Origin of the sequence: Parapusillimonas granuli, from assembly GCF_013416525.1 — a bacterium.
Taxonomy (GTDB): domain Bacteria; phylum Pseudomonadota; class Gammaproteobacteria; order Burkholderiales; family Burkholderiaceae_B; genus Parapusillimonas; species Parapusillimonas granuli.
In genome coordinates this window covers 1-52304 of record NZ_JACCEM010000016.1, presented here as the reverse complement: position 1 = coordinate 52304, position 52304 = coordinate 1, and the positions used below count along the sequence as shown (strand labels likewise).

The 52304-nt window shown below is 57.6% G+C and carries 47 protein-coding genes, 2 tRNA genes and 3 pseudogenes; 33 read left to right on the top strand and 19 right to left on the bottom strand.

From position 1 onward, the window contains the following. Positions 1-125 precede the first annotated feature (125 nt). A pseudogene (locus tag H0A72_RS21190) lies at positions 126-1247 on the top strand (type II toxin-antitoxin system HipA family toxin); the annotation flags it as partial. Positions 1248-2204: 957 nt separating this feature from the next. Here H0A72_RS21190 and cas7c read toward each other — a convergent pair. The 6 genes from cas7c to H0A72_RS21160 form a co-directional block, all read right to left on the bottom strand. Beyond that, positions 2205-3056, bottom strand: a complete 852-nt coding sequence (cas7c, locus tag H0A72_RS21185; protein WP_180158500.1) for a type I-C CRISPR-associated protein Cas7/Csd2 — start codon at positions 3054-3056, stop codon at positions 2205-2207. A 20-nt stretch (positions 3057-3076) separates the two neighbouring features. Further along, entirely contained in the window at positions 3077-4993 is a 1917-nt protein-coding gene (gene cas8c, locus H0A72_RS21180; RefSeq protein ID WP_180158499.1) for a type I-C CRISPR-associated protein Cas8c/Csd1, read from the bottom strand. Further along, positions 4990-5721, bottom strand: coding sequence for a type I-C CRISPR-associated protein Cas5c (cas5c, locus tag H0A72_RS21175; RefSeq protein ID WP_180158498.1), 732 nt, complete (start codon positions 5719-5721; stop codon positions 4990-4992). Before cas5c ends, cas8c begins: the two co-directional genes overlap by 4 nt. Further along, entirely contained in the window at positions 5706-8258 is a 2553-nt protein-coding gene (gene cas3, locus H0A72_RS21170; RefSeq protein ID WP_246437097.1) for a CRISPR-associated helicase Cas3', read from the bottom strand. The genes cas5c and cas3 overlap by 16 nt, the downstream gene beginning before the upstream one ends. A gap of 778 nt (positions 8259-9036) precedes the next feature. Next, positions 9037-10092 (bottom strand): DUF72 domain-containing protein, encoded by a 1056-nt coding sequence (locus H0A72_RS21165; protein ID WP_180158497.1) that lies wholly within the window; start codon positions 10090-10092, stop codon positions 9037-9039. Positions 10093-10235: 143 nt separating this feature from the next. After that, positions 10236-10309 (bottom strand) — tRNA-Gly (locus H0A72_RS21160). A 127-nt stretch (positions 10310-10436) separates the two neighbouring features. On the opposite strand from H0A72_RS21160, the gene trmB reads away from it, so the two are divergent. The 3 genes from trmB to thiS are packed head-to-tail and all read left to right on the top strand — an operon-like array spanning position 10437 to position 12361. After that, positions 10437-11132: a tRNA (guanosine(46)-N7)-methyltransferase TrmB gene (trmB, locus tag H0A72_RS21155; RefSeq protein ID WP_180158496.1), complete on the top strand. Its 696-nt coding sequence runs from the start codon at positions 10437-10439 to the stop codon at positions 11130-11132. Positions 11133-11183: 51 nt separating this feature from the next. After that, positions 11184-12125, top strand: coding sequence for a prolyl aminopeptidase (pip, locus tag H0A72_RS21150; RefSeq protein WP_180158495.1), 942 nt, complete (start codon positions 11184-11186; stop codon positions 12123-12125). Positions 12126-12160: 35 nt separating this feature from the next. After that, complete coding sequence (gene thiS, locus H0A72_RS21145) at positions 12161-12361, top strand: sulfur carrier protein ThiS (RefSeq protein WP_180158494.1); 201 nt, start codon at positions 12161-12163, stop codon at positions 12359-12361. A gap of 45 nt (positions 12362-12406) precedes the next feature. Here thiS and ffh read toward each other — a convergent pair whose 3' ends face one another. Next, a complete protein-coding gene (gene ffh, locus H0A72_RS21140) occupies positions 12407-13828 on the bottom strand; it encodes a signal recognition particle protein (protein ID WP_180158493.1) in 1422 nt (473 codons plus the stop codon). A gap of 82 nt (positions 13829-13910) precedes the next feature. Here ffh and H0A72_RS21135 point away from each other — a divergent pair, with 82 nt between their 5' ends. The 4 genes from H0A72_RS21135 to H0A72_RS21120 all read left to right on the top strand — a co-directional run bounded on the left by H0A72_RS21135 (position 13911) and on the right by H0A72_RS21120 (position 16364). Next, a complete protein-coding gene (locus H0A72_RS21135; protein ID WP_180158492.1) occupies positions 13911-14765 on the top strand; it encodes a cytochrome C assembly family protein in 855 nt (284 codons plus the stop codon). 1 nt (position 14766) lies between these two features. Beyond that, positions 14767-15030 (top strand): PP0621 family protein, encoded by a 264-nt coding sequence (locus tag H0A72_RS21130; protein WP_180158491.1) that lies wholly within the window; start codon positions 14767-14769, stop codon positions 15028-15030. 6 nt (positions 15031-15036) lie between these two features. Further along, positions 15037-15621 (top strand): 1,6-anhydro-N-acetylmuramyl-L-alanine amidase AmpD, encoded by a 585-nt coding sequence (gene ampD / locus H0A72_RS21125; protein WP_180158504.1) that lies wholly within the window; start codon positions 15037-15039, stop codon positions 15619-15621. Between the two features lie 122 nt (positions 15622-15743). After that, a complete protein-coding gene (locus H0A72_RS21120) occupies positions 15744-16364 on the top strand; it encodes an RraA family protein (RefSeq protein WP_180158490.1) in 621 nt (206 codons plus the stop codon). A gap of 49 nt (positions 16365-16413) precedes the next feature. On the opposite strand, the gene htpG is transcribed toward H0A72_RS21120, so the two are convergent. Next, a complete protein-coding gene (gene htpG / locus H0A72_RS21115; RefSeq protein ID WP_180158489.1) occupies positions 16414-18318 on the bottom strand; it encodes a molecular chaperone HtpG in 1905 nt (634 codons plus the stop codon). 252 nt (positions 18319-18570) lie between these two features. Between htpG and H0A72_RS22390 the strand changes: the two genes are divergently transcribed. From H0A72_RS22390 to H0A72_RS21080, 8 genes are all read left to right on the top strand, one after another. Further along, complete coding sequence (locus H0A72_RS22390) at positions 18571-18696, top strand: hypothetical protein (protein ID WP_281389378.1); 126 nt, start codon at positions 18571-18573, stop codon at positions 18694-18696. 14 nt (positions 18697-18710) lie between these two features. Next, positions 18711-19574 carry a c-type cytochrome gene (locus H0A72_RS21110; RefSeq protein ID WP_180158488.1) on the top strand — a complete coding sequence of 288 codons (864 nt, stop codon included), beginning with the start codon at positions 18711-18713 and terminating at the stop codon, positions 19572-19574. Between the two features lie 46 nt (positions 19575-19620). After that, the gene (locus H0A72_RS21105) at positions 19621-21009 is read left to right on the top strand and encodes a cbb3-type cytochrome c oxidase subunit I (RefSeq protein WP_246437098.1); all 1389 of its coding nucleotides are present in this window, start codon (positions 19621-19623) and stop codon (positions 21007-21009) included. Between the two features lies 1 nt (position 21010). Beyond that, a complete protein-coding gene (locus tag H0A72_RS21100; protein ID WP_180158487.1) occupies positions 21011-21841 on the top strand; it encodes a CbbQ/NirQ/NorQ/GpvN family protein in 831 nt (276 codons plus the stop codon). 14 nt (positions 21842-21855) lie between these two features. Continuing rightward, positions 21856-23907, top strand: a complete 2052-nt coding sequence (locus tag H0A72_RS21095) for a nitric oxide reductase activation protein NorD (protein WP_180158486.1) — start codon at positions 21856-21858, stop codon at positions 23905-23907. Between the two features lie 108 nt (positions 23908-24015). Continuing rightward, a tRNA-Leu gene (locus H0A72_RS21090) sits at positions 24016-24100 on the top strand. Positions 24101-24234: 134 nt separating this feature from the next. Continuing rightward, a complete protein-coding gene (locus H0A72_RS21085) occupies positions 24235-25362 on the top strand; it encodes a site-specific integrase (protein ID WP_180158485.1) in 1128 nt (375 codons plus the stop codon). Positions 25363-25423: 61 nt separating this feature from the next. Continuing rightward, positions 25424-26050 carry a hypothetical protein gene (locus H0A72_RS21080; protein WP_180158484.1) on the top strand — a complete coding sequence of 209 codons (627 nt, stop codon included), beginning with the start codon at positions 25424-25426 and terminating at the stop codon, positions 26048-26050. A gap of 257 nt (positions 26051-26307) precedes the next feature. On the opposite strand, the gene H0A72_RS21075 is transcribed toward H0A72_RS21080, so the two are convergent. From H0A72_RS21075 to H0A72_RS21065, 3 genes are all read right to left on the bottom strand, one after another. Next, positions 26308-27597 (bottom strand): hypothetical protein, encoded by a 1290-nt coding sequence (locus H0A72_RS21075; RefSeq protein WP_180158483.1) that lies wholly within the window; start codon positions 27595-27597, stop codon positions 26308-26310. Positions 27598-27788: 191 nt separating this feature from the next. Then, a complete protein-coding gene (locus tag H0A72_RS21070) occupies positions 27789-28424 on the bottom strand; it encodes a hypothetical protein (RefSeq protein ID WP_180158482.1) in 636 nt (211 codons plus the stop codon). Positions 28425-28811: 387 nt separating this feature from the next. Continuing rightward, positions 28812-29339 carry a metallophosphoesterase family protein gene (locus H0A72_RS21065; RefSeq protein ID WP_343060270.1) on the bottom strand — a complete coding sequence of 176 codons (528 nt, stop codon included), beginning with the start codon at positions 29337-29339 and terminating at the stop codon, positions 28812-28814. 181 nt (positions 29340-29520) lie between these two features. On the opposite strand from H0A72_RS21065, the gene H0A72_RS21060 reads away from it, so the two are divergent. The 11 genes from H0A72_RS21060 to H0A72_RS21010 all read left to right on the top strand — a co-directional run bounded on the left by H0A72_RS21060 (position 29521) and on the right by H0A72_RS21010 (position 41082). After that, complete coding sequence (locus H0A72_RS21060; RefSeq protein ID WP_246437100.1) at positions 29521-29736, top strand: plasmid mobilization relaxosome protein MobC; 216 nt, start codon at positions 29521-29523, stop codon at positions 29734-29736. Next, positions 29733-30728, top strand: coding sequence for a relaxase/mobilization nuclease domain-containing protein (locus H0A72_RS21055; protein WP_180158481.1), 996 nt, complete (start codon positions 29733-29735; stop codon positions 30726-30728). The genes H0A72_RS21060 and H0A72_RS21055 overlap by 4 nt, the downstream gene beginning before the upstream one ends. 25 nt (positions 30729-30753) lie before the next feature. Further along, positions 30754-31011, top strand: a complete 258-nt coding sequence (locus H0A72_RS21050; protein ID WP_246437101.1) for a hypothetical protein — start codon at positions 30754-30756, stop codon at positions 31009-31011. Positions 31012-31268: 257 nt separating this feature from the next. Next, the gene (virB5, locus tag H0A72_RS21045; protein ID WP_180158479.1) at positions 31269-31994 is read left to right on the top strand and encodes a P-type DNA transfer protein VirB5; all 726 of its coding nucleotides are present in this window, start codon (positions 31269-31271) and stop codon (positions 31992-31994) included. Between the two features lie 14 nt (positions 31995-32008). Further along, positions 32009-32488, top strand: coding sequence for a hypothetical protein (locus tag H0A72_RS21040; RefSeq protein WP_180158478.1), 480 nt, complete (start codon positions 32009-32011; stop codon positions 32486-32488). Then, a complete protein-coding gene (locus tag H0A72_RS21035; RefSeq protein WP_033535559.1) occupies positions 32485-32745 on the top strand; it encodes an EexN family lipoprotein in 261 nt (86 codons plus the stop codon). The genes H0A72_RS21040 and H0A72_RS21035 overlap by 4 nt, the downstream gene beginning before the upstream one ends. Then, positions 32745-33821, top strand: coding sequence for a TrbL/VirB6 family protein (locus H0A72_RS21030; protein ID WP_343060272.1), 1077 nt, complete (start codon positions 32745-32747; stop codon positions 33819-33821). The genes H0A72_RS21035 and H0A72_RS21030 overlap by 1 nt, the downstream gene beginning before the upstream one ends. Before the next feature lie 658 nt (positions 33822-34479). Further along, positions 34480-34713 carry an antitoxin VbhA family protein gene (locus H0A72_RS21025; RefSeq protein WP_081977022.1) on the top strand — a complete coding sequence of 78 codons (234 nt, stop codon included), beginning with the start codon at positions 34480-34482 and terminating at the stop codon, positions 34711-34713. A 243-nt stretch (positions 34714-34956) separates the two neighbouring features. Then, a complete protein-coding gene (locus H0A72_RS21020; protein WP_180158477.1) occupies positions 34957-36318 on the top strand; it encodes an SIR2 family protein in 1362 nt (453 codons plus the stop codon). Beyond that, positions 36315-38402, top strand: a complete 2088-nt coding sequence (locus tag H0A72_RS21015; protein ID WP_180158476.1) for an ATP-binding protein — start codon at positions 36315-36317, stop codon at positions 38400-38402. The genes H0A72_RS21020 and H0A72_RS21015 overlap by 4 nt, the downstream gene beginning before the upstream one ends. 208 nt (positions 38403-38610) lie before the next feature. Further along, on the top strand, positions 38611-41082 hold the full coding sequence (locus H0A72_RS21010) for a hypothetical protein (protein ID WP_180158475.1): 2472 nt from the start codon (positions 38611-38613) through the stop codon (positions 41080-41082). 418 nt (positions 41083-41500) lie between these two features. Here H0A72_RS21010 and H0A72_RS21005 read toward each other — a convergent pair whose 3' ends face one another. The 7 genes and pseudogenes from H0A72_RS21005 to H0A72_RS20975 all read right to left on the bottom strand — a co-directional run. Then, positions 41501-42568, bottom strand: a complete 1068-nt coding sequence (locus H0A72_RS21005; protein ID WP_246437103.1) for an FmdB family zinc ribbon protein — start codon at positions 42566-42568, stop codon at positions 41501-41503. A gap of 248 nt (positions 42569-42816) precedes the next feature. After that, on the bottom strand, positions 42817-43401 hold the full coding sequence (locus H0A72_RS21000; RefSeq protein ID WP_180158473.1) for a hypothetical protein: 585 nt from the start codon (positions 43399-43401) through the stop codon (positions 42817-42819). A 230-nt stretch (positions 43402-43631) separates the two neighbouring features. After that, positions 43632-44495 carry a reverse transcriptase family protein gene (locus tag H0A72_RS20995; RefSeq protein WP_184157631.1) on the bottom strand — a complete coding sequence of 288 codons (864 nt, stop codon included), beginning with the start codon at positions 44493-44495 and terminating at the stop codon, positions 43632-43634. Between the two features lie 107 nt (positions 44496-44602). Further along, entirely contained in the window at positions 44603-44926 is a 324-nt protein-coding gene (locus H0A72_RS20990; protein WP_180158471.1) for a helix-turn-helix domain-containing protein, read from the bottom strand. Between the two features lie 4 nt (positions 44927-44930). After that, positions 44931-45158, bottom strand: a complete 228-nt coding sequence (locus tag H0A72_RS20985) for a hypothetical protein (protein WP_180158470.1) — start codon at positions 45156-45158, stop codon at positions 44931-44933. 404 nt (positions 45159-45562) lie between these two features. Continuing rightward, a pseudogene (locus tag H0A72_RS20980) lies at positions 45563-45806 on the bottom strand (DUF2274 domain-containing protein). Further along, positions 45803-46417 (bottom strand): annotated as a pseudogene (locus H0A72_RS20975) (TraB/TrbI/VirB10 family type IV secretion system protein); the annotation flags it as partial. The pseudogenes H0A72_RS20980 and H0A72_RS20975, both read right to left, overlap by 4 nt. A gap of 238 nt (positions 46418-46655) precedes the next feature. Here H0A72_RS20975 and H0A72_RS20970 point away from each other — a divergent pair. Further along, complete coding sequence (locus tag H0A72_RS20970; protein WP_180158469.1) at positions 46656-47141, top strand: helix-turn-helix domain-containing protein; 486 nt, start codon at positions 46656-46658, stop codon at positions 47139-47141. Between the two features lie 155 nt (positions 47142-47296). Here H0A72_RS20970 and H0A72_RS20965 read toward each other — a convergent pair whose 3' ends face one another. Then, positions 47297-48139 carry a DUF4062 domain-containing protein gene (locus H0A72_RS20965; protein ID WP_180158468.1) on the bottom strand — a complete coding sequence of 281 codons (843 nt, stop codon included), beginning with the start codon at positions 48137-48139 and terminating at the stop codon, positions 47297-47299. 397 nt (positions 48140-48536) lie between these two features. On the opposite strand from H0A72_RS20965, the gene istA reads away from it, so the two are divergent. The 5 genes from istA to H0A72_RS20940 all read left to right on the top strand — a co-directional run. Further along, positions 48537-50054, top strand: a complete 1518-nt coding sequence (gene istA / locus H0A72_RS20960) for an IS21 family transposase (RefSeq protein ID WP_425502562.1) — start codon at positions 48537-48539, stop codon at positions 50052-50054. Beyond that, positions 50051-50947, top strand: a complete 897-nt coding sequence (gene istB / locus H0A72_RS20955) for an IS21-like element helper ATPase IstB (RefSeq protein WP_180158467.1) — start codon at positions 50051-50053, stop codon at positions 50945-50947. The genes istA and istB overlap by 4 nt, the downstream gene beginning before the upstream one ends. Before the next feature lie 69 nt (positions 50948-51016). After that, entirely contained in the window at positions 51017-51427 is a 411-nt protein-coding gene (gene tnpA, locus H0A72_RS20950) for an IS66-like element accessory protein TnpA (protein WP_180158466.1), read from the top strand. Beyond that, positions 51415-51756 carry an IS66 family insertion sequence element accessory protein TnpB gene (tnpB, locus tag H0A72_RS20945; RefSeq protein WP_218953433.1) on the top strand — a complete coding sequence of 114 codons (342 nt, stop codon included), beginning with the start codon at positions 51415-51417 and terminating at the stop codon, positions 51754-51756. The genes tnpA and tnpB overlap by 13 nt, the downstream gene beginning before the upstream one ends. Before the next feature lie 67 nt (positions 51757-51823). Then, positions 51824-52304: transposase domain-containing protein (locus H0A72_RS20940; RefSeq protein WP_486352013.1), on the top strand; the 481-nt coding region annotated here is incomplete at its 3' end.

Sequence of the window (52304 nt, the reverse complement as noted above, 5' to 3'; positions counted from 1 at the left end):
ACCGCCTGAAAGACAAGCTCAAAGCGGGCCTGGTCAGACCCGCTGAAACCCCCTCCGTCGAATGACGGGAACTAGGGTGGGGAAAATTGAATGACCATGGATGGGGAAATTTGGATGACCCTTGACAACTGATGCCTGGCTACCAGTCGCACAAGGCCGCATCGACACACGACTCCGTGTTTCATGGCGCGATTGCGGACACCGCGCCGGATGCCTGGGGCCGACGCATCATCGCCCGCGACCATGCCAAGCGCCGCAAAGTCGAGCCGCGATTGGCGCCGCTCACCGAACTGGACTACCTGCTGGCGGTAGACGACTTCAGCCGAGTGGGCGCTTTGCGCCTGATCGGTCCGGAAGGGAATTGGCATCGAACAGTGCCTCAGGGACAGCGCAGTACTCCGCCATTGATCGAACTGGAGCGCATCTATCAGGCAAGCCGGGCTGTCGAGCGCGGCCAAGAAACGTCCGAGGACTTGCGCTACCTGCAGGGTAAAGGGACGTCGCTGGGCGGCATGCGGCCCAAGTGCACGCTGGTGGACGAGGACGGCCGGCTGGCCATCGGGAAGCTCCCGAGCGTGGATGACACGCGCAGCGTGACGCGTGGCGAAGTGTTGGCATTGAAACTGGCGGCGCTCGCAGGCATCGACGCCGCACCCGCGCGCATCGTTTCACTCGCCGACGTGCCAGTCGCCGTCATCCGTCGATTCGATCGCGACCAATCCGATGGCCGCATCCCCTATCAATCGGCGGCCTCGATGCTGCAGGCGCCGCGCGAAGAGGATCGCAGCTACACGGAAATCGCGGACGCCATCCGCTCCTATTGCCATGCGCCTACTCGGGATTTACAGCAGCTCTGGCGCCGTCTCGCATTCAACCTGCTGATCACCAACGTGGACGATCACTTGCAGAATCACGGCTTCCTACATGTGGAGCACGGACTGTGGCGCCTTGCGCCAGCCTTCGATATCAATCCATTTCCGGACAAAGAGCGGGAATCCAAGACCTGGCTGTCCGAGGAAGATGGACCGATCACCGATGTGCATATGTTGCTGGCTCGCGCGCCTTACTTCGCATTGGATAGGGAACAGGCGATGGCCGTACTGGCCGAGGTTCATGCAGCGGTAGTGAACTGGCGGCAAATCGCTCTCGGCGCAGAGGTCGGGCTCCGCACGAACGAACTGGATGATTTCGCGGCAGCTTTCGAGCATGGGCAGACGGATGCAGTTGCTGAGCTGCTGCAGGGATAACACTTCGGTTCGGGGATCCGGATGAACCGTTCGATGAAGGCGTTCTGGTTTGGCTTTCATGGCTGGATATATCGAACAGCAACTCCTTGCCTATCTCCTGCTCGGTGAACCCCGTGAGGCCATCTTCGGACCGCCGTCCAAGCGGATGGCGTCCGGCGGGCCGGAGCAGTCGATCTGGTGGCTCACAAGGTACGAATCAAGCGTGTCGAAGGGATCGATGTGCCGATTTCGATGCACGGGCACTACCGATTCGTATCGCCAATCACGTTCAGGGTCCGAAACCGCCGATCGCAGTACAAGGCATCACGCATAAAGCCCGGCAACAGCTCGAGCGAGGATGTAGCCTTTTTTAAAAGCGCCGGCCAAACCGGCGCAATTTCAATCCACATACCCATCTAGGGTGTGGTGACCATTACGTTGACGAACCGCCAGGCGAACTCCCGGTTTCAATCCACGCACCCGTACAGGGTATGACTAGACGGCAAAGCCGACGGTGCGGCTGCCGCGCTCGTTTCAATCCACACGCCCGTACGGGGTGCGGCCTAGTCTCTGCAACCTATTGCACCTACAGACCTATTGCAACTACAGGCGAAAAAATCTTTTTCACTGCGAACCATCACATTATCGCCCGAGCGTCTGCACAAACCATTCTACCCTCGGATAAAAGTCTCTTTATTTCAACCGCTTGAGTTGACGCGAACCTTAACTGGGAATCTATTGAACACTGCGGGTTCGCACAATACACCATAAGATTAATGATGTAGGCGGATCAATGCGATACGCGACGAACCTCCGCCAGCGTGGTTTCTAGGCATCCTGATGGCGCCCCAGGGCGACTCAAATCATCGCGGGGGATTACCCTGACCCCCGCATTTCCCAAATACCGCATAGAGATAATGCTGGAGTGCCGACAGCAGTATCGGACTCCCATCCACGTTGGAGCTCCCCAGGTGTTGATCAGAAGCCGTTGATGATCTCCGGCTCCAAGCCAGGCAACGCCGACTTGAGTGCACTCTCATCGAATGCGCCGTCGGGCTGCAAAAGAGCACGCAAGGACTCATGCACTTTGGCCGAGGAGAATTGGCCTACCTTGGAATTGTGCCGCCACCAGATGATCTTGAGCACTTGCATGCTGCCCTCTGGCCTAGCTGAAGAAGCGTCGTTTTCGAACAAGCGGGGCAGAGACTGACGGATGGCCTCAGCGTCGGCATCGCTGAACCCTGTGCGCTCCGCCAGTTGCGGGTTGATGCTGCCATAGGTCTGGTACACACCATGGTCTACTCGATATTTCATTCCCATGGTGTCTGAACCTCGTTTGCTGCCATCACCCTCACCGCTAGCACTTTTGGTGATCTGCGTGCTTGTCACGATTACGGGTTCCAAGCTGAAGGCCGACTGGAGCGTTACAGGACCGCGGACGGGGATCGAAACACCGCTGGCCTCGCCTCCCTTTCCAAAGGCAAATACCTGTCCAAAAGCACGTACGTCAAGCCAGGCCTCGCAAGCCTTGCGTGCTGTCTCGTCGCGGCTCGCCGACTTGCCAAAGGCCGCCTTGCCCAGCACGCTCTCGGCACGGCTCCGTAGACTCGCTTCGCCATCTGTCTTGCGATCATCCGATTGCACGAAAATAGCGTGACCATTCTCAGCAAGACGGTCACGCAACTTGCGTCTAAGGCATACGTCAGTCATCTCTCCAATACCCTCATAGTCCGTCCGTGGCCGATTGCCGTTGAGCGGATCGCCATTCGGATTGGCATGGTGCACAGAAAACACAATGGCAAAGTCGATCTTGTTCTGAAGCGTGGTCATGGTGTGGTCCTCAAGCTTGATCATATGTTGGAAGTGTCGTTGCCAATATCGGCCGCTACCGCGTAGTCCTGGGCTTTGGAAGCGCGCTCCCCCTTGGCCCATAGAGCACTACGCTGGCAGTGAAAACCCAATAGAAACTCGCCGCTCAACGCTGTGTCGGTGAACTCGTCGGGGTTGAACAAGTCGCAGATCTCGCGAATTTCCCTGTCGCGCGCTATGAGAAATCCGGGTTCCCGCGCGAGAAGGCGGCGCCGATACGGCGCCAATTGCTCGCTGTCCAGACGCTTCCAAGTCGACAACGGGTGGCTGGCAAACTGCGCCATATAGCGTGCCGCATTGGTCTCGCGGTTCTCACCAGCCAAGCTCAATGCCCGTTGTTCCAGATTGTCCGCTACGGCTAGGAGCCGTCCGAACAGATAGTCCCGGCTGATCCGGGTACGATCCAATGCCATGGTGTAGTTCCTCTCTGGATGAGCGCCCCGATAGAGAGCGCAAGCAATGCCCAATGTCTTTTCCCAGTCCCACCAATCCAGACCGGCGCGGTTCGCCGCTCGCTGACAGGCGTTTCGCACAAGGTCCAAAGGAAAGGGAGATCCATCCACAATGCAAGGTAAAAGGCGCGCGCGCGTGGCGCCCTCCAGTTTCTCATCCACCCGAGCGCCGTACGCGGCCTGAGCAATATCGACGGGTGACGGCGCCCCAACAAAGCGCAGTGATTTGCCGTAATTCTGTGGCCATGCGAAGGCCAGATGCCAACGCTCCAGGTGCTGCAAAAACTCGGAATTCGGCAACTGACGGTAGTACACAATAGCCATGCGCCCAAGCGTGGCAGAATACAGCGCCATGACGATCACGCCCTCGGCATCGTCGAAGCGTGCCCGGTATCCCGCCAACGCATGACGCAACCGCTGCGCATAAGCTTCGCCTACGCGTTCGTCGTTCAAGGATACGTCATCGAGCTCGTCGCCAAACAACCCACGACTGCCGACATCAGGATTGGGGGCCAGAATAGTACGTTGCGCCCAGCTCACGATCACCAAGCCTCCTCGACGTGAGCCGCGCCGTTCGATTAGCCAGCGCAATGCGTTGTGAGCCCGCTGCGTGACCTCAAACCCCACGCCTGAAGCTTGGCCAGCCGTCAGAAATCGGCCCCGAAATGTAAACCCGCTGGTGTCGTTGCTGGAGATCAGCTTGGCTTGATCAGCCGCATGACGCAACTTAGCCGGATGCTGCTCAGCCAGTGGCGTATCGCCCCCCTGCACCATGCAGAACCCAATTTGAGTTTGCAGGCTGACATAGTGCCTCACCCAGGCTTCGATCAGGGCTTCGTCCTCCCAGCAACCGTGTTGTACGCCGCCGGTGTCCACTCGCCATCGCACCATGGCGTCCTGAGGTTCGCCGTTTCCCGCCAATACTTTGAAGATCGCCGGCGTCTCGTCCCGATCACCGTTCCATGTCGATAGCAGTTGCCCCTGCCCATCGGCAGGCAGCACTCGAGCGGCGATCAGATCGGTCACCACTTGCCCTCGCCGTACATAGGCCAAAATTGCTTGCAGCTTGGCATGCGTGTATGCCGACCGCGCCCAATCTGAGAGCAACTCTAGATAGATGCGGTGAGGCTCGGTGACGTCGCTCGCAAAGCCTGACGTCACAATTCCGCCGCGTGCCGTGAAGTCGCCGGCCACGTACTGCAGTTTGTCGCACAACGGGTGTGCTGTAGGTTTGCTGCCGGCACGTCCGCCTGAGGCCTCAGTGCAGGGAATCAGCGTGATTGCCCGCTCCTTGGGCACGACCTCCGCGTGTAGCAGTCTGCCTTGCGCATCCAATACGATCTCCACATGGACCTGCTGGTTGGTGTGAGCGATGGGCTGCGGCCGATCCGCCGCTTGCGCCTGCGTGCGTTGGTAGACATCGTGCAGTTCGCTCAGCCAGCTCATCTCGGTCCCTCCATGTTGCCGGACTCGTCGGTCACGGCTTTCAAATTGCTGCCCGCACCGAAGGCTTTGGACGTCATAGCGCGTACGAATTTGCGCTCACTGCAATCCTCTGGGCGAGAGAAAACCAAACGGCCGCCACACAATACCGGCCTCCAGAAGCGGGCATGCAACTCGGGACGGCCAGTCTCGTCGGGATAGTCGAAGCCATGAAACATCAGCCCAAAGCTTAGCTTCCCATCCTCATCGAGTTCCCCCGGCCCGCTGCCAAACTCGCACGGCTCGACATAACCCTGGCATTCTCGCGTACCCAGGAACACGTCTTGACGACCACCGCGCTCGAGCATACGTCGAGCCAAGGCATAGTGCTTGCCATCGATACGATCAGTGGCGAGTTCTGGTCGATGTTCATTCCATTCGAAATGCGCACGTACCTGGTACTCTACATCCGTTAGATACGTGTAAAGCGCCAGCGTGTTGCCACCACCGTACTTCAGCGGTTTCACACCCTTTGCCTGTGTACGAATGCGTTTCATTACCCGCAATTCGTCAATTATCCAAACAAACGTCGGCTTCCAGTAGATGGATTTAACTACGCCTTTGATCGCTTCATACGTTGGAATATGGTAGGAGCATTTTTCCCCGCCAATCCTGGTGAGGGGATCGGTGAACAACGCATGCTGGCTCCACACCCGAAACTCGATCGTATTCTTTCTCACAGGTTGTCCCATATAAACACCTCCCGAGAATTGACTGCCTCTATCGCAAGGCCAAAATCTGCGTCGTAGAAATCGACATTGAGACAATAAAGGCTGCTACCGCCTAATAAAGTCAGGGCACTCCGTTCCTTCAACCTGCGGAGTATGTGTGGATAGACGTTGACCGTATATCCCTGTGCCTGGCGCATTAGCATGGCAGCTACAGCCGGATCTCGCGGACCCATGTGGTGACGCTCAAACTGCGCGAAGAAGTCTAGGACCAGTGCCTTACCTTCTTCCGCGTAGGGTACGATCACCGAATCGGTCTGGGTGTCGATGGAGCGGAACTCGCGCGCCGCCGTCTGAAACGCCTGACGCAACTCGTGCGGATACGCGCGCTGCTGCTGACGTTGGTAGGTTTCGCACGCCCCTTTCTGGTCAGACAGCAATTCAAGCAACGAAGCGCCGTAGAAAGCTGCACGCGGCAGCGGATAATCCATATCGTGCTGACGCTGGAAGAAGTAATGCTCGTAGTACTCAGCCATTGCCTGACGGCCCAAGCAGTCGTGGTTGTAGCGCGCAGGGTCGAGGCGAAATCGATCAAGAATTGCGCCCGCGTGGATACGCCCCTCCGCAACGTCCGGCAGCATGGCGAGGTTCTCTTCCGCCGGATTGACGATGTAGACCAATCCCGGCTCGGGCCTGCCATTGCGGTTGCAACGGCCCGCCGCCTGCGCAATCGAGTCTAAACCCGCCAAGAATCGGACCACAACCCGGAAGTCAACATCAACCCCTGCCTCAATCAGCTGCGTGCTGACACACGCCACTTGCAAGCCACGCCGCAGACGTTCTTTCACATTCCGCAACACTTGACGGCGATGCGCTGGACACATATCGGTACTGAGATGGAAGACTCCTTCCTTTCCCCTTCGTGCCGCCAAGTGTTGAAATAAATCTCGAGCCGCCCGCTTGGTATTGACGATCACTAGGCAGTTGCCTTGAGTCTCTACCGCCTCGACGGCGAGACCAGCGATCGCGGAATTATCCCAGCCGCCGTCCCGGCGCAGGTCGCACACCTGCACTCGTCGCAGCGACCCGAACAAACCATCAGCATCCGGCATCAATTCAGCCTGGAACGCTAGCGCCAACGCTCCCTTTTTCTCATCGACTCGATGCAGCAAAGGTTGCGTGGCCGTGCAGAGCACCACCGTACTGCCACCCTCCTGTACCAAGAAGTTGATAGCATGGTTGAACAAGTGCACACAACGGATCGGAAGCGTCTGTATTTCGTCAAACACCAATACCGCATTGGCGAGCTGGTGCAGACGCCGCACACCGCGCGTACCAGTGCCAAACAATGCTTCTAGAAACTGCACCATGGTGGTAAATACTACCGGTGCATCCCAGTCCTCATGCAAGAGCTTATCAGCATAGGTTTGGCGCTCAGCCCCGAGATTACTGTGATGCTCCAGCACGATGCGCCGTCCATGCCTCACCTGGCCATCAGTTTCCAACACTTGACGCACCACCTCTGCGTTCTGCTCGATGATGGAGGTGAAAGGCGTGACATAGATAATGCGGTCACGCCGATGCGTGGCAGCATGGTGCAAGGCAAAACGTAAGCTGGCCAACGTCTTGCCACCTCCAGTTGGGACACTCAGGGTATAGATGCCGGCAGGCCGCGCAGCGGCCTCAAAGCATGCAGTAGAAATGGACTGACGTATGCTATCGATGGGACTTCGGCAGGGAAACGCAGCCAAGTGACGCTCCAATCGATCAACGAGCTTCGGCCAATGATGATAAGGCCCGCCTTGCCGCCAGCGTACGCCGGCGGGATCGCTGAAATGTGCGGTGTCGATGCGGTCGCCCGCGATTAGACAGCTGAAGGCAAAGCGGGCTGCCAATCCTAGTCGCATGCGACGGGCTAGAAAGCCGTCCTTGCCTGGCGTCCCAACGCCTTGGATGCGATGGATTAACTGCAGAATTTCGATCTTCAATGCCGGAGATTGCGCCAGGCGTTCGATGCGCTGACGGACATCGGCATCTGCCTTGCTCCAAGCTTCTTCCAGGTGGGTATCTGCGTCGGCTTTGCGCATACGCTCGGAGAAACGATCTACGCCGTCTGGGGTCAGACAGTCGATTAGCCCCGAGTGATGGGAGGCAATACACAATGCCATCCATTGGCCTGCAAATGTCAATTCAGGATTACCAGATGATGACAGCAACTTCCAGATCCATTGCGCGCCGGCAGTAGAGTGATCGACTCCGCCGCGCACCTTATTAGCACGGGGAGAGTCGTCGGCATCAAGATCAGGATCGCGGATGCCTAACGCCGACATCAGATATGTTTGAAACGCAATACCGTATTTGCCAAGATCATGGAGTAGTCCCATTAACTCCCCCAGATTGGACAGTCCGATCTTTCTGGCAAAACGACGGGTAAGAATCCCCGTACCTCGCAAATGCTGGCGTAAAGTATGGACTTGGCTATCGAGTGTGCGATAGTGGGCGACTGCTAAATGGGTTGGGGACATCTGAACAACGCTCTTTCTGACAGCCAAGGAATTCATATATATTTTTTATCTGAATGTATCATTTAGTAGCCAGCCTAAGTTTCCAGCTTCTTGCTTTGCTAAGAAAACCATCCCCCCAACTGTGAGACTTGAACAAGGTCGAGAGCACAGAGTCTAGCTTTGAGCCCTCGCCGCCGCGGGTACCCGAAGACAAGATGGACTGCTACCACCTCGACATCGAGTTTCACACCATGTACTCACACACGGTGTGCTCTGGCTGGCGTCGTTCCCACGCGATCGTGATCTTTCGTTTCAACCCACGCACCCGCGAAGGTGACTTTCCGTCCATTAGGAACCAAAGCCCGTCTATTAGGTTTCAATCCACACGCCCGCGAAGGGCGTAACGGCCGCAGATTCTGTGCCACGAGTCCGGGATGTTGTTACAACCCACACACGCCTGCGCGGAGTGCGACAGCCGTCCATGACCACGATGATGTACCCCACACCCGTTTCAATCCGCGCATCCGCAAAGGGTGCGACTTACGCTTTGTAACTTACTGCCCCCACAGGCGGCAACTCCTCTTCTCCGCGAACTTCTACATCGTAGCCAAGCGTCAGCAAAGAATGTCACAGTCCTCGGGAAAAATCTTTTGGTTTCAATTAGTTGAATTCGCACGAGCCGCTACTGGAAATCCACTGTACGCTCCGGGCTCGCGCATTCCACTACAAGACTGACGCTTCCTGCAGATGGGTCGCAGGCTTGTCTACCGAGCTCCGCGACGACCAACATTCATGTTGCAGCCGATCTCCAGCATACTCTACAGCCAGACAGCCCCTACGCCACAACAGCCTGCGCGAGCTTCTGAATAGAGAGCGGCGCGCAGCCTTCGGCATCGTTGCTGATGGTCACGTAGGCCGGTTGGCCTGCGCCCGTGATGCCGCGGATGGTGCGCGCCAGCACGGCGCGCGTGTGGGGATCCTCGCTGAGGATGGCGTTGAACGGATCGTGCTTCTTCTGCGCGTCGGCATAGCCATACGCGCCAAAGATGCGATTCAGGTTCCACCGGCAGACCAGCGGACCCGGCCAGAGCGCACGCAGCATGGGCAGCTGCTCTTCGATCGGCGGCATCTTGGCATGCAGGCCCAGGCAGAAGGTGGCGCCATGCGCCTTGAGTGTGTCAACCAGCGCCTTGCCCAGCAGCTCGGGATCTCGGACTTCCACGGCGACGATCACAGAGGCGTGTGCATGCAAGGCTTGCCGGACGGCGACCAGCATACGATCCAACCTGTCCAGCACTAACATGGGCCGGCTGAGCAGGCTCCACGGCAAAGGACTCAGCTGGAAGACGAGAACGCCGAGCTTGGCGCCCAGTCCTTGGAGCGTCGGTTGCACAAAGTGTTCGATGGCGAGGCTCGGTTCGAGAAAGCCGGGATTGGGCTCGCGCCCCTTGCCTTCGGCGCTGCGTATCTGGGCGTCCGTGATGCTCGCCGGGCATTTGACGACGAAACGGAAGTCATCATCGACCTGGCCCGCATACGCGGCATATTGGCTTGCCGTCAAAGGGCGCCAGAACGTGCGGTCCACGCAGACCGTACGCAACAGCGGATGCCGGTGGTAGGCGTCAAGGCCGTTCTTCGACAGGGTGCTCGCATCGTAGACGCCGTCCCAGACCAGGCCTTCCCAGCCCGGATAGGACCATGTGGAGACACCGAAACGCAACTGTGCCGGCAACTGCCGCGCCAGCTCGCACCAAGCCTGCACAGTGGGGGCGGGACGCACTTTGGCCGCGTTCTGGCCGGCAGAGGACGCCGAAGGCACACGAGGCGCTGCATTGGCCAGGGACTTGGCTGGCGGCTGGGGCGCCGCATCTCCAAAAAGATCGTCTTGCATGCTTATCGTGCCGGCATTGAGATAGCTGAAGAGTACTTCAATGCCGGGCAGGCGTCCGGTGGACGAGTGGTTCGCCCGAGCGCACGGAACTGCTGCGCCAAATACAAAAGGCCCAAACCGAAGCCTAGGCCTTGCTTGAATCCTGGAGCGGGTGAAGGGAATCGAACCCTCGTCTTAAGCTTGGGAAGCTTCTGCTCTACCATTGAGCTACACCCGCATGCGACGAGGCGAGCGCCTCGTCAAAGGCTTTGCATTATAGCGCCGACCGCGGTTTCGTGCGCAAGACCATGCATCCGTATGCCGAATTCATGAAATAAACTCCGGCAATCACTACAATCCAGCCTATGAATACAAGCACCGAAACTCCCGAATCGAAATTCGGCCACATACGCAGCTTCGTGCATCGGCGCTCGCACATTACGCCGGGGCAGAAGACCGCGCTGGACCGCCTGATGCCGCAATGGGCCATTCCCTATCGCCCCGCCGTCCTGGACTTGGACAAGGCTTTCGGGCGCAATGCGCCCACCATCCTGGAAATCGGGTTCGGCATGGGCGAAACCACGCAGAAAATCGCTGAAGCCCGTCCCGACGACAACTTCCTTGGCGTGGAGGTCTTCAACGCCGGCGTCGGGGCGCTGCTCAAGCGCATCGATGAATCCGGCGTCCGCAACATACGCATCATCCAGCACGATGCGGTGGAAGTCGCGCGCGACATGATCGCCCCCGATACACTGGCGGGCGTGCACATCTATTTCCCGGATCCCTGGCCCAAGAAGCGCCACCACAAGCGCCGCCTGATCCAGCCCCCGTTCATTGCGCTGCTGGCCAGCCGCATCCGCCCGGGCGGCTACATCCACTGCGCGACCGACTGGGAAAACTACGCCGAGCAGATGCTGGCGGTGCTCGGCGGCGAACCCCTGCTTGAAAACACCTGCGACGGCTATGCGCCCCGCCCGGACTTCCGCCCACAGACCAAGTTCGAAACCCGCGGCCTGCGGCTCGGCCATGGCGTGTGGGACCTGATTTTCAAGCGCAAGTAGGCGGGCCGCCGCCTGCCGGTTTCATCGTCACCCTGAAGGGAAGCTTCTCTCGTGTACCCGGAAATACAGCCCTATGCCCACGGCTTCCTGAATACGGAAGACGGTCACAGCGTTTACTGGGAGTTGTGCGGCAACCCCCGGGGCAAGCCTGCGATCTTCCTGCACGGCGGACCCGGCAGCGGCTGTTCGCCGGTGCATCGGCGGCTGTTCAATCCGCAGCGCTACAAGGTCTTGCTGTTCGACCAGCGCGGCTGCGGGCGGTCGGCGCCGCATGCCTGCCTGGACAACAACACCACCTGGCATCTGACTGCCGACATGGAACGCCTGCGCAGCGAAATCCTGGCCGCCGAACGCATGCTGGTTTTCGGCGGATCATGGGGTTCGACGCTGGCGCTGGCCTATGCGCAGCAGCATCCGGAGCGCGTGAGCGAACTGATCTTGCGCGGGGTCTTCACCGTCCGGCGGCAGGAGCTACAATGGTTTTATCAGGAAGGGGCGTCCTGGCTGTTCCCCGACCACTGGCAAAGTTTCCTCGCGCCCATTCCGCCCGCCGAGCGGCACGACCTGATCACCGCCTATCACAAGCGGCTCACGGGCGCTGACCGGCGCAGCCAGATGGAAGCCGCACACGCCTGGACGCAATGGGAAAGCAACACCATCACCCTGCTGCCCAACCTCATGCATCAGCAGGCCTACGCCGCCGATGAAGACGCCCTGGCCTTCGCCCGCATCGAAAGCCATTATTTCGTGAACCAGGGTTTTCTGGAAGAAGGCCGGTTGCTAAGAGACGCGCAGCGCTTGCGGGACATCCCGGGCGTCATCGTCCAGGGCCGCTACGATGCCTGCACGCCGGTCAGGACGGCGTGGGAATTGCACCAGGCATGGCCGCAGGCGGAGTTCCACTTGGTGGAAGACGCTGGCCATGCGTTCGACGAGCCCGGCATCTTGCCGCGCCTGATCGCCGCGACCGATAAATTCAGCCAACAATTTTGATAGCCAACAACCTTGATCACGCAGGATTCCAGACCATGAACGTCACCCTCAATGGCAAACCATTGCAGCTTGACCAGATCGACACCATCGCGGGTCTCGTGCGGCACCTGGGCTACCAGGACAAGCGCATCGCGGTAGAGCGCAACGGCGACATCGTCCCCAAGAGCCAACATGCATCCACCCCCATCGCCGACAACGACGAAATCGAGATCGTGGTGGCGGTGGGCGGGGGCTGACGGCGGGCGGGAATAACGCGGCGCGAGCGCCGCGCACCGAATGCGTCAGCGGCGGCCGAAGCCCGGGAAGCCGCCCTTGCCCATGCCCTTGAGCCCACCCATGGCGCGCATCATCTTGGCCATGCCACCCTTCTTCATCTGCTTCATCATGCCCTGCATCTGATCGAACTGGGACAGCAGGCGGTTGACCTCTTGCACCGGCACGCCGGCGCCCGCCGCGATGCGGCGCTTGCGCGACGCCTTCAGGAGCTCGGGCTTGGCGCGCTCGGCCGGCGTCATGGAATTGAGTATGCCTTCGCTGCGGCGCAGCTGTTTCTCGGCCTGGCCGCCTTGCAGCTGGCCGGCCGCCTGCGCAAACTGCGCGGGCAGCTTTTCCAGCAGCGAGCCCATGTCGCCCATTTTCTTGACCTGCATGAGCTGTTCGCGGAAATCGTTCAGGTCGAAGCGATCGCCCGATTTGATCTTGGCCGCCAGCTTTTCGGCCTCGGCCACGTCGATGTTGCGCTGCGCCTGCTCGACCAGCGACACGATGTCGCCCATGCCCAGCACGCGCTGCGCCATGCGTTCAGGGTGGAAGGGCTCGAGCCCGTCGAGCTTTTCCGACAGGCCCACGAACTTGAGCGGCTTGCCGGTGACATGGCGCACCGACAGCGCGGCGCCCCCGCGCGCATCGCCGTCCAGCTTGGTCAGCACCACCCCGGTCAGCGGCAAGGCGTCTGCGAAAGCGCGCGCCACGTTGACGGCGTCCTGGCCCTGCATGGCGTCGACCACGAACAGGGTTTCGATGGGCTTGAGAAGATCATGCAGGGCGCGGATCTCGCGCATCATGGCTTCGTCTATGCCCAGCCGGCCCGCCGTATCGACGATGAGGATGTCGTAGTGATGGCGCCTGGCGTGGTCCAGCGCAGCCTGCGCGATGTGCTCGGGCTTCTGCGTGGCGTCGGAAGGCAGGAAATCCACCTTGACCTGGGCGGCCACCGTCTTCAATTGCTCGATGGCGGCGGGGCGGTAGACGTCGGCGCTGACCACCAGCACCTTCTTCTTGCCGGTCTTGCGGCCGTTGTGGGTGTGATTGCCTTCGGCCAGCCACTTGGCCAGCTTGCCGGTGGTGGTGGTCTTGCCCGCCCCTTGCAGGCCCGCCATCAGGATCACGGCGGGCGGCTGCGTGGCCAGGGAAAGCTCGCTGGCGGCTTCGCCCAGGTCGCCGCCCATGAGCGCGGTGAGCTCTTTGTGCACGATGCCGACCAGCGCCTGGCCGGGGTTCAGGCTGCCGACCACGTCCTGGCCGAGGGCGCGTTCCTTCACCCGCGCGACGAAATCGCGCACCACGGGCAGCGCCACGTCGGCCTCGAGCAAGGCCATGCGGACCTCGCGCAACATGTCTTGCGTATTGGCTTCGGTGAGCCGCGCCTCGCCGCGCATGGTCTTGACGACGCGCGAAAGCCGTTGGGTCAGATTGTCGAGCATAACAATGGTTTCGCTTAAACTTGCTAAATGATCTGTCTGTATCCGGACTAAAATAGTCCGACAACCAGAACGTTAAGGGACTATGTCTTCAGGCATTGTATTTCACTTGCTGGCCGCCGCGGCATACGCCATTTTGGCCGGTTCGCTATGGAAGCCATTGTGGTCGAACCGAGCCGGCAAGGAAGGCGGCGTATCGGCCGGAAAAGTCCGGCGCGTCTGCCTGGCGGGCGCCATCGCCCTGCACGGCGCGGGCCTCGCGCAAACGATATTGCCGGGCAGCCATGGCATCTACCTGGGCTGGGCGCTGGCCCTGTCCGCCGCCATCTGGCTGGGCATGGTCGTGTTCTGGCTGGAAAGCTTCGCCATGCGCATCGACGGCCTGCTGCTCATCCTGCTGCCGGCGTCCGCGGCGGCGACGCTGGTGGCCGGCCTGTTTCCCGGCGGGCACCTGATCGCCCAGGCCGGCGAATGGCTGCGCCTGCATCTGCTCATCGCACTCACCGCCTACGGCCTGATCACCGTGGCGGCGCTGCAGGCCGTGCTCATGGCGGCCCTCGACCGCCAGCTGCACCGGCCGGTGGAATCCGCGGCCATGCGCAGCATCATGGGGCGCGCCCTGGACTCCATGCCGCCGCTCCTGGTGCAGGAAGTCCTGCTGTTCAGGCTGATCTGGTTCGGCTTCGCCATTCTGACGCTCACCGTCATCACCGGCGCCATCGTGTCCATACGCCTGACCACCAACCTGGTGCCCATGGACCACAAAACCATATTCACGCTGCTGTCCTGGTTCACCTTCGGCGGCCTGCTGGTGGGCCGCTATACGCGCGGCTGGCGCGGGCGCATCGCCTTGCGCTGGACCCTGGTCGGCTTCGCCTTCATATTGCTGTCGTACAGCGGCAGCCGTTTCGTCATCGACGTGATACTGCACCGGGGCTGAAGTGGGAAAAATATTATTCTGGATCATACTCATTCTCGCCGCCTTGATGGCCGCCCGCGTGCTGGCCCGCCACAATGAAAGAAGCCGCCTGAACGAAAACGCCCCTGACGCACCCCGGCCCGGCGCCAAGCCGGAATCCATGGTCCGCTGCGAACATTGCGGCATACACCTGCCGCGGTCCGAGGCCGTGCTGATCGACGGCCACACCTGGTGCAGCCAGGAACACGCCCGCCTTGGGCCCGCCAACGTCAAAAGGCCCTACTAGGCCATGCTGAGCACACTGCAGCTGGACCGCCACGGCTGGCTGCGGCCGTCCGCCGGCGTCGCCCTGGCGCCCTCGCCCAATCATGACGAGCGCCCGCCCGGCCAGGATGCCACCCTGCTGGTCATGCACAACATCAGCCTGCCGCCCGGCCGGTTCGGCGGCACGGAGGTCATCGATCTTTTCCTGAACCGGCTGGACTACGACTCGCATCCCTGGCTGCCGCGGCTGCGCGGGCTGCGGGTGTCGGCCCACTTCCTTGTGCGCCGGGACGGCCGGATCGTGCAGTTCGTCGCCACCGACCTGCGCGCCTGGCATACCGGCGTGTCGTCCTTCCAGGGCCGCGAACGCTGCAATGACTTTTCGATCGGCATAGAAATGGAAGGCACCGACACCCTGCCCTACACCCATGAACAATACGGTGCCGCAAGGCGGCTGACGGCCGCGTTGCGCGCCCGGCATCCATTGAACGCCGTGCGCGGCCACGAACACATCGCCCCCGGCCGCAAAACCGACCCCGGCCCGGCCTTCGACTGGGCCCGCTATGGCCGGGAAGGCGGCTGGCTGCGCAGGCAGCTTCCACCGGTTCCATGAAACTCACGCGCCCGGCATTCCGGAAAGCGATCGAGCACCATGCTTATTTATCGCTTTTTAGAAACTAGCAGCCTTCATAGAATTAGCGGCACATCATTCAAACCAAGGACGGATACAACCCCATGTCGACCACACAGAACGAATTGAGCGAACTCATCGCAGCCTATGCGAGCTCGTCCACGGCCATCATCAGCGACAACCTGGCGCGCGAGCCGGGCGCCGTCGGCATACGCCCCTTCCACCACTGCACCGGCGCCGTGGCCGGGCGCGCGCTGACCGTGCGCACCCGTGCCGGCGACAACGCCACCGTGCACAAGGCGCTGGACCTGATCCAGCCGGGCGACTTCATCATCGTGGACGGCGGCGGCGACCTGAGCCGCGCCGTGATCGGCGAGATCATGGCCGCCATCGCCAAGTCGCGCGGCGCTGTCGGCTTCGTCATCGACGGCGCCATCCGCGACGTGGACGTCATTGCGGCAAATACTTTCCCCGTCTTCGCCAAGGCGGCCATCCACCGCGGCCCCTACAAGAACGGCCCCGGTGAAATCAATGTGCCGGTATCCGTGGGCGGCATGATCGTCAACCCCGGCGACATCGTCGTGGGCGACGGCGACGGCATCGTCGCCTTCCCCGTGGAAGGTGCCAAAGAATTGCTGGTAGCCGTCCGCGCCCAGGAAAAGAAGGAAGCCGACATGCTGGCGGCCATCGCGAACGGCACATACACCAACGCCTACGCGAAATAAGCCGAGGCTTCCCCGGAATCGGACCCGATAGGGCCCGATTCCTTGCCTTCTAGCCAAGCAGCAGCTTGTTCATGCGCTTCACGAAAGCGGCCGGGTCGGCCAGGCCGCCGCCTTCCGCCAGCATGGCCTGATCCAGCAGCACCTGGGCCCATTCACCGAAGGTGTCGTCCGACGCGGCCTGCACCTTGGCGATCAGCCCGTGCTCCGGGTTGATCTCGAGTATGGGCTTGACTTCGGGCGCGGCCTGGCCGGCGGCCTGCAGCATGCGCAAGAGATGCGGGCTGAGCTCGTGCTCGTCCACCACCACGCAAGCGGGGGAATCCACCAGGCGGCCGGTGACGCGGACATCCTTCACCTTGCCCTCCAGCGCCGTCTTCAGGCGCTCGACCAGCGGCTTGAAGGTTTCGGCGACTTCGGCCTGGTGCTTCTTTTCTTCCTCGTCCGCCAGCGCGTCGAGGTCCAGCCCGCCCTTGGCGATGGAAGCCAGGGGCTTGCCTTCGAACTCGCGCAGATAGGACAGCATCCATTCGTCCACGCGGTCGGAGAGCAGCAAAACTTCCAGACCCTTCTTGCGGAAGATTTCCAGGTGCGGGCTGTTGCTGGCGGCGGCGTAGGTTTCAGCGCTGACGTAGTAGATCTTGTCCTGACCTTCTTTCATGCGCGACACATAGTCGGCCAGCGATACGGTCTGGGCGGAGGTATCGCCATGCGTGGAGGCAAAGCGCAACAGCTTGGCGATGCGCTCGCGGTTGGACGGGTCCTCGCCCGTGCCTTCCTTCAGCACTTGGCCGAACTGTTCCCAGAAGGCCGCATAGTCCTCGGGCTTGTTCTCCGCCAGGTCTTCGAGCATGGACAGCACGCGCTTGGCGGAGCCCTCGCGGATCACGCGCACATCGCGGCTTTCCTGGAGGATCTCGCGCGATACGTTGAGCGGCAGGTCGGCCGAATCGATCACGCCCCGCACGAAGCGCAGGTAGGCCGGCAGCAGCTGTTCGGCGTCGTCCATGATGAAGACGCGCTTGACGTACAGCTTCACGCCGCGCCGGCCCTCGCGGTCCCAGAGATCCAGCGGCGCGCGCTTGGGGATGTACAGCAGCTGCGTGTATTCGCTGCGGCCCTCGACCCGGTTGTGCGTCCAGGCGAGCGGGTCGTCGAAATCATGCGCCACGTGCTTGTAGAATTCCCGGTATTGCTCGTCGGTGATGTCCGACTTGGCCCGTGTCCACAAGGCGCTCGCCTGGTTGATGGTCTCCCATTCGCTTTTCTTGGCCAGCTCCGATTTTTCATTGTCCCACTCTTCCTTGAGCATCTGGATGGGCAGGGAAATATGATCGGAGTAGCGGCGCAGCACTTCGCGCAGCTTCCAGCCGCTTGCGAATTCTTCTTCGTCGTCGCGCAGGTATAGCGTGATCGCCGTGCCGCGGTCCGCCTTTTCCACCGGGGTGACCGAGAACTCGCCCTGGCCATCGGATTCCCACATGACCGCTTCGGTTTCGGGCGCGCCGGCGCGGCGGCTCAGCACCGAAACCTTCTTCGCCACGATGAAAGAAGAATAAAAACCCACGCCGAACTGGCCGATCAGTTGGGCGTCTTTCTGCTTGTCGCCCGTCAGTTGGGAAAAGAATTCCTTGGTGCCCGAACGCGCGATCGTGCCCAGGTTCGCCACCGCCTCGTCGCGCGTCATGCCGATGCCGTTGTCGGACACGGTAATGGTCTTCTTGTCGGCGTCGTACTCGACCCGTATGCGCAATTCGCCGTCACCTTCGTACAGGTCGGGGCTGTCGATGGCTTCGAACCGAAGCTTGTCGCAGGCGTCCGATGCGTTCGAGACCAGTTCGCGCAGGAAGATCTCTTTGTTGCTGTACAGCGAATGGATCATCAAATGAAGCAATTGCTTCACTTCCGCCTGAAAGCCCAGAGTTTCCGACTGTGGAGGTGTTTCTGTTTGAGTCATTGTCGCAACCTGATGAAGAAAAAGTTCAGACAAGACGGCCGCTCGTCGCGCGCGCCGCCCGTTTCCACAAGGGAGTTTCCCGACAATGGGGGCGGGGCGCCTTGTTTTCAAGGGGAAGCGCGCTAATATATATACATACCGTTACAACAAATCAGAAAGAGAACGTGTACGGTTTACGCTACGACTGACAGTACATGAGAATAAGTCCGTCTTTGTTCACTGGTTATATCGCCCGTAGCAAGGAGCTCCATCATGCAGGCGCATACGCTTTTCAACATCCTGAAAATAGTGAGCCGTGTGGTTCTGGTACTGATGGTCGTCGCCATCGGGTACGCCTGTACCATCGGTGTCGCGTACTGGTCCGGCATTGGCGTCTGACCGCGGAGAGCACGATGAATAAACGTCAAACACGCATATTCGCCATTGCATCGACCGCCATCGCATCGCTGATCTTCCTGGTGCTCACCGTAGACAGCCACAGGCAGTTTCCCACCCTGACCAACGCCGACAAGATCACGGACGCCGTCGTACGCGGCCAGAACGTCTGGCACCGCAACAACTGCATCAACTGCCACACCATCCTGGGCGAAGGCGCCTACTATGCGCCCGACCTCACCAAGATCACCCAGCACCGCGGCGCGCCCTACCTGACCGCCTTCCTGAAGAACCCCTCGCAGTTCTACGACGAACAGACCCACCGGCGGCTCATGCCCAACCAGAATCTGAGCGACCAGGAAATCGAAGACCTGATCGCCTTCATGGACTGGGTCAGCAAGGTGGACAACCAGGGCTGGCCGCCCCGGCCCATACTGGTCACCGGCAGCTCCATACCCGGTACGGACTTGAGCCTGGCGCAGCAGCGCGCCGGCGGCGATACCGCCACCGGGCAGCCTCCGGCCGCGCGCCCCGTCACCACCGCCAACGACCCCATCGCCTTGGGCGAAGCCCTGTTCCGGTCCGCCGTGCCCACCTGTGCGGCCTGCCACTCCACGGCGCCCGGGGTGAATCTGGCCGGGCCGACCCTGGCCAACATCGCCTCCAACGCGGAAAAAACCCTGGCGTCGCCCGACTACAAAGGCAAGGCGAAAACGGTCGAAGAGTTCATACGCGAATCCATCATGGAACCCAGCGCCTACCTGCACCCGGGGCCCATGTATTCCGCCAACGGGGTCTCCTTCATGCCCACCACTTACGGCAAGGACCTGACACCGGAACAGATCGATCAACTGGTTGCGTACCTGGCCTCCTTCAAATAAACGAAGGCCACACACCAGCACCGCCTCACGCAAAACAGGAGTCGCCATGCGTTACCGTTCTCAATCCGTCGCATACTGGTATTTCGCGCTAGCACTGATCCTCTTTGGGCTGCAACTCGTTTTCGGGCTGCTGTCGGCCGCCAAGTACCTGGGGCCCGACCCGCTGCTCAACATCATGCCGTTCGACGTCACCAAGACCATACACACCAACCTGCTGATCGTATGGGTGCTGACGGGCTTCATGGGCGCCACATACTGGATCATCGCCGACGAGTCCCGTTCCGAACTGCACAGCGTCAAGCTCGCCTACATACAGCTCATACTGTGGGCCATCATGGGCGTCAGCGCCATCATCGGCTATTTCTTCCGCTACGGCACGGGCAACAAGCTGCTGGAACAGCCCCTGCCCCACAAGCTGGTCATCGTCGTGTGCATGCTGATCTTCCTGTACAACATCGGCATGACCATCAAGAAATCCGGGCGCTTCACCACCACCGAAGGCGTGCTGCTGCTGGGCCTGGGCAGCTCCGCCGTACTCTACCTGCCCGCCCTGCTGCACTACGAGAACTACATCGTCTCCATCTACTACCGCTGGTGGACCATACACCTGTGGGTCGAAGGCGTATGGGAAATGATCCAGGGCTCCTTCCTGGCCTACCTGCTCATCCGCCTGTCGGGCGCCGACCGCGAAGTGCTGGAAAAATGGCTGTACGTCATCGTCGGGCTGGTCTTCATCGCCGGCATATTGGGCACCGCCCACCACTACTACTGGGTCGGCGTGCCTTCGTACTGGCTGCCGCTGGGCGGATTCTTCAGCGCACTGGAACCCGTCGCCCTGGTCGGCATGGCCATGTATGCCTACTTCGCCATCCGGCGCACCGGCGTCCGCCACCCTAACGGGCTGGCCCTGCACTGGACCATAGGCAGCGCCGTGTTCACCTTGTTCGGCGCCGGCCTGCTGGGCCTGGCGCACACCTTCCCCGACATCAACAAATGGACGCACGGCACCCTGATCACCGCCATGCATGGGCACGCCGCCTTCTACGGCGCCTACGCCATGATCGTCATGGCCGTCATCAGCTACGCCCAGCCCAGCCTCACCGTGGGCCGCAGCGACCAGGGCTCGCCCGTCGGCTACTGGGCCTTCTGGCTGCAGATCGCCGGCATGTTCGGCATGACGCTGTCCTTCGCCACCGCGGGCATCGGCCAAGTCTACCTGGAACGGGTGCTGGGCATAGGCTACCTGGACGTGCAACTGAAAATACAGGTGCATTTCCTGATGCTGGTCGCCACGGCTTCGCTCTTCGCCGTCGGTGTCGGCCTGTTCATCTATGACTTCTTCCGCCATGCGCCGCGCCTGGAACCCATAGAAGAAGTAGAGACGCCCGCGCACCACCACCCGCAGAGCGGCCTGGCCAGTGGCAGAAGCGCCTGACATGGCGGAGCAGTCCAACGCCGTGGCCCGGCTGGACAGGCGGGGCGACCACCACCAAGCCCCGCCCTACTACCTGCCCGCGGCCGACGAAGTGGCGCTGTTCGAACAGTGCCACCACAACAAGCTGGCGGTCATGCTCAAAGGGCCCACCGGCTGCGGCAAGACCCGCTTCGTGGAACACATGGCCTGGCGGCTCCGGCGCCCGCTGATCACCATTTCCTGCCACGACGACCTGAGCGCCAGCGACCTCATCGGCCGCTTCCTGATCCGGCACGACGGCACGGTATGGCAGGACGGCCCGCTGACTACCGCCGTGCGCAGCGGCGCCATCTGCTACCTGGACGAAGTGGTCGAAGCCCGCCAGGACACCATCGTCGTCCTGCACCCCCTTACCGACTACCGCCGCCAGCTGCCCATAGACAAGACCGGCGAAATCATCGACGCCGCGCCCGGGTTCCAGCTGGTCGTATCCTACAACCCCGGCTATCAGCGCATGCTGAAAGACCTGAAGCCCAGCACCCGGCAACGCTTCGTTGCGCTGGACTTCGACTTCCCGCCCCCGGACCGCGAAGCGCAGATCGTCGCCCAGGAAAGCGGGGTGCCCGACACCACCGCCCGGGCGCTCGTCGAGCTTGCGCACAAGCTGCGCGCCCTGCGGGACCGCGGCCTCGCCGAAGCGCCCAGCACCCGCCTGCTGGTCGCGACCGCCCACCTGGCCGCCCGCGGCATCCCCGTCAAACGCGCCTGCCAGGTCGCGCTGGTCTCGCCCTTGTCGGACGACGCATCGCTGCTGGCCGCCATGAACGACCTGGTCGAACTGACCTTTCCCTGACGCAAGGCGGCGGCATGGCGGAAGCGGAAGACGTCATCACCGATGCGGCCCGGCACGCCACCATCTACGCCCGCGACCTGTGGCAGCGCCACCGCGGCAAAGCCGCCGGCCCCCAGGCCTCCACCCTGGCCGACCTGGCCCACCGCCTGGACCTGCTGATCGCCGCCGTCTTCGGCAAACACTACCCGCTCAGAACCGCCCAGCCCCCCGCCATTCCCAGCCTGCTGCTCAAGATCTTCCGGCGCCAGGACGTCACCCCCTCGCGCGAGGCGCTGCCCGCCACCGACGGCATTTCCATCTGGCTGCCGGCGGACCCGCAAACCACCGATCACGGCATCGCCGCCGACCGCTACCGCTGCCAGGCCCTGCGGCAAGCCATGCGCGCCGAACGCGGCAGCCCGGCGCTGGCCGCCCATGATCCCGACCCGCGCGTGCGCGCCCTGTACCTGATCCTGGAAGCCCAGGCCTGCGACCAGGAACTGGCGCGCATCCTGCCCGGCATGGCGGCATCGCTGAACGAGCTGAAGCGCCGCGCCCTGCGCGCCCGCCCCGACCCGCGCCACCACCCCGCGGCCTGCCGCCAGCTGGAACAATGGCTGCAGCGCACATTGGCCGTGCCGGTGCATAGCGCGCCGAACGCCGCCCCCGCCCAAGGCCTGCCCGCCTGCTCCAACCCCAAAGAAGCGCTCGACCTGGCCCGGCAGCTGGTCGCAGAATGGAGCGACAGCCAAGCCGACAAACCGCCCCATACCCACGCGCTGGTCAAGGACTGGTGGACCGGCGAACTGATCGACCATGAGGCAACGGCGCCCGCAGCCCCCGGCGGGCCGGCCGGCCACGAGCAGGACGAAAACCGGGACAGACGCCCCCGCAGCGCGCGCATGCTCCGTCGCCCCAAGCAGCGCCAGGCCAAGGAAGACGAAGACGACGACAAACCCGGCGTATGGATGGTGCAGACCAACGCCCCGCTGGAACAAGCGGAAGACCCCATGGGCATGCAACGCCCCGCCGACCGCGACGAACAAACTCCCGCCGACGAATTCGCCGACGCGCTCTCGGAACTGCCCGAAGCCAGGCTGGTCGCCACCCCGGGCAAACCCAAAGAAGTGCTGATCTCGGACGACCCGCCCGACCAGCGCGCCAAACTTCCGCCGGCCAAAACCCCGGCCTTGCGGCAATTGCTGACCTACCCCGAATGGGACTACCGCCTGAACGGCTACCGGCACCCCGGCGCCCTGGTGCACCTGCTGACGGCCGAACCCGGCCCACAGGCCTGGATAGACGCCACACTGGCCGGCTACCGCAGCATGCTGGACACCATACGCAAACGCTTCGAGATCCTGCGCGCCGAACGCCGATGGCTGCGTCGCCAGTTCGACGGCGACGACATAGACCTGGACGCCTGCACGGACGCCGCCGCCGAAGCCCGCGCCGGCCTGCCCATGCCCCAGGCCCTGTACCGCCGGCAAAGCCCACAGACCCGCGACATGGCCATCACCCTGCTCGTCGACATCAGCGGATCCACCGATTCATGGCTCGCCACCAGCAAGCGCATCATCGACGTCGAGCGCGAAGCCCTGCTGCTGGTCGCCATCGCCCTGGAAAGCATGGGCGAACCCTACAGCATCCTGGCCTTCTCCGGCCCAGGCGCCCCCAACGTCAGCATCTACCCCATCAAATCCTTCACCGAAGCCTACGACAACGACATCGCCCGCCGCATCGCCGGCCTGGAGCCGCAATACTACACCCGCGCCGGCGGCGCCCTGCGCCACGCCACCGCCGAGCTCATGAAACAGCAAGTCCAGCACCGCCTGCTGCTGTTGCTGTCGGATGGCAAGCCCAACGACGAAGACCACTACGAGGGCCGATACGGGGTCGAAGACATGCGCAGCGCGGTGCATGAAGCGAAGGCGCAAGGAATATTTCCCTTCTGCCTGACGATAGACAGACAGGCGGCGGCGTACCTGCCGAGGGTTTTTGGGGAAAGGCAATACGCCCTGCTGAGCCGGCCGGAGGCCTTGCCGGTGGTGCTGCTGGACTGGATGAAAAGGCTGGTGTCGCGGTAGGGCGGCTTGGGGGTGATTGCTGGCGGAGGCAATGCAAAATTTCGGGAGTCTGCGTATAATTACGCCTTCCTGCCACGCCCCGAGTTCTTCGGGGCGACTACTTGCAATGCCCGGGTGGTGAAATTGGTAGACGCAGGGGACTCAAAATCCCCCGCCGCAAGGCGTGCCGGTTCGATTCCGGCCCCGGGCACCATCTAAAAATCTTCTGCTAATTCAAGCCGTTAGAAGATTTCGCAGCACAAGCCCCGCACCGGGGGATTTTCCTAAAATTGTGGTCAGGTACAGTTTCGGTACAGTGATGCGGCGCTAGCCCCATACGGAGTACTCATGGCTACGATCGTTAAGACTTCCTCGGGCACTTGGAAAGCCCTTATTCGCAAGACAGGCTGGCCGGCCACGGCCAAGACGTTTCGCACCAAGCGGGATGCCGAAGACTGGGCGCGCCGTACCGAAGACGAAATGGTACGCGGCGTATACATCCAGCGAGCGCCGGCCGAGCGCATAACCGTCGAAGCGGCACTGACCCGCTACCTCAAGGAAGTCACGCCCACCAAGCGGGCCTCGACCCAAGCCGGCGAACACAAGAAAGCTCAAGTCATCATCCGGCATCTTGGCAAGTACTCGCTGGCCGCCCTGAACGCCGAGATCGTGGCGCAGTTCCGTGACATGCGACTGGCCGGCGACCCGGACAAAAACGGCAAGCTACGGCCTCGCAGTAACAACACGGTACGCTTGGAATTCGCACTGCTGGGCCACCTGTTTACCGTCGCCATCAAGGAATGGGGCATCGGCCTGCCCTTCAATCCCGTGTCCAACATCCGCCGCCCGGCCCCCGGCTCGGGCCGCAACCGGCGATTGACCCCGGAAGAACAGAACCGCTTGCTGCAAGCCGTGGATAAGCACTCGAACCCGATGTTCGGTTGGATTGTCCGCATTGCCGTTCAGACCGGCATGAGGCTGTCTGAAATTGCCACGCTACGCATTCGGCAAGTGGACATCGAGCGGCGCGTCGTTCGGCTGGAGCATACCAAGAACTCGTCGCCTCGCACCGTCCCACTGACTGCAGAGGCAACGCGCGTGTTCACCGAGGCACTGGCCAACCCCTTGCGACCTGCCGAAACCGAACTGGTGTTCTTCGGCGAACCCGGCAGGGATGGCATACGACGCCCCTACCTGTTCGACAAAGCGTGGACCGATGCCAAGCGAGCAGCGGGCCTTGAAGACTTCCGCTTTCACGACCTGCGGCACGAGGCTGTCAGCCGGTTCGTGGAAGCCGGCTTGAGCGATCAGGAGGTATCGGCCATCAGCGGCCACAAATCGATGCAGATGCTCAAGCGCTATACGCATCTTCGCGCCGAAGACCTGGTGCAGAAGCTGGACCGCATTGCGCGGCGCGCGCCGTCCGCTTCTAAACAACGAGGTGAAGCCGACTCCCAAACAGAGAACAACGCATAATCGCTCCATCGCGTTGCCATAATGAACAACCGATTGTCTTAACCTACAGAGGAAGCTAGTTTTGCATACCGCTATCAAGATCGTCGCCATCAGCAGCCTTGCTCTTACCCTTGCCGCGTGCGGCAGCGCCAAGGACGCCAACAAGAGCAACTTCAGCAAGGCCATACAGGCATACCTGGACACTCAGAAGGGCCTGTGCGCTGCGATTCCTGGAAAGGGCTTGCCGTTCACCCTGGCGAATCAAGACATGCTGGGCGGTCAGAGCAAGAAGCGCGCCGACGCGCTGGTCGATGCCGGGCTGCTGACGAAGCGAGACACCGAAGTCAAAGCCATGTTTGGCAACAAGATGGAGCCGGCCACCGAGTACCAAATCACTGACACCGGCAAGAAATTCCTCGTCGCCAATGGGGCCAATACGATGGCTGGACAAGAAGCCTTCTGCACCGGCAAGTACACCGTTGTGGAAGTGAGCAACTTCACTGAGCCCAGCGACATGATGGGAGTAAAGCTGTCGCAGGTGAACTACCGCTACAAAGTAGAGGGTGCAGATGATTGGGCCAAATCGGAAAGCATGCGTGCCAACTACAAGAATTTTGCGGAACAGACTCAGGGAGATATACAGGGTAAGGCGGCTGTCATCCTGACCAACGATGGATGGATGCACGAGCGCCTGTTCAAGCGCGGATAACACCCCAGCTCCAAAACGAAAGGCCTTTCACCAATGATTGAAGGGCCTTTTCTTTGGTTCTGCGCCGATCTGCGACGTGGTTGAGGGTCGCGGAACAACCCAAAGCTGACGTTGTTATTTGATGGGAGGAGTCTTTATTCGTACGTTAAATCTCAAGTGAGTATTGAACAAGAAGGAAAGGCGATAGGAAAACCTCGATCCTTATATCAATAACGTTCGAGATTTGCAGGGGGCAATAAACGATGTGGTCAAAAGAGTCAAGAATGAGCATGTTTCAAGATATCCTGGGCTTTAACAAGCACATAGCCAGGCCTGCGTTGCAGCCTATCAACTTCTTTTTTGCTTCCCCCTTTGTGCTCTATAAGCAAATGCAATATGGGCAAAAGCCCACCAAGCGATGGAATCACACCGTCGGTACCAAGCCCATAAGCAGAGATGCTTAGCCCCACAGTTGCATAAGCGGCTTTCCAATATCGTCCTGCATGCCCTTGAACGTTTTCCAATTCATTGCGCGTCTCCACCGCCTGCCACCTAAGCTCATCAATCAATGCACCAGGGTTCTTGTCCTCCGTTTTTGCGACTGTAAGATGGCGGGCCAACAGCTCTCGCAGCGCAGGAAGAGCCTTGGAGGCCTCACTTCTTAGCTCGACAATTTGTGAGGCATTTAATTCAGTTACCCATGGAATTTGAACGCTGCGCCGCTCGTCAAATGCCCGTAAGCTTGAACGTCCCTCTAGTTTTTGCTCCCGCTTAACAAATGCCGCCATGCCAATAGCGGAATTAGAGAATAAGACGCCATTACCCTTACTTGCCTCGTCACAGGTCCATAGCGCAGATCGGATTGCGGTACGCGCGACATTTCGCTTTGCCTCCTCGGCTGTAGGCGTACGCTGAGCGCCTAGCCATTTGGTCGGATATACCCTCAAAACCATGGATGGATGATATGTGCCGCCCGTGTGCAGCGCATAACCACCACCGCACATTTTCTCGATATCGAACTCTGAGGAATACTCCTTAAGGGAATCCTCCACCATTTCTTCCACTTGCGTATCGAACGCGTTGTTGCAGGACTCGCAAACACTCCGCCACGGCGATCGAAACTTGATAATACCTGCCGCGATTAGAGGAAATAATTCAGATAAAACAAGAGTGTCAGTCAGGATTCGATAGAGCTTCTCATCAGCGACTTTACCGTGCTCTAAAAATTGCTCTGTCAGATAATCGGTAATCCATAGCGTATCGCCCACCAATGCGAGGCTGCGTGCAAGATGTCTTGCCGCCTCAAGGCGGCAGTCGATGTCAGCACAGCCGACGCGGGCATCAAATAGATTGAGCCCTCCGTCCAAATAAATGTTTAATTCGTCGGGCCGACGATTCTTCGGTGCGGCCAACGAAAAATTCTCCATATGAAAGCGACTTTGCGATTGAATCTCTGGCCAGAGATTTTTCAACCGATCATAGGCGTCTTTCGGACTATTTGATTTTCCCAGCACCTCAATGACGAGAAGCGGTATAGCTGGCGGAACGCTATCCAAATCATCCCGCATATGCTACCCACCTCAGCAGTCCAGCTTTCATCTATTACGTCCTTATGTTGCGTTGCGATCAGCAGCGTTGGTATGCAAGATCATCAGCTCGTCAGGCAGGTTGCTGTCCTGGCAGATTGTAAGTAAATATCACGCTTCCGACCCAGATCCGTCAGTTGAACATTCAATCTTTTCATTAATGGGGACAGGGATTAATCTGCGCCGCTGCCACTTTCCGGTGCTGAAGCGGGCCAGGCCACTAAGCTGTACTGAATACCTCTGCGGTTGAACTCAACTTGCATCCACTGGACAAGTTTCATGACGAGTTGCACGACAACCAAGAGGACCCTTTTCTTCATATCAGTTGAAGACCACTCGTGGCGGATCTCCTGCGGACGACCGAACTGATCATGACCCTGAGCATATATGTGATATTCCTCGCACGGCAGCATGGGTGGCTCAGAGTGGAGAACGTTAACTTTGTCTTTAATGCTATTCAACCTGGATTCTTCAAGCGCGTATTTGCGCCTATGCGAGTAACGGTTTCTTATTTCATTGAACCGATCAAGGATATCTTCATACTCCGAAGCGAGGCCCAAATTTCGCGCAACGATTAGCTTGGTTTTGAACGGCACAAAAGTACCAGCGAATAGGTCTTCTGTACTGGTAACTCGACTGCACCAAATATTCAAGAACTCTTCCAAAATCATGTGTGCCCGAAGAACCACGCTCACCTCGTCGAGTGAATTGAACATGATCAGATAGTCTTGAGTGTCAAACACCCTTGCGAAATCGCCGCCGACGCTTACGTGTGTTTCCGGGGATGGTGTCAATGAAGGATCGCTCATACGGTGTCTAACTACAAATAGGTGACATAACGCAGGCTAAGATTTGTTGCCTTAACCAAATCTAATTTAATCCTACTCAGTCGGAAGAAGCAGCTTGTGTAAGTATAGGTAAACCTAAACTTTTCGGATAGGCAGACTGTCCGCGTCTGGCCGAACTCGGCCTTCCTGAGCCAATCATCCCCACCTACGCGGCGACGGAGTGGCGCGCAAGATCATCAGGTCCTTGCGCTGGTTGCTATTGCGTAATTTCGAAAACGTCACGCGAGAAACCTTCCCCAGAAGTCGGCGACGAACCTTTTCTTTTTCCCTGTCCGATCACTTCTCTCATCTGGCCGTATGTCGGGCCTTTAAAGGCTGCACCGTGTATTCAGAGGTAGGAGAATGGAATTAGCGCGGCCACGACTTAAGCGTATGCAAGTCCAGCAACGTAAACCTTCCCCCATCCTGCCACCCCCCTGTATCGATGTAGTAAACATTACCAAGCTGCGCAGGCTTGCGTAGCGTCATATGTCCATGGACCACCGCACGTACATTGCGGACAGGCTGGGAATGCTGCATTCGATAACGATCTACGGACCATAGGCAGGCGTCTTCGTCCTCTGGACTGAAGGTAGCGCCGTGAATAGCCTGCCAATCGTCATAGGGAAAGTCGGCGTGAACCATAGCGACCATGCCACTCGGCGTTTCCACCTCGATAGCCAGCGGCAAGGCGCTCAAGCTGGCCGCAATGCGTTCACGAACCTCACCAACGCAAGCATCCAACCATCCACCGCCGTGGACGCGATGATCGACGTTCGGAATCGGATCGCCCATCGCCCGTCGCCATGCCATCAGGTCGTGATTCCCACAGATCGCGTGAAACCACGGGCGCTCCAACCATTTCAGAACATCGGCCGATTCAGGGCCTCGATCCACAAGGTCCCCTACGGAAAACAATCGGTCCTTTTCTTTTCTGGCGAGAACTTTGCGGCAGCCAACGCGACCTCAAGCCGACCAAAATGACCATGGATGTCACCCACCGCAAAATCACGGCCGCGCCAATCGCTGGGTCATCCACCTGATACGGGCCAATCTCAGCGGTGAACCACAGTTCGGCATGACAGAACTACGGACGCTGGGCGAATCGAATTCACGGCTGCTGGCCATCGGTCGCAACCTGAACCAGATCGCCCGGCATATGAACGGAGGATGCGCGCTGGAGACGGTGGTAACCGCTGAGCGTATCGACACACTGACCCGTCATATCAAAGCCCACACCGCGCGGGTGGCAGACATCATGCGCGCCAACATTGACCGCTGGAGGCTGGAATGAGTCTGGTCGTTGATGGAATTTTGAAGGACTGGGGCGAACGTATCTATACCAAGCCCGTAACCAGCCAAGGCATAAAGCGCACGGTGACGCGATCACGCACTTCGCCGCCCTCTAAGCCCCTGTTGTTGACTGGCAGCGCTCGGGTCCGCGACAAGTTGATGCTGACCACTCGCAAAGCCCCCGAAGTCATGGTGAAGATCTCCGGCGGCGGCAAAGGCATCGCGCAGGTGAAAGCACATCTCGACTACATATCGCGCAACGGCCTGGTAGCGTTGGAGAACGAAGACGGTGAAATCATCCTTGGCCGTGAGGCAGTGCAGGACGTGCGCGACGAATGGAAAAGCGGCCAGTACGGGTTGCCTGATAACGGCTCCCGCCGCGAAACGTTCAATATCGTGCTGTCCATGCCGCCCGGCACCGACCGACGCGCAGTCAATGACGCTATCCGTGCATTCGCGAAAACGGAGTTCGGTGCCAACCACGCGTATGTCTTCGCCATCCATGACGATGAAGCCCATCCCCACGGCCACCTTTGCGTTAAGGCGCTGGGTCTCGACGGCAGCCGGCTCAACCCACGAAAAGCGGACCTGCAACGCTGGCGGGAGCGCTTCGCCGAGGCACTGCGTGAACAAGGCATCGAAGCCAACGCCACACCGCGTAGGGCTCGGTCTAACACGCACACTACGGTCAAGCAGGCGACGCGACATGCCGCCAAGCGTGGCAAGAGCACCAAAGCGGCCGAGCGGGAACAACCCGGGCTTTCCGGCGTTTCACGTGCCATCAGGAATGGCTACGAGCACATTGCGAAAGCCTTGTCCGCTGGTGACATAGAGGACAAATCGCTCGCCCTGGAAATTGTCCGGTTCCTTGATCCCTCGCAGGACAGAACGCTACAGGTCACACAGCGTCGTCAGCGCAGCACAGAAGTGACCAAGGACGCCCATCGACTGGATGGGACCAACCATCCAGACACTGGCGACCTGAGCCGTTGATTGATTGCGCAAGAAGGACCATAAGATGGCTTTACGCTACGACGCCCTGCAAGACTACTGCGATGATCCAGCGCGCACTGGTGACGTGCAGGTCATTCTGTATGCGCACTACTGGAAGGGCTTTGCCTTGGCCGTTCAGGACGGCACTACGGAGCACCCCGTCATGGACGACAAAGGCCGACCGTACCGATTCCGAACAGTAGAAATGGCCTTGGCGGAATTGGCGAACATCTCGTACCTGTCGGACCGCATCATCATCGACCGTCGCATGTGGTGGTCGTAATCGGGAAACTACTTTGCATTAACCGTAAGTACAATCAACTTCGGTTTTACCTTTAACCACAACGGACGTTGCACCGCCCCAAGGACGCCTAGCGTACCGGGTGCCGACCCGAGAAGAAGGGTTCCGACCGCCGAGAGCAGATCGGCCGCTTAGTCGCCCCAAGAACGCTTTGTCGTACTGGGCGCGGTCCCTGAACAGACCGACAGACCGGACAGCACGGTCCTACGTTCGCCCTCAACCTCTCAGGAGTGGCGAACATGAAGAAACTCTCAGCCTCTTGCATTCTGACCGTCGGCATTGCCGCGTCGTCGGCCGGCTTCGCACAAATCCCCGTGACGGATGGCGCTTCCATCGCCAAGAGCGTCGAAAACCAGATCGAAACGATGGCGAAGTGGAAGTTGCAGTATGACCAGATGGTCAGTCAAATCGACCAGATGAAACAGCAATACGCTGCGGTCACTGGTGCCCGCGGCATGGGCGAACTGTTCAACAACCCGCAACTACGGGACTACCTGCCGCAAGACTGGCAAGGCGTCTATGACAGCGTGAAATCAGGCGGCTATGCCGGCCTGAGCGGGCGCGCAGAATCCATCTACGACAACAACAAGGTGTATGACGCCTGCACCGACTTTGCCTCGACGGAGCAGCGCACAAACTGCGAAGCCCAAGCTGTCAAAGGTGCGCAAGACAAAGCCTTCGCGCTCGGCGCCTACGATGCGGCGAAAAACCGCCTTAGCCAAATCGACCAGTTGATGCAGCAGATAAACCAGACACAGGACCCGAAAGCCATTGCCGAACTGCAAGGTCGCATCGCGGCCGAGCAGGCCATGATTCAGAACGAGCAGACCAAGCTACAGATGTACCAGATGGTCGCGGCAGCCGAAGACCGATTGCAGGAACAGCGGCAGCGTGAGATCAACGCGAAGGTGCTGGCGAATCGTGAATACACGAAGCACCAGCCTTTCAACCTGTTGGATAAATAAGAGGAGACAAGCCCATGATTTCCTACATTCACGTCCCTGTTTTGGCAATTTGCTTTTTCACACTCCTATTCATGCGGCGGTGGTGGCAATGCATTGACCGCCTTGGGTTCACGCGTGAAGTCGGCCGTCGCGCGCCTTCGCTTGTTCAAGGTGACATTCTGGCTGCAACGTTCGCCATCCTCCCCTTCCTGATCGCGGCGGTGGACTGGTCCGGGGTTGTCCTGCCCGGCCAATCAGTGCCGACGTCGTCATGGATGGCCGTCCTGCTCTCACTGTCCTGCCTCGGTGGCTGCGTGTTCGTTCTGCGCGACTCGGACAGGCGATTCGCAGGTAGCTGGGCGGGCACGCGTGAAAGCGCGCTGCGGACAGTTGCGGCGCTACGCATCATTGACGCGGCCGAGCTCGCCCATGCGCTAGGCGTATTGCAACAGCATGAGGGCCGAGACACCGGCGGCCGAACCATCGAAGTCAACGCACAGGAGATGCGGAAATGAAAAGGACCGTTCTCTCTCTATTTGTCGCGACAGCGCTCGCCGGCTGCGATCAGGCCACGACGGTCCAAACCGTGGATTGGTACAAAGCGCACGATGCCGAGCGCACTGCGATGGTTTCCAAGTGCCGGAATAACCCTGGCGAGTCGGATGCATCACCGAACTGCATAAATGCCGTCACCGCCCAGAACCATCTGACGGTTGAGAAGCGCGGATACACAAAGCATGAGCCAATCAATGTGCTCGAAGGGGGCAAATAGTGGCTATTGAATCTAACATCTTTGAATGGATGGGCGAAAGCATCGACATGACGCTGAACGCGTTTGTTCAGGTGACGTCGGGCAATGTCATTTTCATGTTCACTGACATCTTCATCTACGGTGGCACGCTAACGCTCGTGATGATGGGATTCGCCATCATCTTCGGATATGTCGAAGCCCCTGCCTCAAACTTCATGAAGACTTGCGGGAAGTTCATCGTCATTGGCGGTTTGGCAATGAGCTCCCCTACGTACCTGTCATGGGTTGTCGAGGCATTGCGCGGCCTGGAAACGGGCGTCGCTGACGCCTTCTCGGCATCCGGCAGCAGTACGTCCGCAACCTCGGTTTATCAGGTGCTCGATAAGGCGGTGTCCGATGGCTTTCAAATCGGCGGCGATATGCTCGACAAGATGGGAAAACGGCGCTGGTATGAGATTGGCATGGTGTTTTGGGACCTGCTTAACGCCCTAATCATCTACGCCGCCACGCTCATCATTGCCATTCCGGCGGGGGCAATGGTGATCGTTGCCAAAATCATGCTCACCCTCATGCTTGGCATCGGGCCGTTCTTCATCGCCATGCTGATGTTCCCCGTCACCGCGAAATGGTTTGATAGCTGGTTTGGCCAAGTGATGACCTACATCATGCAAATCGCCTTGGTGACAACGGTTCTCGGCATGGGCATGAAGTTTTTCAGTGCACTTACGGCCAAAGTATTGGCCGTCACCACTGACCATCCTATTGCCACAATGCTTGAAATCCTGATCGTCACGGGCGTCACCCTGTTCTTGCTGCAACGCGCATATGAGGCGGCATCGCACCTGGCTGGAGGCGTGTCCTCGGCGGGTATCACGCTTAGGCAAGTCAGCCAGGCCGCCGCATCCCCCGTTACTCAAGTTCTCAACCGTCAAACAACCCGCCGCGACATGCAAAGCGGCATGATGGTCACCGGGGGCCGGCTCAATCATCTCGCAGCAGGCAACACAATGTGGAACCCAGCGTACCGGCAACACGTCTTGCAGAACATGGGCAAAAACTGGGGGCCGGCTACAGGCGGCTCAGTCAAAGGCGAATAGCCTACCATCTGCCCCTGCATTGGCCTCGCTTCCGGTGAGGCCCTTTCTTTTCTAGCGGCAAATCTCCGCGCTACGCTTGGGCAACCCCTTCGGTTGCATCCCGCGTCCGTTCTTGCCGGACTGACCGCGGGGGCAGGCCCAGCGGCTTCGCCTTGTTCCTCCCCCCGGCCGACAGGCTGCATGGCTTCCAGAGGCATCAAGGGTGAAGGCTTCGCCCGGAATCCTCACCCGTTCCCTGCGCTGCGCTTCGGGCTGCGGCTTCCGGTCCCGCCCTTGACGCCTCTTCCGGCCAAACGGCGTCAGTAATGGTGCTGTCAAGCGGATGACGGGTCAAGGGGTTGGTGCGGCCCGCAGCCCACAGGGCGAGGACACGGCCCCTTGACGCGGCAGGAGCGCCCCACGCTATGCCCCGGGGGCAGGAGTTCCGGGCCAAAGGCCCGCAACCCCTGCTCCCGAGGCTCCCGCCGGCGAGGGTGGAGAGTCCAGAGAGGCAAAGCCTCTTTGGAAACTACGATGCAGGCGAGTACGCGGCCAATACAGGCGCTCCATAGCAAGTAAAACAAGACAATTTCAGCGTACCGCCCTGGAGGTTGCGTGTACCTAAACCAAAATACTCGTACCTCTTGTAAAATCGAGTTACCTACAGCAAGGGGACACCATGGCTGGCGAAGGTAAATACGGGTTACAGCCCCACAAAACCACATCAGATGCCGAACGCGGTCGACGCCAATCGGCTGTTAACTACGCGCGGGCCTCCGTCGGTCTAGAAGGTTTCTCGCTCAGTGAAGCAGATGAGGCCCACGCCCAGCTTTTCATAGATGGTCAGATCAGCCTGCAAGAGTTTGTGCAGCCGCGCGCTGACGCGTTAACGCTCCCAAAGTCTTCGTCATGACGAAGGAATTTAGGATTTGGGGACTAGTGCAGGATAGGCTGTCGCCGGGATTTGTATTACGAACTCGCCTTGGCGGGTCGAACTGACAATATGTGGTGCTAAGGGGAGAGGGTTATCTTGGAAGTACGAGTAGCCTCATTATTCGGAAAGGAACCGTTCCCAGCCGGCTGTCTTTGATCATGCACGACCCTCGTCAAAAATAGCTTTGAGTTGGACAAACAGAATAATTCAAAAGGAGATGATGTGCCGATCAATACGCTCAAGACTCGCGACGACCCCCAACCATTGGCCTTCATGGCGGATGGTGCTTCGTTCAAGCTCCAAGCCGGCTCGCAAGCCACTTGGACAAGCGGTGGTGAATTCGGCCGCAGGGAATTGCGTAACCGTATTGAGCCTTGGCTTACGTCCCTATTTCAATCAGAGCATCTCTCGTTGCTGGTCGGCTCGGGTCTGACCCATGCCGTGCATTTCCTGGCTGCCGGTGAAGGCGCTGCCGGCATGGACGCTTTGGCAGTTGGCCATTACAAGGATGAGATCACTGAGGCAGCCGAACAAGCGGCAGCTACAGCTGGCCGGCAGAAGGGCAATCTGGAAGACCAACTGCGCGTCGCCAATGAGCTGTTGCGTGGCCTGGATATCTTGAAAAAAAGCAGGGAGGCCCAAGCCCTTGCCCAGGAGTTGCAAGCTGGCATGCTGGCTTTTGCTCAATCGATCCTAACAAGCGAAGCAAGGATTGCCACGGCAGACCAAGAGAAACGCGAGCAAGCCTTCAACATCCTTGTCACCTTCCTGATGAGCTTCGCCAGCCGCACGGGGGTGCGAGACCGTCTAAACATCTTTACAACCAACTATGACCGGCTGATCGAAGCCGGTGCCGAGTTAGCTGGACTACATCTACTTGACCGCTTTGTGGGCAAGCTCATGCCGATTTTCCGATCGTCACGCCTGGATCTGGACATGCACTACAACCCGCCCGGCATCCGGGGCGAGCCACGTTATCTGGAAGGTGTAGCGCGCTACACCAAGCTGCACGGCTCGGTGGATTGGGTGCAGACGGGCAAAGACATACGCCGCATCGGATTGCCGTTTGGCGCTACCAGCGTCGAACCGTATTTGCAGGCGCCTGGCCTTTCCGAGACTACAGCGCATGAGCTAATGATCTACCCGAACGCTGCCAAGGATAGGGAAACTGCTGACTACCCTTATGTAGAGGTATTCCGCGACCTTGCAGCTGCGGTGTGCCGTCCGAACAGCACAGTGGTCACCTACGGCTACAGCTTTGGCGATGAACACATCAACCGTGTCATCCGCGACATGCTGTCCATCCCATCAACGCATCTGGTCGTGATTTCCTATGATGACCCATTGAATCGCATCATGCAGACTTATCAGGAATTGGGTCGGCCTTCACAAATCAGCCTATTGATTGGTCCCGAGTTAGCAGATCTGACTACCCTGACCGAGCATTACCTACCCAAACCTGCCATCGATAAGGCCACCTTCCGCATGAGCGAATTGATCAAGCAGCGCATGGGAGCGGAGCCATACCCTGTCCGGGAGTTGCCCCCTGAAGCAGACGGCTTTGGCGGGAGCGATGAGTTATGAGTATGTCACCCCTAGCCTATGCCGACTCGCTGCGTATAGGCATCATCGACTTTGTCTCGCCCGATGAGATCAAGGTGCAGCTCGACATTGAGGCTCCCGATGGCGTGGCATTTAATACAGGCACGCCGCGACCTTTTCCGCGCATTAATGGCTACGTGCTGATTCCTAGCGACGAGGGACATCTGGTTGCCCAAGTCGAGTGGATTACCATCGAACGCTCGCAATACCCCAAGCGCAAAGGCATGCAGGACTTCGGCCTTGTGGACTTACCATACCCCTTGCGCAAGATGAGCCTCAACCCGCTGGGCGTGCTGGCGTATGAAAGCAAAGACGCAAATGGCAGAGATATCTATCGTTTCCGGCGTGGCGTCGAAAGCTACCCCACTGTGGGCGATGCGGTGCTACTGCCCACACAAACCCAGCTGTGCGCTATCGTCGAGTCCGGCGACAGTCGCCATGTGCTTATCGGCACCAGTCCACTAGCCGCTAACGCCGAAGTCAAGATTAACCCGGACCGTCTGTTCGGTCGCCATCTGGCAGTACTTGGCAATACCGGTAGTGGCAAGTCCTGCTCAGTGGCTGGCTTGATCCGTTGGTCTTTGGAAGCTGCGTCAAAAAAGCTAGATACGAAACCTAACTCACGCTTTATTGTGCTCGATCCGAACGGTGAGTATGCAAGAGCTTTTGACGGGTTAGGCGATGTACGTGTGTATGCTGTAGAGCCGAGCGAAGGCATGCAGCAACTACAAGTACCTCTCTGGTTCTGGAATAGCACCGAGTGGAGCGCATTCACCCAAGCGAGCGAGCGCGCACAACGCCCGCTACTGCGTAGGGCTCTTCGCGAGATGCGCGGCAGCGCAGAGGCGTCCGAAGACACTGTGTTTACCCTGCGGCGAAAAGTCAGCTCCATTCTCATTACCTTGAAAGCGCAGATCCGTAATGGAGAAACTTATGAAGGCTGGAAATTTGGCCCTAAGCTGCCGGTATTTATTGAGGATCTCGAGGCATTTGTACGGGACTTCCCTGAGCACCGTGAGAGCTTAGAGTTTCTTGCCACCCAATTACAGTCGATACTCGATCGACCACAACAAACCTACCGCAAACAGAATGGACAAACTGGATACAACGACTTCCCCGCAACTGCGGTGGAAGAAGTAGTTTGCCATTTTGAGGGATTTCTTTCATCCATTGGCGGTGCTGTTTATCAAGAAGGACCGAACGAGGATGCGCCGTTAAAGTTTGATGGCGCCCAGTTCGCTGATCATCTTGAAGCGCTAGCGAGCCAAGAATCAAACGCGCAGTTTTTTGATTTTCTGATCATGCGTATCCGAACGATGCTATCGGATAGCCGAGTAAAGCGAATTGTCACGGGCAATGGTGAGACCTCCCTGGCTGACTGGCTTACAAATCACATCGGCGCCAGCCAAGCATCCAACGGAACGGTCACCATCATCGACCTCTCACTGGTGCCTGCCGAGGTGGTACACCTAATCACGGCTGTGATAGCATGCATGACGCTGGAAGCGCTGCAACGCTACCGAAAGCTGCACAGAGGCGAAACCTTGCCCACCGTATTGGTTATGGAAGAAGCACACACCTTCATCAAGCGTTACCACGACGAGGCGGAAAATCAGAACTCAGCCGCCATCTGCTGCCAGGTGTTCGAGAAAATTGCCCGCGAAGGCCGCAAGTTCGGGCTCGGCTTGGTGCTGTCATCGCAGCGCCCCAGCGAGCTGTCGCCCACGGTGCTGTCTCAGTGCAACAGCTTCCTGTTACACCGTATCAGCAATGACCGCGATCAAGAACTAGTCCACAAGCTGGTACCCGACAACCTACGCGGCCTGCTACGCGACTTGCCGTCGCTAGCTTCTCGCCATGCCATTCTGCTTGGCTGGGCATCGGAGTTACCCACGCTAGTTCAAATGAAAGCGCTGGCCAAGGAGCACCAGCCGAAATCGAACGATCCGGATTTCTGGGCAGTGTGGTCGGGCAAGGATGATAATGGAAAGACAGTCGAACGCACGGTAGATTGGACAACGATTGCGGACGAGTGGCAACAGGTGAACACTCAGAGAAAAAACTAGACTTGCAATATATCAAATATCAACACGCCGAATCGACCCCAAATGTCCCAAAATCAAATTGCTTGCCGCACATCGGTTTTATGACAGGGCGCTTCCCGTGAAAAATAGATCTATTTAAAAAATCCACGTAGCCCAACAATGTTGATGCGTACTTTATGCTTGGCCGACTCGCCAGCTTAGCTTTTACCTGATCAGAAGAGAGTTAAGAGTGACACACGACACGTTAGACAATTTGTCGAGTCTAATTGACGAGACTAAGGCTCGCTCGAGCAACGAAGCCGAGACGAGGCATAAAATAATCGATTTTATTTTGCATGATGTTTTGTCGTGGCCCCGCAACAGAGTGAAGGTCGAAGATTATATCGCTCCTGGCTTCGCCGACTATGTTCTAACCAAGCAAGACGGGTCCCATCTTCTTTTCATCGAGGCGAAGAGGGAGGGTATATATTTCGAGCTACCCATCCCTCATGCAAACGGTGAGACTTCCTGTTTTATCGGCATAGCAAAGCTTTTAACGAATGAAAACATTAAAAGCGCAATGACGCAAGTAAGGTCATATTGTATTGATACTGGGTGCGAATATGCCGGCATTACCAATGGCCACGAATGGGTTTTTTTTAAAACATTCGAGAAAGGAAAAAGATGGAATCTGCAAAACGCTTTTGTCGTACGGAGCCTAGAGTTTTTTCGAAAAGAATACACAAAAGCACGCAATTCATTTTCTTTCACCGCAATCATAGATCACGCGTCACTACCGGAGACTCTTAGCACAGCCCTTCCCAAAGATCGGAGCATTTATTACCCAAGAGAAAAGATAAATTCTTATTCCCACACCATAAAATCAAATTGGCTCGCCGCCAGAATTAGACCAGCCGTTAATTATTATTTTGGCGTAATAAGCGACGAGGATAGCGATTTCATGGAACGTTGCTATGTATCTCAGCGCGAATACCAAGATACTACCGACGGCATGCGCTCGCTGATTCATGATTCAATTTCGCCCTATTTTGAGGGGTATGGTGTCCAACAGCTTGATGATACGGGAAAGGGAGGGCGGCTCGGCGGTCGACTAACTAAGAATCTAAAAAATAACATCAAAGGCGAGGTGCTCGTACTTTTTGGCGGAAAAGGGGCGGGGAAGTCGACATTTATCAAGCGTCTCCTCCACCACAATTCGCCGCGATGGTTGTTGGAGAACGCACGGACTTGCATTATTGATCTTCTGAATGTACCCGAGGATCCGGCCGTCATCCGAGATACAACATGGACTCGCCTGGTTGCTGCCTTGGACACTGAAGGTTTGTTGCAGGAAGCAAGAGATCAACTCACACGTCATTTGTTCAACGACAGATTTCAAGTTGCCGAGAAACAGGATCTGGCCGGTCTCAGCCCAAAATCAGAGGCATACAACACCAAACTTAACGCGCTGATCAGCTCATGGAAATCTGACCGCGTGTATTGCGCAGAACGACTCGTTGCGTATTGGAAAAGTAAGGGCCGTGGCGCCATCGTCGTTGTGGACAATACCGATCAATACATATCGAAGGTGCAAGATTTTTGTTTTACGCTAGCTCAAGAAATAGCCAGTACGCTCGGATGCGTGGTCTTGATCTCGATGCGTGAAGAGCGCTTCTATGATTCAAAAATACATGGCGTCTTGGATGCTTATCAGAACTCTGGGTTCCATATCAGTTCCCCACGTCCTGCCGAAGTTTTTCGCAAGCGACTTGACTATTCGGTTCGGCTGCTAAAAAACGAAAATCTCCCTGCCCCCCTACTTGCCGGCTTTGATTCGAAGACTTCAGGAGCGACTTCGAAGTACTTTTCCATTCTTGCTCGTGAATTTTCAAATGATACGTCACCGCTTAATGGGTTTCTAACTGCTTGCGCACATGGTGATATCAGACTATCGCTAGACCTCTTCCGTGCATTTCTTCTTTCCGGGTACACGAATGTGGACGAGATGATAGAAAATGGACATTGGAATTTCCAGATTCATCAGGTCATTAAGCCAGTAATGATTCCTGATCGTTATTTTTACGACGAATCATTGAGTAGAATTCCTAATATTTTTCAATTAAGAACGACTAGACTGTCCTCTCATTTCACGGCGCTACGTATCCTTAGAAAATTGAGCAAAGGGCTGGATAAGGGATCACCCTCGTATTTTGACATAGCGGAATTGAGAGCTTATTTTTCAGAAACATTCGGCATGCTGGATGATTTCGAAAAAAATACAGACATTCTTCTAAAACATGGCTTTATCGAGGCGAACAACCGTCTAGATGAATATTCATCTTCCGTAGATAGCATAAAAATTACTAGATACGGCACTTACATGATCGAGGAGCTTGCTTGGAATTTTACATATCTCGATCTCATTTGTACCGATTGCGGCATATATGACGAACAGATAAGCAATTACCTAACGGAGGCGGCGAAGGAGGAATATTCACTATTCTTAAGAGGGGAGCGCGTTGAACGAGTGAAAGTTCGACTCGCACGAGTCGAGGAATTCATAAAGTACTTGGAAAGCGATGAATCCCGAGAACGCGAACTCTATTCACTGGGAATGCCGGTCGAGGAAATGTTCACTGCCAAAATTAGAGCGACCTTCGAAAGTGAGAAAAGTCGAGTTCTACGCAGCGCGAAGCGACAGACATTGCGTCGAGGAATCTAGCAATAGTGCGCGCTGTACGCATTCGAGCGGCCAGCATGAGACGAACGACAGTTTCCGCCGTCGAATCCGCGCTAGTAACAGTCTGCTGCCGGTTGGCAGCAGTAATTACGCGCGGCCGCTCATCTGAAACTGTACCGAAATTTCGGTACAGTCCAGGTACAGAGACCAGTTTTCACCAATTCAGCTAAAATACGCTAACCTACTGATTTGAAACTGGTTTTACCTATTTCAACCTACGCTAGAATTCGCCTCATTTCCCTGTAGAAACACTGTAAATCACCGACTCAAAATCCCCCGCCGCAAGGCGTGCCGGTTCGATTCCGGCCCCGGGCACCAATTTCGGAAGGCCGTCTCTGTTTATCAGGGACGGCCTTTTTATTTGGATATTGCGTAGATAACTGCAAAGGAGCCTTTCCCCTTACAGATTCATCTTGTTCATCATTTTCTGCGTCATCTCATCCTCACACTTGTGGCAAGCAAAGTATTCAATCCTTTCTGCATCCCCTGTCACAAACGCATCGCAGTGAGGGCATGCAATGGCTTGCCAGCCTCTATCAAAACAGGAGACACAACTCCACAAACCATCGATGTAAAAGACTGATGGTTTCGGATACTGACATTCATGGCAGTAAGCCACGCACGGCCCCCCCTCTTCCCACCAATCGTCTCCTGTCGTGTATTTTATTTTGCACAGAGAAATTAGCTTATCTGTATCGATAGGCTGAGCACAATACGGACATGAGCTCACCGTAGAGTGGAAAAACTCAAATTCATGGCCGCATTTGTCGCAGGCAACCTTCTCAGCTGTGGATCTTATCTTCACCCCCGCCTTTTGACAGACCATGCAGACATAGTTTGAGCCCCATGGATTCGTCTCGCTGATCAGCCCTGCGAGGGTGTGACAGCTACCGCACTCGACGAATACCCCTCCTTCCCGCTGCTTCTGCTGGATGACAGGTTGAAGGTCTTGAAATCTAGACTGGATGAAGTCCTTCTCGGCAAGGATTCTTGTATGGAGACGTTCAAACTCCGGGATATAAGCATTAAAGGTATCTTTCCATTTCATGGTCAACAGTTCATGAAGGTAATGCCACGATCGCCACTGTTCCATGACAACGCCTGCTTTGATACCACCCACATCAGCGTAATCAGTGTGGGCAAAGTGCACGATTTGATTTCGATGCTCCGCAAGCGCTTTGAAATTATTCAGTGCTTCATCTTCAATTGCTTCGCCGACAACGTCCTTGAGCCTCTTGGCGGCATCCTCTAAATAAACCGAATGGAAATCTCCCACGCTAAAGCTGGACAAACTGGCTGAGTCTGACTTACTCACGATGAGAGTCCAATGTTCTGCCATGAGCCTCGCTTTGAGGAATAGCTCTATCGCGGTATAGAAATCGACAATCCCATTCTTCGGTCTTTTGCCTAAATTATCGAGCGATGAATCGATGAAATCGATCGCATTCTTGACGACTGCGTCGAACATCTCATCCTTCGTCTGTCGCCGCTGCTGAATAAATTTTCTTGCCATAAGAGAGGATAAAAACCAATTTGAACATCTTTTGGGAAGCGACTACTAGAGCATCACTTCCGAGGCCGAAGCCTCGCGACTGCTTTAGAGAGGGATGCAAAAGCCATAGCCGACCTGAAACGATCCTTGGGTTAAGGCAGGTGCTCGCTCACTAGCTACCGACACTGGCCATGCGATCCGCAACCCATCAATTTCGATGTCAGTTAAAGCCCGGAGATAATGGCAGAAGCTAGCGTGGCAATACTTGCCACGTGGGGCAATGCCTTCAACAAGGTTGATACGACCACCTTGCTAGGTTTCGACGATGCAAGCTGCGCTTCTACTGCATCGACGACTTCCAGCGCATCCCGTTTTTGCTGAGCATCGGTCAGGCTCTGTACGACTTGGCGTAGGCCATCGACGTATTCTCGCAGGTCAGGGCCGATGTTCATGGTATTCGTCGATTGATCGACTGAGTGATTGTTGATTCGAGCGTTATGGCCTGTGATATTGTAAGTAATACTCTCTATACGCTGTTTGGCTTCAGGAAGACCCAACTTTCGCACTGACATCTGATAGTGTGCCTCGATCCCGTGAAAGGCTTCCTGAAAACCAGGATCAATTACCTCGAAAGTTTCAACGGCGCCATTGGATGCACGCCGCTCAATTAGATCCCTTGGCTCAATAAGAACATCCGAGCGATTTAAAAAAATTTTGTTGTGCTGTACGCTAGCTTTTAAGCCTTCGAGCAAATCACCGTTTTGCTTTCGCACACTGATATCATCCGTCATGAAATCATCAAAAGACATTGTTTACTCCTGACTATGATTGTGTCCGCAATGTAACAATCATTAAATCGAATTCAAGCAGCACGGCAAACGATTCTTGCAGGCCTATAGTTGTCTCTGTAAGTTGGCTGTTAAGGGTCGACTCCTGCCTTTAGCCAGATCAAGCTCACTGCTTATCCACAGCATTGGAAGGTCACTTTGGTTATCGGCACAATACCCTTTTTGCTGTAGCTTCCTGCTTTGCAAAGTGCCTACCTCGACCCAACGTCGCTTGGACTGTCACGAAGCAACTTGGCTGCTTGATCCACCTGCAAAACGAGTTGCTCACCTATACGCTGATGAAACCTTTTGACCTTGTAGGCCTGCCCCCGAACACGGGGCAACAACCTCTCCAACTCTTCACCAGAGTCGCCAGCCTCAACACGACGGCAAAAGGTATGGACAAGCGCACGAACCCGTGAGCGCTCTTTCGACGGCAATGATGGTTTGGTATTGCCTACTAATTTCAGAACCTCGATCGCACGACGGCCCGCATGCATAACCTCGTGCTTACCTGGGTGCACAAGCAGGCTTTTACTGGCCAACGCTGTGGCAACAGTTCTCACGACCCAATCAACACGAGATGCGCTCAGATGATCAGGACTAGACAACGTAATATCGTCTACATGGCGGGAATAGCGCGTCACTCCGATTGACGCAAGTTTTGCAACAAGCGGTGCCTCAATGTCCCATAGCGCCAAATTGGCTAGATAGCCACTTGTGGGAGCCCCTTGCTCCAGATGCCCATCTCGCGTAGTCAGCATCGTTAGTAATTCTGCTACTTCATTGGAGAAGCTGAAAAAAGATGACCAAATGTCGTACACAACATCGAAGCTCACGCTCGGATAGAACTTGGAAATATCTTCCTTAATTACCGACTCCGCATGCACGTGAATTTTTACGCTATCGGTATAGTCTTTACCCGGCACTCCACCTGTTAAGTAGTCTGGATAAATAACTCGCCTAAGAAAGTGCTCGTTAATACGATGCAAGACAGTCTTTAGCGGCTTACGGGTGTCATATAAGATACGTTGAGTACCGTCGTCTTTAGGAACAGTCTTCGCCACAAAGTACATGCGCGAAGCTCGCTTCGCCAACCTAAGAAGCTCATTAGGCTCCATTCCTAACGGATACCGAAGCGACTCTATCGACTGAACCCTATCATGAGGGTACTTGGGGGAATTCATTTCTGCCGAATTAGCCCAAGAGCAAGCTCCGAGAAACGCTGCTCCATTTTCTTATCCATGTGTTTCAAATCCTTCTCATCAGAAGCAAGGAAGATGATCACAGGCACAGGCACTTCCAACGCCTCTGCGACCTTATTTATTAAAGCCAAAGTAGGCTCGCGCTTGTCATTCTCCAAGCGAGACAAATAAGACGTGGAAATTCCCGCCCGCTCAGACACCGTCTCTAGGGACAGGTCTTTTGCCGTGCGGCAAAGCTTGAGGGTTTTTCCAATTTTCATAATATGAATACAACAAAAGTGTGGGCCTTGTGTGCTTCGCATCCACTTACTTCAAAAGTGTCATCACACTCGTGACAACACTCAGCAGTGACGACAAAAGCTGCAAGGCCTCTGACGCTATTTGCCCCTGCCTTGGGGCATCTGCCTGATCAACTTGCCTTTTGAGTTCGTCGATCTTGAATTTCATAGCTGCGTGCACTTCGGTGCTGAGCTGACCGTGAGTCAAATCCAAGAGCTCGTCGAGCTCTTGAAGTTGGTTCTTTAATTTACGCATTAGCGTTCTCCATTTCAGGCACATGCCTGCCGCCCAAGAGCAATGACCGGAAAGGAGTCGCTCAACACCTCAAGACCCACCACCGACGAAAGAGGCTAAGCCGCCCTTTCTGCACGATGACTGGCTGCTGGTTGCCACCTACTGTTCAGGGAGAACTTTTTGGTTGCGACCTGCCGCCTGCTACTAAGCAGGAAGTTCGATGCCTCGTCCCGCGACCACGGCGACCCGTGCCCACGTATTAGCCAGATGTTGGTCCATCTAGCGCCGGCTCGCGCCAGCGTGAAACGGTCTCATCTCAAACGAATGGAGTAATTTCTTAAAGAACACATGAGCGAAACGCCCACCCTGATTGAATTAGATCACAGCCTCAAAATGATGTCAATTTTTTTGCCTGCTAGGCAAGTTTAACTTCCGGCATCAATAGAATCGGAAGTAGAGCTTCGTTTGAATCCTCGATCCCCCGCCATAAACGCCTCTAGCATATGAGGGATCAGAGTTACCGCTTCTACTGTCTCCCCCATAAGTCTGCGCGTGTAGTGCAGCGTAACGATCAAGATCAGCCTTCAAGCTGGCTGGGCAAGTAAACGTCAGCTTGACGTTTTCAGTCTTGGGCAGTGGCCCAAGACGCAACTTTCGCGTGGTAGTCATCGCGACATTCCTCTATTAAAGAAAAGCGGCTGATACGGCCGCAACACCAAATCCCGATTAACGATGATGCGAACTGGCAGACCTGGCCGCTCAGTCAATGTGGGCTGGATGTTCATGTTGCGCCGGGTCATTTCCTGGCCGACCTGATTGATACTGTCCTGCGCGCTATCCCGACCAGCGATGATGACGCGATCACCATCCTGGCGGTTCTCCGGCGCGGCCAGCTCAGCGGCGACACCCAACAAAGTGGTTAATACGGCACCGGCGACGATACGATCCCAATGCCAGTCCACATCATCTTCCAGCCCGGCATAGCCGGATGGATCAGTACCGGCCAGGCTGTCGAGTGTCAGCGACGAGGTATCCGGCAGGATGACTCGATTCCAGACGACTTGAACATGGCTCTGCCCATAGCTGACCTGGCTGTTGTACTTACCAAGGATGCGTGAGCCTTGCGGAATCAGCAGAAACTGGCCCGTCGCCGAGTCATAGACGGGCTCCGTGACTGTCGCAATCACATCGCCCGGCAAGTCGGACTTGATACCCGTTACCAGTGCTCCTGCAATTACCGTCCCGGCCATCACTTGATACGGTGAATTCGGCATTTGCAGGTAAGCGTCTAGTACGAAGAATGCGCTTTGCTGGCTCGCTCAAGCAGTCGGTATCAAACGCGTTGGGTGAAAACAATCCATCAGACGCTCTAGGTCAAAAAGACTGGAGCGTATTGTTTTGAGCCTAGTCCTGAGAAGCTATCGCCCGCAGCGACAGACTCACGCGCTTGGTGTCCGCAGATCAAGTGTCGACGCGACCTATACGTGATTGGGCATGTGCCCGATTACAAAATAGGTCATGAACATGAGAAAGGGAATAGAAAAGAAGGGTCATCAACTGCGGCTGGCGCTACGTGCGGCCATGTATCAGAGATCGCACAGCACTTCATATGTCGCGAACCACGTGGGCATCAGCCAGAGCTATCTGTCAGAGCTCATGAGGGGTGATAAACCAATGGAACATGTCAGTGATAGGCACCTGAGAGCATTCGCTGCTTATCTGGGCGTCCCTCCAGTGGCCGGCTTCGTGCTTGCCGGCAGGCTCGATGCGTCGGACTTCCTTGAGGAGATCCCTCCATTGAAGGAAAGACTGGCAAAGGCGCTGAGTACGGTGTGCGCATCGCCATCGGCAGCAGAAGCTCAGATCCAGGAAAGTGATCTAGCAACATTGCCTGTACCTGTGAAGATGCTCATTGTCTTGCTGTATCAACAAACGCAGCAGGCCGACCTGTTCCGAGCCTCGCAGGCATGGTGGGAGTCGAGGCGTATTGTTTTTCAGGACTAAGCGAGTGTTCTCTGCCCCCTACTCAAACTGTGAGTAAGGGGCATTTTTCTCGAAAAACTTAGGGAGAGTCCAGAAACGACCAAAGCCGCCGATCGACTAACTCCTGGACTCAATGGTTATAAAAGTAGGCCTGCTTGAACGAAATCTCATGTAAGTCATAGAGCGATCATGTCGGCGACTTGATATCCGAGATTTGTGATCTGGAATACTTCACCCTTGTGACCACGATCAGCAACAAGCTCGTGAAACCTAAGTTTCTGGAGCGCCTCTTCCCATTTTGCGACTTCTCGCCGATCATTGAACAAAATCAAGTTTTTGCCATTGGCTTGAATGGCAGTGCCGTCTAAATGGCGGATATGAAGGATCGTTCCATCCGCATCTTTACTTGCTTCTTTTAGCAAGACTTTTGCTTCTTGCGATAGATTCGGGAGATTAGTGTGAGAGTCGACGACGGCCGTTTCATTCTGACCATTCTCTTCAACTTTAAACAGCGGATGCTCATTTACTTTCAGCTGCAGATGACGGTAGAACTTGTCCTTGAAATTAGCAAGACTGTCATAGCTCTCATAGAGACCTCGCCCTTGGCACGATTGCCTAAATTCCTTCAACTGCTGAATTTGCTCGAGATCGACCGTGTCCATGGCAACGGGTTGACTTGAAAAATACAGCATAGCTGGCTTTCCAGACACAATGTGTTCTTCAATCTCCTCCACTGTACCGCTCAAATGCTTTTCAGTAGGTGTTCCGATCCTGGTCCAGAAAACACCTACCAGAAGATCACATTTATTTAATACCTGACGGTTGATGATCTGCTGTGCGGGCAATCCCATCTCTGGAGATGAATGCGTTTCCCAGCCAATGGGGAGTAAGACGATCTTCCTCGCTCCAGAATGCACAGCGTTCCATTCGTACACTACATCACGAACGATAGCTCGTTCTGACGCCACATCACCGGGCGAAGCAATCATTACGTTGAACGTAGTAGCGATATAACTCACCTCACTCTCCTAAACATTTTTTATAATGCATATGGTGAATATCTGTAATTGGCAGATTGTAGCCAAAGGTCGATGACCGAATCCGACCCAAAGCGGACCGTCAGCAATGGCAAAAACGGCCCGAAGCGGTGGTTGTCTGTATGCGTCCGGTAAACCCACATTGAAGGCCAGCGAGATCCGATAGAGCATACGTGTCCATTAAATATGAGCGTGTGGCACGACAAACAAGGTGAGACTCAGCGTCAATCAAGGTGAGACGGCGCGTCGGCTGCTGATCGTCGGGAGGGCGTAGCCCGAACGCAGATCCGCACTCACCGCACTGCCTGGTTTCTTCCAGGTTCTGTGATCGCGGTCGGCCCGGTACGGTAGTGGTTTTCCTAGATGGAGAACCTCCGTCGTGCCGGGTCGCCATGTAACCGATCAACAGATGAGGCTTTTCATGAAGCTTAGACAGAACCATTCCATCGAAACGGCCGCCGCAAAGGCAGGAATGAGCCGAGCCACAGGCTACCGGATTGCAAGCGCTCCCCGTTTACCGTCGCAAGATAAAGAGCCCCGAGGTCGACGGCGACCCGACCCGTTGGGACAGATATTTGAGACGGAAGTCGTCCCGTTGCTGCGATCTGCACCCGGTTTACGGCCGGTCGCGGTGTTCGAGGAGATGCTGCGCCGTCATCCTGAGCTCCAGTCCGGAGTGCGCCGCACGCTGGAGCGACGCATCCGCGCATGGCGAGCGATGCACGGCCAAGAGCAAGACGTAATCTTCCGTCAGGTGCACGCCCCGGGTCGCCTGGGCCTATCGGATTTCACCGATATGGGCGCCCTCGATGTAACGATCGCCAGGCAGCCACTTGAGCACCTCCTTTATCACTTCCGACTGCCGTGGTCGGGGTTTGAGCATGCTCACGTTATCCTGGGTGGCGAGAGCTTCGTCGCCTTGGCCGAAGGCTTGCAGAATGCCCTTTGGTCGGCAGGGGGCTCCCCGGCCTCTCACCGGACTGACAGCCTCTCGGCTGCGTTCCGTAATCTCGACGCCCAGGCCCGCACAGACCTGACAACACGCTACGAGGCGCTTTGTGCGCATTACCGCATGACGCCCACACGGAACAATAAGGGCGTTGCCCACGAGAACGGGGCCATTGAGAGCGCCCATGGTCATCTGAAGGCCGCCATTCGCGACGCGCTGCTGATGCGCGCCAGCACGGACTTCGACGATCTGAGCCGCTACCGCACCTTTATTGACGAGATCGTTGGACGCCGCAACGCCTCTCGTGGCAAGGCCATCGAGGCCGAACGCAGCCATCTTCGAGAGCTGCCCTGGCAGCGCACTACGGACTTTGAAGAGATCATCGTCACCGTGACCAGCTCCGGCGGCTTCACCTTGCGTAAGGTCTTTTACACCGTGCCGTCGCGTCTGATCGGGCATCGATTACGAGTGCGTCTGTTCGATGATCGGCTGGAAGTCTTCATCGGTGGGTCGCCCCTGTTGACCTTGCCGCGCGGCCGTGCGCAAGCCAACGGCAAGCATGATCAGGTGGTGAGCTATCACCACGTCATCCACGCCCTGCGCAAGAAACCCATGGCGCTGCTGAACCTCGTCTATCGGGACAAGCTCTTTCCACGACCCGCGTTTCGTCGTGCCTACGAGGCCCTTTGCGCGGCGTTGCCCGAACGGCAAGCGTGCAAGACCATTGTTGAACTTCTGGCGCTGGCGCACGATCGCGGCTGCGAAGCCGAGCTCGCCGCAGAACTGGAGCAAACCTTGCAAAAGGGTGAATTGCCGCAGTTGGCCGCCCTTCGCATGCGTTTCTCGCCCGATCCGGCTCAGCTGCCTGTCATCACCGTCACGCCCGTTCAGTTGGGCAGCTATGAAGCGCTGATCGATAACGCCCACACGCTGGAGGCGCACGCATGAGCGCCGCACCCTACACCATCGACGAGGCACGTCTGGGCATCATGCTCAACGAATTGCGGCTGCCCACCATCAAGGCCTTCTGGCCTCAGTTCGCCAAACAGGCCGATCAGGATGGCTGGCCCGCCGCGCGCTTTCTTGCGGCCATTGCCGAGCATGAGCTTGCCGAACGCGCACATCGCCGGATCGCGCGACATCTGGCCGAAGCCCACCTGCCCGCCGGTAAGACACTGGATAATTTCGCGTTCGAGGCGGTGCCCATGCTCTCCAAGGCCCAGGTGACTGCCATGACTGCGGGCGACAGCTGGCTGGCTAAAGGGGCTAACGTCCTTCTCTTTGGCCCACCCGGCGGGGGCAAGACGCATTTGGCTGGCGCCATTGGTCTAGCGCTGATCGAGAACGGGTGGCGTGTGCTGTTCACCAGGACCACCGACCTCGTGCAGAAGTTACAGGTCGCCCGCCGCGATCTTCAGCTCGAGGCAACCATCGCAAAGCTCGATAAGTTCGACTTACTGATCCTCGACGATTTGGCCTACGTAACCAAAGACCAGGCTGAAACTAGCGTCTTGTTCGAGCTCATCTCGGCCAGATATGAGCGCCGCTCCCTCATGATCACCGCCAACCAACCCTTCGGTGAATGGAACCGGGTCTTCCCTGACCCCGCCATGACGCTTGCCGCCGTTGATCGACTTGTTCACCACGCCACAATCTTCGAGATGAACGTCGAGAGTTACCGGCGCCGTTCCGCCCTAGAGAGCAAACGGCACAGAGGCCGGCCCGCTTCCTTCGCAACAATCCACAATACGTCGTTGATTGACGCGCCGCGACAGACGCAAGAGCTCAATGATATTGACAGCGACAATCAGCATGATAATCTCGACGCCGCTGCGACATAGAATCTCATCTTGATTGTCGCGCTCGTCTCATCCTGATTGACGCGCCACAATGAGCGTGGACACGTGTACATGAACGATCAGAGCCATTCAGGCCGACGGCGCCGGCGCACCTTTGACCCGGTATTCAAGGCGGAAGTCGTTGCAGCCTGCCAGCATCCGGGCATATCGGTTGCCGCCGTGGCATTGAGCCACGGCTTGAATGCTAATCTGCTGCGCCGCTGGGTGATGGAGAATGAGCGATACGGCCATCACGCGCTAGGCGACGATGATCAGCCGGAATGTCGCTCAAGCGCCCTGACGGTTCAGAGTCCGAGGACCTCCCCGCCATTTATCCCTGTACCTCTTAGCTCCGGCCCGTCACACGCGGGCAACGAGGCCATCCGCCTGGAACTGAAGCGAGGCACCACCACGGTGAACATCTCCTGGCCGGTGAGCGCGGCGGCGCTGTGTGCGGAGCTCCTTGGCGAGTGGCTGCGTTGATCCGGATCGACCAGATCTGGCTGGCTGTCGAGCCGGTGGACATGCGATCAGGCATAGACCGGCTGCTCGCGCGAGTGGTCGAGGTGTTCGGTGCTTCGCAGCCGTATCACGCCTACCTGTTTGCCAACCGTCGCGGTACCCGGTTGAAGGTCCTGGTCTGCGACGGCTTCGGCGTGTGGCTGGCTGTGCGTCGGCTGCACCAAGGCAGCATGCACTGGCCGCGGCCTGGCGACATGTGCATGGAGCTGACGGCTGAGCAGGCCCAAGCCCTGGTGATCGGTTTGTCTTGGCAACGACTCGGGCAGTTCGACACCATCAGTATCCTCTGACGACGGATTGGCAATCCGGGGCTGCGCGAATGGTGCAGCGCACACCGATCATGGCATGATGTCGGCCATGTCTGAAACGTCTGTGCCTAACCTCGATGAACTGGATGCCGCCGCCCTGCGGGCGCTGGCGCGCCACTTGATGGGCGAGATCCAGGAGCGCGACCAGGTGCTGCACGAGACGCGCACAGTGGTTGGGCGTCAGGCACACGACATCCAGTTCAAGGAAACTCGCATCCGGCAACTGACGCACGAGATCGCCATCCTGCGTCGGTATCGCTTCGGCAAGAAGAGCGAACAACTGGGCGGTGTGCAGGGTCTGCTGCTGGAAGACGCGGTGGACGCCGACATTGCCGCCATTGAGCAAGAGCTCATCGACCTGGGCGGGCCACAGATCGCCCAACGCGCGGTCTCCCAGCCCAAACGCCAGGCCTTGCCTGCGGAGCTACCCCGTATTGAGGTTCGCCACGAACCCGACTCCACGACGTGCACCTGCGGCTATCAGCTGCAACGTATCGGTGAGGACACCGCCGAGAAACTGGACTACACGC

Bases quoted from the DNA above. Each gene is read 5' to 3' on its own strand.
- cas7c (WP_180158500.1), bottom strand. From the start codon at position 3,056: ATGACCACGCTTCAGAACAAGATCGACTTTGCCATTGTGTTTTCTGTG.
- cas8c (WP_180158499.1), bottom strand. From the start codon at position 4,993: ATGAGCTGGCTGAGCGAACTGCACGATGTCTACCAACGCACGCAGGCG.
- cas5c (WP_180158498.1), bottom strand. From the start codon at position 5,721: ATGGGACAACCTGTGAGAAAGAATACGATCGAGTTTCGGGTGTGGAGC.
- cas3 (WP_246437097.1), bottom strand. From the start codon at position 8,258: ATGAATTCCTTGGCTGTCAGAAAGAGCGTTGTTCAGATGTCCCCAACC.
- H0A72_RS21165 (WP_180158497.1), bottom strand. From the start codon at position 10,092: ATGCAAGACGATCTTTTTGGAGATGCGGCGCCCCAGCCGCCAGCCAAG.
- trmB (WP_180158496.1), top strand. From the start codon at position 10,437: ATGAATACAAGCACCGAAACTCCCGAATCGAAATTCGGCCACATACGC.
- thiS (WP_180158494.1), top strand. From the start codon at position 12,161: ATGAACGTCACCCTCAATGGCAAACCATTGCAGCTTGACCAGATCGAC.
- ffh (WP_180158493.1), bottom strand. From the start codon at position 13,828: ATGCTCGACAATCTGACCCAACGGCTTTCGCGCGTCGTCAAGACCATG.
- H0A72_RS21135 (WP_180158492.1), top strand. From the start codon at position 13,911: ATGTCTTCAGGCATTGTATTTCACTTGCTGGCCGCCGCGGCATACGCC.
- H0A72_RS21120 (WP_180158490.1), top strand. From the start codon at position 15,744: ATGTCGACCACACAGAACGAATTGAGCGAACTCATCGCAGCCTATGCG.
- htpG (WP_180158489.1), bottom strand. From the start codon at position 18,318: ATGACTCAAACAGAAACACCTCCACAGTCGGAAACTCTGGGCTTTCAG.
- H0A72_RS22390 (WP_281389378.1), top strand. From the start codon at position 18,571: ATGCAGGCGCATACGCTTTTCAACATCCTGAAAATAGTGAGCCGTGTG.
- H0A72_RS21110 (WP_180158488.1), top strand. From the start codon at position 18,711: ATGAATAAACGTCAAACACGCATATTCGCCATTGCATCGACCGCCATC.
- H0A72_RS21105 (WP_246437098.1), top strand. From the start codon at position 19,621: ATGCGTTACCGTTCTCAATCCGTCGCATACTGGTATTTCGCGCTAGCA.
- H0A72_RS21100 (WP_180158487.1), top strand. From the start codon at position 21,011: ATGGCGGAGCAGTCCAACGCCGTGGCCCGGCTGGACAGGCGGGGCGAC.
- H0A72_RS21095 (WP_180158486.1), top strand. From the start codon at position 21,856: ATGGCGGAAGCGGAAGACGTCATCACCGATGCGGCCCGGCACGCCACC.
- H0A72_RS21085 (WP_180158485.1), top strand. From the start codon at position 24,235: ATGGCTACGATCGTTAAGACTTCCTCGGGCACTTGGAAAGCCCTTATT.
- H0A72_RS21075 (WP_180158483.1), bottom strand. From the start codon at position 27,597: ATGCGGGATGATTTGGATAGCGTTCCGCCAGCTATACCGCTTCTCGTC.
- H0A72_RS21070 (WP_180158482.1), bottom strand. From the start codon at position 28,424: ATGAGCGATCCTTCATTGACACCATCCCCGGAAACACACGTAAGCGTC.
- H0A72_RS21060 (WP_246437100.1), top strand. From the start codon at position 29,521: ATGACAGAACTACGGACGCTGGGCGAATCGAATTCACGGCTGCTGGCC.
- H0A72_RS21055 (WP_180158481.1), top strand. From the start codon at position 29,733: ATGAGTCTGGTCGTTGATGGAATTTTGAAGGACTGGGGCGAACGTATC.
- H0A72_RS21050 (WP_246437101.1), top strand. From the start codon at position 30,754: ATGGCTTTACGCTACGACGCCCTGCAAGACTACTGCGATGATCCAGCG.
- virB5 (WP_180158479.1), top strand. From the start codon at position 31,269: ATGAAGAAACTCTCAGCCTCTTGCATTCTGACCGTCGGCATTGCCGCG.
- H0A72_RS21040 (WP_180158478.1), top strand. From the start codon at position 32,009: ATGATTTCCTACATTCACGTCCCTGTTTTGGCAATTTGCTTTTTCACA.
- H0A72_RS21035 (WP_033535559.1), top strand. From the start codon at position 32,485: ATGAAAAGGACCGTTCTCTCTCTATTTGTCGCGACAGCGCTCGCCGGC.
- H0A72_RS21025 (WP_081977022.1), top strand. From the start codon at position 34,480: ATGGCTGGCGAAGGTAAATACGGGTTACAGCCCCACAAAACCACATCA.
- H0A72_RS21015 (WP_180158476.1), top strand. From the start codon at position 36,315: ATGAGTATGTCACCCCTAGCCTATGCCGACTCGCTGCGTATAGGCATC.
- H0A72_RS21005 (WP_246437103.1), bottom strand. From the start codon at position 42,568: ATGTTCGACGCAGTCGTCAAGAATGCGATCGATTTCATCGATTCATCG.
- H0A72_RS21000 (WP_180158473.1), bottom strand. From the start codon at position 43,401: ATGTCTTTTGATGATTTCATGACGGATGATATCAGTGTGCGAAAGCAA.
- H0A72_RS20995 (WP_184157631.1), bottom strand. From the start codon at position 44,495: ATGTACTTTGTGGCGAAGACTGTTCCTAAAGACGACGGTACTCAACGT.
- H0A72_RS20990 (WP_180158471.1), bottom strand. From the start codon at position 44,926: ATGCGAAGCACACAAGGCCCACACTTTTGTTGTATTCATATTATGAAA.
- H0A72_RS20985 (WP_180158470.1), bottom strand. From the start codon at position 45,158: ATGCGTAAATTAAAGAACCAACTTCAAGAGCTCGACGAGCTCTTGGAT.
- H0A72_RS20970 (WP_180158469.1), top strand. From the start codon at position 46,656: ATGAACATGAGAAAGGGAATAGAAAAGAAGGGTCATCAACTGCGGCTG.
- istB (WP_180158467.1), top strand. From the start codon at position 50,051: ATGAGCGCCGCACCCTACACCATCGACGAGGCACGTCTGGGCATCATG.
- tnpA (WP_180158466.1), top strand. From the start codon at position 51,017: ATGAACGATCAGAGCCATTCAGGCCGACGGCGCCGGCGCACCTTTGAC.